The following is a 57,252-nucleotide window of genomic DNA, read 5'->3' on the forward strand; positions in this document are numbered from 1 at the left end:
GTGGACGCGGTGGCCCCCCGGCCCGATCGGCGCAGGTTCCCACCGCCCTCCACGCTCCGGCGGACCGGACCTCAGACGCGCTCCAGAACCACGATCGGGATCGCCCGGTCGGTCTTCTTCTGGTACTCGTCGTACGCGGGCCACGTCGCGGCCATCGTCCGCCACATGCCCGGCTTCTCCTCCGCGGTCGCGACGCGCGCACGGGCGCTGTAGCGATCGCCCTTCACCTGCACCTGGACCTCGGGGTCCGCCTCCAGGTTGCGGAACCAGAGGGGCGGCGCGTCGGCGCCGCCGTTCGAGGCCACCACGAGCACCGCGTCACCGTGCGGCCGGTAGATCAGCGGCGTGCTGCGCTGCTCACCGCTCTTGCGGCCGGTCGTGGTGAGGATCAACACCGTGGTGTTCTGCCAGTCGTGGCCCTCCTCGCCGTCCGTCTCCACGTAACGCTTCACATGCTCTTTGCCGAACAGCATCTGCCGTCTCTCCTTACGTCTCCTCGCGCGCACGCGCGACGTGCCGACCCGATGTCATCACCCTCCGTCCTCCTCCCTGCCCGGCGCCGAATCGACGCGCCCGAACGTGGAGTGAGCTTCAGCCCCGGGATCCGGGGCAGCAGGGCTTCATGAAGATATTGATCGTCCTGGTGGTGATCGGCCTTGCCGCGGCCTGGTACCTGCAATCGCGGAAGCGCCCGTGAGCGCGCACGACGGAGGCACGGCCGCGGCGCCGGTGGTCGTGCATCCGCCGCTCGGCACGGGCGGCCGACGCGTGACGGTACGCGGGGAGATCCTCGGCCTCGCGCACTCGGACGCCGACGTCGTCGAGTTCCTGCGGCAGGCCGGACTGTCGGACGCGGAGGCGCTGCTCGACGATCTGGCCTGGGTGAACTGGCGCGGCGGGAGCGCGCACCACTACGAAGCGGCGTGAGTCAGGACGGCGTGAGTCAGGCGCTGTTCGGAGCGGCTGTGCTCACAGAGGCGCCTGCCATGTGATCGTCGTGCCCGGGCCCATGTCGTCCGTCGTGCCGTCGTCATGCACCGTCAGGCGCACCCCCGTCCGCCCGTCGGCCAGCGTCGCCCGCGCGTCCACCGCGACCTCGATGCGGGTGACGTCGGGGCGGCGTGACGCGGTGGCCAGGGCGCGGCGCAGGGCGGCGAGGAGGTGGCCCGCCGCCGGGTCCGTGACGCGGGTGTCGACGGCGCCGGTGAAGTGCACGGACGGCTGTACGCCGAGGACCGCTGCCGCGCCCGCCGTCTCGCGCAGCACCTTGCCGCGGAACGTGGTCGGGGCGTCGGCGGGCGGCTGCTGGAGCGCGAAGATCGCCGTACGGACCTCCTGGATGGTGGACTCCAGCTCGTCCACGGCCTGGTCGAGGGTGGACTCGACCTGGGGAGAGGTGTCCCTGCGCCGGGTCGATTCCAGCATCATGCCGGTGGCGAAGAGCCGTTGGACGACGAGGTCGTGCAGGTCGCGGGCGATGCGGTCGCGGTCCTCGAACACCGCGAGGCGCTGCCTGCGCTGCTGGGCGTCCGCCAGGACGAGGGCGAGGGCGGCCTGGGAGGCGAACTGGGTGGCCAGGAGCCGCTCCACGGAGGTGTAGGCGCGCTCGCCCCTGCGGCGGGGCAGCGCGAGCGTCCCGATGAGCCGCCCGCCCGCCTGGAGCGGCAGCATCAGGCTCGGCCCGAAGTTCGTCCGTACGTGGGTGGTCATCCGGGGGTCGGTCGCGGAGTCCTCGATGAACACCGGCTCGCCCCCGAGCAGTTGCTCCAACACCGCGCTGCCGGGCTCGATGGTCGTGCCGATGAGGTCGTTCTGGAGGTCGTGGGGGTGGGTCCGGGTCTCACTCAGGGGCTCGGCGGCGTCCTCTGCCGTCGCCGCCGCGACGATCCGCATGCCGCCCTGGTCCGTGGGCTGCAGGATCACTCCCGCGGAGGCGTTCGCGAGGATCCTGGCCCGCTCGGCGACCGTCATCAGGGCGTCGGCCGCCGGTTCGCCGGTGAGCAGCGCCGTGGTGACCGCGGCCGCCCCGTCGATCCACCGCTCGCGCTGCCTGGCCGCCTCGTACAGACGTGCGTTGCCGATCGCGATGCCCGCCTGGCTCGCGAGGACGCGGAGCAGTTGCAGGTCCTCGTCCGTGAAGCGGCCCCCGTACTTCTCGTGCTTCTCGGTGAGATAGAGATTGCCGAACGCCTCGTCGTGTACGTGCACGGGAACGCCCAGGAAGCTGTGCATCTCCGGGTGCCCCGGCGGTACGCCGCACGAGCGCGGGTCGGCCGTCAGGTCGTCCAGGAGCAGCGGCTTCGGCTCACGGAGCAGGGTGCCGATGAGGCCCGAGTGGCCGTCGGGGAGGCGGCCGATGCGGTCCCGCTCGGCCGAGGTCAGGCCCGCCGTGAACAGCTCGGTCAGCTTGCCGTGCCCGGGGTCGATGACGCCGAGCGCGCCGTACCTGGCGCCGGTCAGCTCGGCCGCGCTCTGCACGATGTGCTGGAGGGTGGTGTGCAGTTCGAGGTCCGTGCCGACGCCGAGCACCGCGTCCAGGAGCGGCACCAGGGGCAGGTCGTCGCCGCTCATCGCGCGGCGCCCGCTGAGTCCCCGCCGACCCGGCCGCCCCGCGCCTTCTTGGCCAGGCTCAGCAACGAGACCACCATCCACGCCCCCTCCAGAAGCAGAAAACCCCACTGCCGTTCGTAGAGAGCATCGCCCGCCGCGAGCCCCGACCCGGCGAAGTTCAGCCAGAGGTAGGACCAGGTGCCCGTGCCGAGCCTGCCCGCCTGGGCCAGGACGAAGGCGAGCAGGATCAGCGCGGAGCCGATCAGCTGCACGGTCATCGACATCGACATACGGGCACTCTTCCGCGCGGTGCTGAGATCAGCGGGGAGCAGAACGGCGGGGGAGCGCCGGGTTCAGCCGGAGAGCGGGCTGAGGACCAGCGGCTGGATCTTGCCCTCCAGCATCGCCCCGAGCCCCATCACGGCACACACGTCGGGCCGCTCGGCGATCGCCACCGGCATGCCCGTCGCGTCCCGCAGCATCTGGTCGAGCCCCGGGAGCAGCGCGCTGCCGCCGACCATCATGATTCCGCGATCGGCCAGGTCGGCCACCAGGTCCGGCGGGCAGTCCCGCAGCACCTTGCCGATGCCGTCGAGCACGGCGGTGAGCGGGGTGTGGATCGCGTTGCGTACGGCGGCGGTGTCGACGTGCACCGAGCGGGCGAGCCCCGTGGCGACGTCGCGGCCGTGGATCTCCGTCGACTCGGGCCCCTGCGAAGTGAGGCCGTTGCCGCGCAGGGCGAGCTGCAGGGGACGTACCGACTGACTGGGCAGCATCAGCTCGTGGTGGTGGCGCAGGTGCTGGACGATCGCCTCGTCGATCACCTCACCACCGACCGGGATCCGCTGAGCGGTGACGATCGACCCCATCGACAACACCGCGACCTGCGTGGTCGCGGCCCCGCAGACCAGGATCATGGTCGCTTCCGGCCGCTCGACGGGCAGCCCGCAGCCGACCGCGGCGGCGATGAGCGTGTCCACGAGCTCGACCCTGCGCGCCCCGAGCCCGACCAACGTCTCCACGGCGGCGCGCCGCGCCAGCGGATCCGCGTCGTGCGGCGTGCAGGCGGCGGCGCGCAGCCGCGGCTTGCGGCGCAGGGTGCGCCGGAGCTTCTCGCCGATGAGGTGACGCAGCATGCGCTGGGCCATCTCGATGTCGACGACGGTGCCGCCGGAGACCGGCCGTACGACCCGGATGTACCCCGGCGTACGTCCCGTCATCTGCTCGGCGAACCGGCCGACCGCGATGAGCGCGCCCGTCCGCGTGTTCACGGCGGCGGCGCTCGGTTCGTCCACGACGAGACCCGCGCCCTTCACGAACACCCGGGTCCTCGCGGCACCCATGTCGACGGCGATGTGGCAGCGGCGCAACTGCTCCAGACTGACGGTCATGGCAGATCCTCCCGAGAGCGCAGACCGTACGGACCGTCGGACGGCGGTCCTGTCTCGCATCGTGCGATGGCCGCGGGCGGCGCGCGCGTTGGGCTGAGCCGGGCGGGGTGCCGCCGCACGGGTGGTCTTGATCGCGTCGATGGCGGCGCAGTTAGCATCCCGTGTGACGCATACGCCCCCGGAAGAAGACGAAGCCGACGGCTCCCCCATATCCGGAGCCGACAACAACCCCCCGCTGTCCCCGCTACCAGTGGAGCCCCACGGGCCCGTCACGAAAAGGCGGATACTCGCCGATCTGACGCCTTTGCGTACGTCGGTCGACTACCGCCGTCTCTGGGTCGGCAACACGATCTCCTGGATCGGCCAGGCGATGACCGCCCTCGCGGTCTCCCTCCAGGTCTACGACATCACGCACTCCAGCTTCTCGGTCGGCCTCGTGGGCCTCTTCTCGCTCGTCCCCCTCGTGGTGTTCGGCCTGTACGGGGGCGCGATCGCGGACACGGTGGACCGGCGGAAGCTGGGCCTCTACTCGTCGCTCGGCTCGTGCGGCCTCTCGATCGCCCTCGCGGCGGGCGCCTTCGCGGGCTTCCACCACGTGTGGTTCCTGTACTCCGTGGTCGCGCTGCAGGCGGTCTGCGCGGCGCTGAACTCCCCGGCGCGCTCGTCGATGATTCCGCGCCTTCTGCCGCCCGAGCAGCTGCCCGCAGCCAACGCCCTTTCGTCGATGACGGTGACGTCGGGCACGATGCTCGGCCCCATGCTGGGCGGGCTCATCGTCGGCCTGTGGGGCTATCAGGCGGCGTACGCGATCGACGCGGTGGCGTTCAGCGCGGCGCTGTACGCGATGTGGCGGCTGCCCGCGATGCGGCCCGCGGGGGCCTTGGAGGGGGAGCCCAGGAAGCGGGCTTCGGTGCTCCAGGGGCTGCGGTTCCTCGCCACGCGGCCGAACCTGCGGATGACCTTCTTTACGGACATGTGCGCGATGGTGCTCGCGCATCCACGGGCACTGTTCCCCGCGGTGGCGGTCGTGTGGTTCGGGGGCGACGCGAAGACGGTGGGCCTGCTGATCGCGGCGCCCGCGGTGGGAGCGCTGCTCGGCGGGGTGTTCTCCGGGTGGCTCGGGCGGGTCCGGCGGCACGGTCTCGCGATCCTGCTCGCGGTGGCCGGGTGGGGCACGGCGATCGCCGTCTTCGGCCTCACCCGGAACCTGTGGCTCGGTCTTTTCTTCCTCGCGGTGGCGGGCTGTACGGACACCATCTCGATGGTGCTCAGGAACACGATGCTCCAGGCGGCCGTGCCGGACGAGATGCGGGGGCGGCTGCAGGGCGTCTTCATCGTGGTGGTCGCGGGCGGACCGCGGCTCGGGGACTTCGTCGCGGGGTCGGTGGGGGATGTGGCGGCGCCCGGGGTCGCGCTGGTGGGAGGGGGGATCGCGTGCGTGGTCGCCGTGGGGTTGCTGGGGCTCAAGTGGCGGGGGTTCGCCCGGTACGACGCGCGGGCGCCGGAGGCGTAGGGGTGCGGGAGGCGTAGGCGTGCGGGATTTCACCGGTCGTGGAGCAGGTCGACAAGGCGCGACAGATCACTCACCGTCGTACGCACTCCGGCGGCGGCGAGGCGCTCGCGGGCCGTGCCGCCCGTCGCGTACCCGATGAAGGCGATGCGCAGGCTCTCGGCGGCAGCCGCTTCCGCCGGTGAGGAACCGACCATGACGCAGCGGTCCGCCGGGGTGCCCAGCTGCTCCAGCGCTCGGCGCGGGCAGTCGGGGTCGGGCATGAGGAGGGTGAGATCCGGGGTGCGGCCGTGGATCCCGGCACCGGGGAGGTGCAGCCCCTTGGCGCCGAGGTAGGCCGTCACGGCGCGCGGCGACGTGTCGGTGACGATGGCCAGGCGGAGGGTCTCCTCGGGCCGGGCCAGGGTGTGCAGGAGGCTCGCGACGTGGGGCGACGGCTTCGCGGTGAGCGCGGCCTGCATCTCGATCTCCTCCAGGCGCGTGTGCAGCTCCTGGGAGAGCGTGCGGCGCCGGGCGAAGGCGCGGAGCACGTCCATCGGGTGGACACGGTCCGGTGTGCTGCCGGCCGGGCGGGGCTCGGACAGGAGGGGAGTGCCGGCCAGGGCGGCCTCGGGGTCGCGCCGCTCGGCGATCAGGGAGGCGAGGGCGCTGGCGGCATGGCGGGCGGACTGTGCCGAGTAGAGCTGGGCGAGGGTTCCGTCGAAGCAGAGGATGACGGATTCGATGGCGCCGGGCACCGGGGCGGGGGACGGCTCGGTGGTGACCTCGCAGTACCAGTCGTCGGACTGTGGCACCGCCTGGAACCGGTGTTGCAGGCGGCCCGAGCGGTTGAGACGCTCATGCAGGTCGCTGGAGACGATCACGACGGCACGCCTGCTCTCGCGTCCGAGCAGATGACGCAGCCCGGAGGGGAACGTGGGTGCCGAGACCGTCGGGTCCGGCTCGTGAGTGAGGGTGACCCCGAGCCCGAGCACGGGGAAGACGTCCAGTGCGGCCGGGAGTTCGTTGACCGTCGCGGTCAAAGCGTGCAGGACGTGGACCTCTGGGGCCACGATCACCTCCCAGCCGTGCGGCCTCGCCCGCATCTCGAACCGGTCGGGGCCGATACCGCCCCGGACGAGGAGGCGTGAGATCTCCCGGCCCAGGTTCTCCCGAACGCTCTCCTGTCGTCCTGCCGGGCGGGCCAGGTACTCGAAGGTGAGGATGGTCGCGGGGGGCGTGGGCTGGTCGTCCGGCAGCTCACGGCTGACGCCGAGGTCGTCGAGCTGGTCGCTGGGGAGCTCCTCGTGGGGGACGAGTACCTCGTCCTCGGTGTGGGAGAACTCCTGGAGCAGTTCGTCGAGTTCGGCCTGCTCCTGCTCGGTCGCGCCCAGTTCCCGGTTCAGTTCCAGTTGCGTATGGAGGAGGGACTGCCGCAGGCGGCTGATGTCGGCGCGGGTGGCGCGGGCCGCCGGGCCGGGGACGCCGTCGAGGGGGGTGCCGCGCCACAGGTCCAGGGCGGTGCGGACCAGGTCCTGGGCGCGGGTGAAGTCTCCTGCGAAACGGGCGTCCCTGGCGTCGTCGTGGAGCCGCTGGAAGCGGAACAGGTCGACGACGTCGGGGCCCGTCGGGAGGGCCAGCGCATAGGTGCCGTTCCCGGTCACCACGGAGTCGGGGCCGAGCGCGTTGCGCAGGCGGGACGCGTAAGTGCCCAGGAGGCGGGCGGCGTTGGCGGGCGCGGCGCCCGAACCCCACATGCCGTCGATCATGTCGTCGACAGGTGCGTCCCGGCCGCGCCGGAGCAGCAGCATGCAGAGCATGGCCTGCTCCCTGGCGGTGCCGGTGGCGAGCGGGTGGCCGTTACGGGTGACATGGAGGGGGCCCAGCAGGGAGTACGTGCGCTCGCGCGACGCGGGCGTGGAGAGCTGCGCGAGCTGGTGGAGGCCTTGGCGCTGACGGCTCGCGTCGGGGGAGTCGAGGTCCCAGACGGCCGATCGCAGCATGTCCAGGAGCCTGGTGTGTTCGGGCGTCGGGGCCGGACCCGATGTGCTCAGGGCGGCGGCCGCCGCTTGTCCGTCGCACATCTCGAGTACGAGGCGGCCGAGCGAGCGGAGATCGGCCGCCTCGCTCTGCTCGTCGTAGGGGACGAGGGTGAAGCCGCACAGCACAGGGCCCCCTCGCGGAGGCATCCTCACATAGGCAGGGGAGAGGGCGCCGTGGGCCAGGCCTTCGGCGTGCAGGGCGGTGACCGCGTGGGCGAGGGGCGGGACCAGGTCCATAAGCTGGTCGGCAGGCAGGCCTTCCGGGTGGTCCGCCAGTAGCTCCACGAGATTGGGGCCCTCGATGAATTCCATGACGATGTAAGGGACTTCACCGTTGGCGTACTCCTGTACGGCGGCCACGTGCTCGTGCCGGAACCGCGACAGCTGCCGCGCGGCCCGCGTGAAGCCGATGCGGAGCCACTGCGGTGCCAGCGGATAGCGCTGCACCACCACGGGCCTTCCGCCCTGGCGCAGATCCTCCGCGAGCCACACCTTGCCGCTCTGCCCGATCTGCCGCACCATCCGGTAGCGGTCACCGAGGAGCCTCGCGTTCCGCCCCACGCCCAGCTGCCGCGCACTCTCCTGCGTGACCGTCGCGAACGGCTCGCCCACCGGCGTCTTCGACCCGTCGGCGCCGTGGGAGGGGGCAACCGCCCGCAGCTCCCCGGGCGCCGTCCCCGCCCGCTCGTCGATCAACCCGCCGACCCGGGCCAGCAGCTCCCGCGTACGTCCCCGCGCGGTACGCGGCAGCGTACGGAGCAGCAGATCCCGCACCCCGGCGCGGAATTCGTACACCCCGGCGCCCCCGCCCGAAGCCAGCATCCCGCTCAGGATCACCTCCGCCAGATGCTGCGGGCGCGGACGCTCCTCCACCGCCGCCTGGACGAGTCGCATCACCGGCAACTGAGGCTCGCCCACCGCCAGATGCCCCGCCAGGCGGAAGGCCTCGGGGGAGGCCGTGGAGCGGAAGCGGAGTACGAGGTCCTCGGGGGTGGGATCCGCGATGTCCGAGCTTTCGGCATCGGGGGCCGGTGACGGTGGGCTGCGGTCCAGCCACCCCACCGCCCCCGGCAGCCGCGCCCCGCCCGCGTCCGCCACCAGCGCCGCCCAGTGCGACAACCACGTACCGCCGGGTTCGAGAACCGGGATCGGCACCGCCCCTGCGGGTGGCGGCACATCGACGGCGTACGGCGTGAAGGCGAGAGCCGCGGACGGTGCTCCCGGGTGCGGGGATGAGAGGGTTCCCGGGGTCGTGGGCAGAGCCGTGGTGCGCCAGAGGCGTTCCGGGAGTGGCTGAATCACGGCCGTCGGCATGTGGGCCGCCCAGCGGCGCAGCGTGCGGTACCAGCGGGTGCCCGCATCGCCGTGGCGCCACTGCGGGCCCATGCAGTCGCTGATCACGAGGGTGACCGTGCGCCCCGTGGCGGGCGCGTGGGCGGCCTGGGGCGGGACCGTGCCGTCCGCCTCCGCGCGGTGCAGCTCCACCGTGCGGAAGATGCCGGACTGGGCGAGCGCCGTGTGGAGTTCATGGACCAGGGGGCGCCAGATCGGCATGGTCGGGCCCGCGTCGTACACCAGGCACAGGCGCAGCCAGCGTTCGTCGGCGGGGCGCAGGACCGGCAGCCACCCGCGCCGGTGGCCTCCCAGGCGGGCGATGCGGTCGGCGGTGGCCTCCTCGTCGATGACCTGGCCCACGGGGGAGGGGACGCGGCGCTTGAGGGGGCGCAGGGCGCGTTGCAGGGTGAGGGGGTGGGTCACCATCGGGGGGACGGGGACCCGGACGGGGGTGTGCCCTGCCGCAGTTCGTGAACCGTGGGTGCTCGAGGTGTCTCCCGATCCGGCGGGCGTCACCGAAGCCGCCCCGCCCGTCGGAACGGGCAGCCGCAGCGGCACCCGGTCGTCCGGCGAAAGGGGCGAAGGGGGAGGAGCGGGAGTGGCGGGCTCCGGCGGTGAAGGGCTCACCGGCGGTGGTGCGGTCGGAGTCAGCGGTACGTCGCTGGAGACGTCCCGCGATGCCGGTGCGCCACCGTCCATCTGCCCCGCGAGCCACAGCAGTTCGGCCAGCTCGACGGAAGTGGGCCGGGAGCCGTCCGCCGCCTCCGCGAGAAGATCGGCGAGGCGCGTTACGGGCCCCCGGGGCAGCGGCGCGTCAGAGTGCATCGGGGCCCGGATCCGCCGCCTGCGTCAGGTACGGCATCAACTGCCGCGCCAGTTCGTCGCGCGAGCCCGCGTCGACCCCTGCCGCGCCCGTCAGATAGATGGCGTTCAGGAGCTGGTCGGTGGCGAGTTCACCGCCCGTGCCGCGTTCCAGGAAGCGGGCGATGAGGGTGCGGGCGTAGGCGTCGGGCTCGCCCAGGTGGGCCCGGACGATCTCCTCCAGATGCTCGTCGCGCGGCTGGCGGAGGCGCAGTGTGACGCAGCGGCGCAGGAACGCGGGCGGGAACTCGCGCTCGCCGTTGCTGGTGAGGACGACGAAGGGGAAGGCCCGGCAGCGCACGCGGCCGCGCTCGACCGTCACCGGGTCGTCGGAGCCGTCGGTCAGGAGGGCCGCCTGCGGGGTGTGCTTGGCGATGCGTACCAGCTCGGGGATCTCGTACTGGCCCTCCTCCAGGATGTTCAGGAGGTCGTTGGGCAGGTCGAGGTCGCTCTTGTCGATCTCGTCGATGAGGAGGGCGCGGGGGCGGGCGTAGGGGAGGAGCGCGGTGCCGAGCGGGCCCAGGCGCAGGTGGTCATCGACGCCCGCGCCGTGCCGTGGCGCCCGTGCTCTCGGGGCGCGCCCGGCCGCGTAGAGGCGTGACAGCGGGTCGTACTGGTAGAGGCCGTCGTGCAGGGCGCTGCGGCTGGTGATGTTCCAGCGCAGGACCGGGCCGAGGCTCAACTCCCTTGCCACCGCGTACGCGAGGCTCGACTTTCCGCTGCCCGGAGGGCCCGTCACGAGGAGAGGCCGCCGCAAGTACAGGGCCGCGTTGACCAGTTGGACGCAGGTCTCCGTCGCCCGGTAGGTGTGCGCCCGATGCGCGCGGTCCGGGGAGGTCGCCGAGCCGTCGTCCGTGGGCGTTTCGAGTACCGGGCCGCCGTCGAAGGCGCGCCAGGGCGGGGGCGGCGGCAGCTGGGTGATCCCGTCGTGGGGCTCGTTCGTGCCGGTGTAGACGGGCCACAGAGACATGATCGGGGTTCTCCGTATTCGTACGGCGGTCAGGATTCGTACGGCGGGTCAGGCGACTGGCGAGTGGCGGTGGGCGGCTGGTGTGTCGGGGAAGCAGCGCGGGTCGTCCCAGAGGAGCTGTACGTCCCTCGCCCAGTGCTTCTCCGGCTCGTCCGACGCCTCGGCACTCTCGCGCAACGTCAGGATCGTACGCGGGAGTTCGGCGGGCGAGTGGCCGTCGACATGGGCCGCGAGACGGTCGAGGAAGTCGGATCCCGTGCAGCCCATGTCGCTCCCGTGGCCGGTGTCCTCGCAGCCCGTGCGCGGCCACAGGAGCACCGGCACCGGCGCGGTGAGCGAGACGTCGAAGTGCGTCACGTCGGCGTCCGACCCGGCGCGCGCGGCGCTCGGCGGCGCCGCGAACCCCGCCAGATTCGCGCCGTCACGCCGCAGCCGGAACCGCAGCATGTTCGGCTTCTCCCGGGTGCCGCACTCGACGCGGTGCAGGACGGTCGTGGGGCGGTCGCGGTCCTCCAAGTGCTCCCACTTCCGCGTGAGGCGGTGACGCAGGCCGCCCTTGTGGCGGGACCGGTCGGTCACGACCAGGGGGTACGAGCAGCCGAGCGGCGTCGGGTCGTCGGCGCCGCACTCCCACTGGGCCACCGGCCAGTTGAGCAGCGCGCGGGGCAGCACGAAGGCCAGCAACTCGTCCGTACCGGGGGTGAGATGGGAGAAGGCGTCGTCGACGCGCTCCTGCACGTACGTGCGGACGTGCCCGGCGGCGAGGGTGTGCGAGCCGACGGGGTGGCGCAGGCCCTCGCGGTACGCGGACACCTCGACCAGGAGCTGGTCGTCGCCCGCGCCGCTGTGATCGATCTCGATGAGGATGGGGGACCAGGCCGGTGACTCCCCGGGCGTCGGCGGCGCGGGGTCCTGGGGATCCGCGGGGTCCGGGGCTTCGAGCAGGCCCGCGAGGCGGTCGGCGAGGCGAGTCACCGCGTCGGGATCGTCCACCTCGGAGAGTACGTACCAGGCCGCCGACCACAGCGAGCCGAAGCCCCCGCGCGGCACCGGCGGGTCGAACGGGCCGACCGCGTCGCGGTAGAGCCGCTCCGGGTCGCGGGCGACGCCGCTGGCCGCCGCACGTTCCACCAGGGCGCGCAGCCGTTCCTTCGCCGCCCGGTGATGGCCGGGAGTGGGGATGAGGTCGCCGAGCGGGGGCCAGTAGCGGGCCATGACGGAGGTGGGCAGCATCCGTCCGTTGCGTACGCCGCTCGAGGCGCGGGCGGCGGCCGACACCATGCCCACGACGCGGTTGCTGTCCGCGAGGGTCACCGCCGCGCCGCTGAACCCCGGCGCGAGGGGCTGGCCGTGCGCGCTCCACGCCTCCAGCTGGACCCACTCGTCGGCGATCCGCTGGGCGGCGGTGGCGCGGTACTCGGCGATGGTGCCTTCCCGGTAGCCCTTGGGGAACCCGTACACGAGGAGCCTGGGGCGGGGTTCGGCGTACGCGTCCTCGGGCGCCGCGAACTCGGCGGGCCGCACCGGCACCGCGTGTTCCAGCTCAAGGACGGCGAGGTCACCGAGGTCGTCGCCCCGCCCGTCCCAGCCGCCGTGCGCGCCGACGGCGGCGGACACCGCACCGAGGTCCTCGCGGTGCGGGAAGGAGACGGTGACGGGCTTGTCGCCGCTGCTCCGGACGACGTGCGCGCAGGTCAGCACGTGCCGCTCGGACACGAGGAAGCCGGACCCGATCTCACTCCCGCACACGATGCGGGCATGCCACGAGGCGCTGCTCATGGGGTGGTGGTGGGGGTGGCCTCCGGCGGGTTCGCGGACACGGGCGGGGCTGCGGATGCTTCCGGAGCCGCCACCGCGGCCCGCGTCACGGCTTCACGCGTCGCAGCGGGCCCTTCCGGTGTCCACGCGAGGCGAACCACCAGGTGGCCCTCCGCCGTGCCCTTCACGATGACCGCGCCCGCCTCCGCCGACATCCGGACCCCGAACTCGATCTCCACCGAGTCCGGACGCAAGGTGCCGTCACGGAACACCCGCAGCGCGGACTCCGCCGCAGCGCGTGCCCCGGCGAGCGACTCCTCGAAGGTGTGGACCGCGCGGGAAGGGCCGTCGCCGCCACGGGAGACGAGGTGCGAGCCGTGCATGTCGTCCACGTCGGCCATGACGACGGGCGTGCCGTCGTCGGTCGTGAACTCCACCAGATCGTCCATCAATGCCCCCGTCGAGCCCTCAGCGTGCCTGCCAACAGCATTGTTGCGGACAGTGCTTACGGCTGTCATCCAAGACTCCGGCAACGTACGCGCACGGACGAGGCTGGCGGGAAGGTGCCCTGGCGGCTTCCCGCCAGCACCGGTCAACACCCCTGCAACACAAGCCCCCTGACACTCTTCGCAGCACCCGGGAACCACCCCCGCCCGGGTCCGACGAAGAGAGGGCACCCATGACCCGATCATCCGCCCGGCGAAGAGCGAGGCTCCTGCCGGCCGTCGGCCTCGCGTTCGCGCTGCTCCCGGCAGGGCAGAGCGCCACCGCCGCCCCCGTGGACGCACCGCAGGGACGGGCCGCCCCCGCCACCTCCGCCGCCCGCGCCGCCCACACGGTCACCCTGGTGACCGGCGACAAGGTCACCGTCACGGAGCTCGGCGGCGGCAAGAAAACCGTGACCGTCGACCGGCCCGCCGGGGCCACCGGAGCCGTCCGGAGCGAGATAGCGGGCGACCGCATCACCGTCGTACCGGACGAGGCGCGGCTCTATCTGCGCGCGGGCACCCTCGACGAGCGGCTCTTCGACGTGACGGAGCTGATACGGCAGGGGCTCGGTGACGAGAAGGGCGGCGAGAAGGGCGGCGCGCTGCCGCTCATCGTCACGTACGACGCGCAGGAGAAGAGTGCGCAGGAGAAGAGCGCGCGCCGGGACGCGGGCCCGGCGACACCGCGTGGCGCCGACAAGGTGCGCGCGCTGCCGAGCGTGGGCGGCCTGGCGGTGAAGGCGGACAAGCCCGGCACGTTCTGGCGTGACGTGGCACCGGACACCACCAAGGCCTCTCAGAAGAAGGCCGGTTCGGATGGCGGATTCGCCGACGGCATCGACAAGATCTGGCTCGACGGCCGTGTCGAGGCCGACATGGCGCAGAGCAACGAGCAGATCGGCACCCCCAAGGCCTGGGAGGCCGGGCTCACCGGCAAGGGTGTGAAGGTCGCCGTACTCGACACGGGTGTCGACATCGGCCACCCCGGTCTCAAGGACCGCGTGGACGCCACCAAGAGCTTCATCCCGGGCGAGGAGGTCGCCGACCGCAACGGCCACGGCACCCATGTGACCTCGACCGTCGGCGGCACCGGGGCCGAGTCCGAAGGCAACAAGGAGAAGGGTGTGGCGCCCGGCGCCGACCTCTCGGTGGGCAAGGTGCTCAGTGACGAGGGCTCGGGCAGCGAGTCGCAGATCATCGCCGGAATGGAGTGGGCGGCCAAGGACGTCGGCGCCAAGGTCGTCTCGATGAGCCTGGGTTCGCAGGAGGCGAGCGACGGCACCGACCCGATGGCCGCCGCCGTCAACACCCTCTCCAAGGACACCGGCGCCCTCTTCGTCATCGCGGCGGGCAACACGGGCGCCCCTTCCTCGATCGGTTCGCCCGGCGCCGCCGACTCCGCGCTGACCATCGGCGCGGTCGACTCCGCCGACAAGGCCGCCTACTTCACGAGCCAGGGCCCCCGCTACGGCGACAACGCCCTCAAGCCCGACCTGTCGGCACCGGGCGTCGACATCCTCGCCGCCCGCTCCCAACTCGTGAGCGGTGAGGGCTACTACACCGAGATGAGCGGTACGTCGATGGCGACCCCGCACATCGCGGGCGTGGCCGCCCTGCTCGCCGAGAAGCACCCGGACTGGAGCGGCCCGCGCCTCAAGGACGCGCTGATGTCGACGTCCACGCAACTCGACGCATCCGCATACGAGTTGGGCGCGGGCCGTGTCAGCGTGCCGGGCGCCGTCGACGCGCAGATCACCGCGAGCGGGAGCGCCGATCTCGGCTTCTACTCCTGGCCGTACGGGGACAACAAGCCCGTCACGAAGACGGTGACGTACACCAACTCGTCCGACGCCGCTGTCGAGCTGACTCTCGCCGCCGAAGGCGCGGCGGAGGGAGTGGCGACCCTCGCCGACAAGACGCTCACCGTCCCCGCGCACGGCACCGCGTCGACCACGGTGACCGGTGACGGCGCGAAGGCGCCCGTCGGCGACACCAGTGGCCGTATCGTCGCGAGCGCCGCCGGGAAGCCGGTCGCGCACACCGCGTTCGGCCTGGTCAAGGAGGAGGAGCGGTACACGCTCACCGTCCACGTCAAGGACCGTGACGGTGCCGCGACCGGAGCCGGTCTGGTGCTCCAGCGGCTCGTCGAGCAGGTCGACCCCGTCCAGGCGGAGGTCGGTAACTCCGGCACCCTTGAGCTGCGTCTGAAGCCGGGAACGTACGCCCTCTCCTCGTTCCTCGACGTACGCGGCAGCAAGGGCAAGGACTCCCTCGGCCTCGGCTTCCTCGCCGCGCCCGAGATCGCCCTCGACCGGGACCGTGAAGTCACGCTCGACGGACGGAAACTGCGCGAGATCGGTGTGGACGTCGGCAAGCGGACCGAGACGCGCCAGCTCCTGATGGAGTACGACCGCCGGGCGAACGGAGCCGTGCTGCAGGGTGCGGTCCAGGTGCCGGTCACGTACGACAGCATCTTCGCGGCGCCCACGGCCAAGGTCGCCGACGGCAGCTTCGAGTACCGCACCGTCTGGCGCCTGGGCAAGCCCACCCTGGACGTGAAGGGCCTCGGCCAGGTGGTCGCGCAGCCCGGCGGAACGGTGACCGACGGCCGGAGCAAGCTGCGGATCGTGGATGCGGGCGGCGGTACGGCCGCCGAGTACGCGGGCAAGAACGTGAAGGGCAAGGCCGTCATCGTGCGGCGTCCCGCCAACTCTGAAGTGACGCCCGCTCAGATCGCTCAAGCCGCTCAGGATGCTGGCGTGAAGGCGCTGTTCGTGACGGACGACGTACCCGGGCGGCTCAACGCGTGGTTCGGTACGGACGACAACGCGGACCGGCCGTTGCAGATCGGCACGGTCGACGCGGCGGACGGAGCGCGGCTCCTCGCGGCGGCGAAGGCGGGCCGGACCGTGGAGACGACGGCGACATCGCGCACGCCCTATGTCTACGACGTCTCGGAGGGCCACAAGGGGGCGGTGCCCAGGGATCTGACGTACGAGCCCTCCAAGCGCGACCTTGCGGTCCTTGACACGAAGTTCCACGCGGTGAAGCCGGTGGCGGGCGGAGAGTTCCGTTACTCGCTCACGGATACCTTCGCCGTCGGGATCGGCTTCCAGGAGAAGATCGACTATCCGGTCGAGCGGACGGACTACGCGTCCACGGGGGCGGGACAGCTGTGGCACGAGTCGGTGTCGGTCGGGCCCGGCGCGGTGGAGGAGCGCAGCGGCCTGGTCGGCTACCGGGGCGGCAAGCACGGCGAGCTGAACTGGTTCAAGCCCGTGTGGCACCCGTGGCTGGGCACCGGCCTTGGCTGGGGGCAGCAGCGGTACGGGAACACGCTGGAATTCAATGTGCCCGGGTGGGGTGATTCAGGGCCCGATCACACGGGATTCGGTGACGTGTGGAACGACGACTCGATGACGCAGACCAGTGAGGTCTACGCGGACGGGGAGCTGGTCGACAAGCGCAAGAGTTCGGGTGTGTACGTGTGGGACGCGAATCCGGCGCTGACGACGTACAAGGTCGTGACGGACACGACGCTGGACCCCGAGAAGTGGCGGCTTTCCACGAAGGGCCACTCGGAGTGGACCTTCAAGTCGAAGGAGACGGCGGGTGACCGCAAGACCTTCCTGCCCTTGCTGAACCTCGGCTTCGACGTGGACACGGATCTCGCGGGGGACGTCCGGGGCGGGCGTTCCGTGGGCGTCGGGATCTCCTCCGAATACGTGAAGGGGGCTGTGGACACCGGCGCCATCGGGGGCGGAAAGCTGGAGGTCTCCTATGACGACGGGAAGAACTGGAAGAGCGTCGCCCTGGACCGGGACGGCGGCAAGGCCGCGTGGGACGGGAAGCTGAAGGTGCCGGGCTCCGCGGAATTCATCTCGCTGCGGGCTTCGGCGAAGGACGACCGGGGCGGTTCCGTGACGCAGGAGATCGTGCGGGCGGTGGGGGTGCGGTAGACCCCGAAGGAATGGTTCAGACGCAGACCGGGCTGGAATTCCCCAGCCCGGTCTGCTCGCTCTCCGCTCGCTCTCTGCTCACTTACTGCACGCAGACGTAATGCGGGCGTTACGCCCCTGAAGGTGCGGTGTCACAGTGATCGTTGAGGCTGGTGGGGCCAATTAGCCCGCATTCAAGGTTAGTTGGCGTATCAACGAAAACCGAATTCAAGCGGTCCTCCCCCCACAATCCGAACAGGATGGGACCACACAGATGTCTCTCTCACCGCCCGCCGGGCGTGTTCGCGCGCGCCCGAAAAGTCATTCCCCCCTACCCACGCCTGCTCCCGCCCCCGGAGGCCACATCCTGGCCGTCGGCGCACCGGGCCCGAGCCGTGAACTGCTCACCCGGACCCTGAAACTCACCGGCTACGAAGTCACCCACGCCGTCCCCGGCGACGTACACCGCCAGGTCAGGCAGGCGCCACCGGACGCGATCGTGGCCCTCGACGACGGCCCCGACGGACGGCGGCAGGGCCTGGACGTCATACGCGAGGTCCGAGCCGACCCCGCCGGGCAGGCGCTCCCGCTGCTCATGGTCACCACGGCCCGGACCCACGCCCCCGCCACCGTCGTCGACCTGCTGCGGCACGGCGCCGACGACTGCCTGCCGGAGGCCTGTGACCCGCGCGAGCTCTCGGCGCGGATAGCGGCCAAGCTGCACCGCGTCCCGGTCCCGGTGGAGAACCTGCTGCGCGATCCGCGCACCGGCCTCTACTCGGGGCCGCACTTCATGGACGAGCTCGACCGCGAGCTCAGCCGGCCCTCCGCCGCCCGGCGCGGCGGAGTACTCGCCGTGGTCGGGGTCGCCGAGATGGCGGCCCTGGAGACACGCCTCGGTCCGCGCGTACGGCGCGAGGTCGCCGAGCGGCTCGCCGGAGTCGCGGAACGTCTTGGTGGTGTCTGTGACCGGCTCGGCTGGGACGAGGACGGGCAGCTGCTCGTGCTCATGCCCGGTGTCGACGAGGAGACGGCGACGCGGAGCCTGCGCGAGTTCGCCGTGTCCGTGGCCGGGACGCGCTTCGTCGTCGCCGACGAGAACGTCAGGCTCACCCCGGCCGTCGGCTGGACCCCGCTCGCCGACCACTCCGACCACGCGTGGGCGGCCGAGCACGCGCGGGACGCCGTGTCCGAGGCGCTGCGCCACCGGGACCTGCGCCCGGTCCGCTACGAACCGTGGATGCGCACGAGCGCCCCGCACCCGCACCGCCGGGCCCGCGCCGGACTCCGGCTGCTGCTCACCTGGGCCACCCGGCTGCTGTCCCCGGTGCTTCCGCTGATACTCGGCGTGGGCGTGCCGTTCCTGCTCTACCAGCAGGCGTACGAACTGGGCTGGGACGCGGCCGGGTTCGCGTACTGGGTGGTGGTGGCCGGACTCGTGCTCTCCGCGCTGCTCATCATGCTGGAGTGCCTGTTCTCCCTTGATGCCACGTCCCGGCCCGAACGCCCTGGCCAGCCCTATCCGTCCGCCAGCGCCGTCATCGCCGCGTACCTGCCGAACGAGGCCGCGACCATCGTCGACACCGTCGAGTCGTTCCTGCGGCTCGACTACCCCGGCGACCTGGAGATCGTCCTCGCGTACAACACCCCGCACCCGCTGCCCGTCGAGGACACCCTGCGCGAGATGGCGGCCCGCGATCCGCGCCTGGTGCTGCTCGCGGTGGCCGGGAGCACGTCCAAGGCCCAGAACATCAACGCGGCGGTGACGCGGGTGCAGGGCGAGTTCGTCGGCATCTTCGACGCCGACCACCACCCCGCCCCGAACGCCTTCCGGCACGCGTGGGACTGGCTGTCCAACGGCTACGACGTCGTCCAGGGCCACTGCGTGGTCCGCAACGGCGACAGCTCGTGGGTCGCGAGGACGGTCGGCGTCGAGTTCGAGACGATCTACGCGGTCAGCCATCCGGGACGGACCAGGATGTACGGCTTCGGGGTCTTCGGCGGGTCGAACGGCTTCTGGCGCACGGATCTGCTCGCGAGGACCCGGATGCACGGCTCGATGCTGACCGAGGACATCGACTCCACGATGCGCGCCCTGAACGAAGGCGCGCGCATCGCCATGGACCGGACGCTCATCTCGCGCGAGCTCGCGCCCACGATGCTGCGCCCGCTGTGGAACCAGCGCTCGCGCTGGGCGCAGGGCTGGCTCCAGGTGTCGCTGAGGCACCTGTGGGGCGCGCTGCGTTCACCGGCGTACTCGCGGCGGCAGAAGACGGGCCTGTTCGTGCTGCTCGGCTGGCGTGAGGTCCAGCCGTGGCTGACGCTCCAGATCCTGCCGATCCTGGTGCACGCGGCCTGGCGCGCGGGCGGCGCCGACCGGCTCGACTGGGCGGTGCCCGTCTGCCTGATGGCGGCGGCGTTCACCATGTCGGCCGGGGTGGTGCAGGCGGCCTTCGCGTGGCGGCTCGCGGTGCCCGAACTGCGGCGCCGCAAGGCGTGGTTCTGGCGCTACCTGCTCGTGTCGACGTTCTTCTACACCCACTTCAAGAACATGGTGGCGCGCCAGGCGCATCTGAAGGAGGCACTCGGCGACCGGCAGTGGCGGGTGACGCCGCGTGCGGCTGTTCCTGAGGCGGCTGTGACTGCGGTCGCGGAACCGGCTGTCGCGGAACCGGCGGTGCGGACGTGAGCGCGCCGACGGCCGCGCGGCCCGTCGAGGTGACCGAGGCACCGGCGCCCGCCCCGCCTCCCGCCTCCCGAGGGCGCGCCCTCGAACTCCAGGGCTACCGCGGCCTCGCCGCCCTGAGCACGATCCTCTTCCACGTGTGGCAGGAGTACTACACGTACGACGCGGCCGGTTCGCACCCGCCGGTCGAGAGCCCCTGGCTCGGCGCGCTGATCTCGCTCGAGGTGATCGACCTCTTCTTCGTGATGTCCGCGTACCTGCTCACGCTGTCGTACGCGCGCGCCGCCATCGACGGAGGCTCGATCCGTACGGGGAAGACCTTCCTCTTCCGGCGGGCGATCCGCATCCTGCCGCTGTACTTCCTCGCGGTGCTCGTCGTCTGGGCAAGCCGCAATCCGACGCTGCCGGGGGACTGGCGCGACCTGGTCGGGCACCTCACGTTCACGCACGTCTTCGACCAGGAGCGGATCTTCTACACCCTGGGTCCCACCTGGTCGCTTTCCCTGGAGATCGCCTTCTACCTGGCGCTCGTCGCACTGGGACCGCTCGCGGTACGGGTCTGCCGCGGGCTCGGGACGCGGCGGGCGCGGGTCGCCGTGTGCCTGTCGGGGTGCGCGGCGCTCTTCGTGCTTCCGCTGGTCTGGATCTCCGTCGCGCACTACGTCGTCGGGGTGCCGCACACCAACTGGCCGGTGTACTTCGGCCCGCAGGCCCGCTTCGGGGGCTTCGCCGTGGGCATGGCGCTCGCGGTGCTGCTCGTGGCGCTCGGCGAGCGGGGCAGGATGAGTGCGCGGGCGACGGTGCCGCTCTCGGTGGCGGCGCTCGCGGGGCTCTACGCCCTGTCGTACGTCTCCGAGGCGGAGAACTTCGCCCACACCTTCTACCACCCGCTCGCGGCCCTGCTCTGGTGCGCGCTGCTCTACGCGACGCTGCACGTCCGTCCGCGTGAACAGGTGCGCTGGCACGGCCTGTTGAGGGCGCGGTGGGTGACGGCGGTGGGGCTCATCAGCTACAGCGTCTACATCTGGCACGAGCCGGTGATGCTGCAACTCATCAAGTCCGGCCTCGTTCCCACCGGTCGGGCGGGGTTCCCGCTCGCCGCGCTTGTCGTCTTCGCGGTCGCCCTTGCGGTCGGGGCGGCGAGCTACTGGCTCGTGGAGTATCCGGCGAGCCTGCTCGGCAAGGCGAAGGACGCCAAGGGCGCGGCGCGGGACTTCTATCCGGATCCGACACGCTGACGCCTCTGAGCTGCACGAACGCGGCGACGCCGCCTCCCGTGGGACGGGGAGGCGGCGTCGCTGCGAGAACTGCCGGGTGACGTCAGATCAGCCAGCCGAGGAAGTGGGCGATACCGGCGACGACGTCAGTGATGATGTTCATGGTGGTGCTTCTCCTTGTGGGACGTGCTCAGGTTTTCTTGCAACTCCCGGTCCTCGTATGGGACATGGACCGGGGACGCGACAACTACGGTCTGCAGCCCGTTGCTTGCGTTCCGTAATCATCGTCAATCACATGCGTCACATGCAATCCCTGACGCAACGATCACCTGTTCCAGGGAACAACTGCTCCCCTGTTCGTATTTTCGAGATGCGGGGGGCGAGATGCGGAGGGCAGGCCCCGGCTCAAGGAGGTCAGCCCGCCCGCGTGAAGGACCGGTGCGCCTCGATGAAGTGGCGTTCGCCCGCGGCGGCCTGGCCTGCGGGTGCGGAAACCCACAGGTCGTACATCTTGCCGCCCTCGTCCCAGCTCAGGTCGAAGGTGCGGCGCGGCCCGCCGTCGCCGGAGCCGCCGTCCCAGGTGAACTCCCAGACCGCGGCGGGGTGGCCGTTGTGCGTGGTCTGCCGGACCGACCCGTCGCGGTAGCCGGGGTAGTCCGACGGGCCGTCCTTGTGCGCCTGCCGCATCACCGCGAGGGGACCTTCGGGGTCCAGCGGTTGGGGGTGGACGCCGATGCGGAAGCGGTTGTCCGGCGAGTTGTAGAAGACGCGGGGCGGTTCGGACGAGCGGACGAAGCCGGTGGGTGTCGCCATCTTGAAGCCCGTCGGGTCGGAGACCGTGCGGTAGCCCGAGGGGGCCGGATCGTCGGCGGACCCGCCGCCCGGCTTGTCGGGGGCCTTCGTCCCGGCCGGGGTCGCCTCTCCGGTGCCTTCGGGTGACGGCTCGGGGGCGTCGGGGATCTTCTTGTCGGGGTTCTTCGGCTTGTCGGCGCTCTTGGACGGGGACTTGGACGGTTCCTCGGTCGTCTTCTCCTTCTCGCGCACCTCGTTCGCGGGGCCGCCGCTCCCCGTCGCCTCCGACTTCGTACCGGAGTCGTCCCGCGTCATCAGCCAGGCGCCGGTGCCGCCCGCCGCGAGGGCGACGACCAATGCGCCGGCCAGGAGTGCCGTACGGATCCGGGGGCGCGAGGCCGGTGCCGGGGCGGAGCCGAGCACGATCGCGGCGTCGGACGGGGGCGGCGGCTGCGCGGAGTTGGAGGCGACCGGCGTGCGGGGCACGGTCGGCATCCGCTCCTCCACCAGGAAGCCGCGCAGCGCCTGCTCGGCCTCGTCCGCACCGAGCCGCCGCTCGGGATCCCGCTCAAGAAGGCCCCGTACGACGGGAGTCAGCGGCCCTGCCGAATCCGGGATCCTGATCTCGTCCATGACGACGGCGTGCAGGACCCCCGCCACCGAGTCGCGGCGGAACGGCGACTCGCCCTCGACGGCGGCACAGAGCAGCACCCCGAGCGACCACAGATCGGACTCCGGGCCCGTGCGCTTGCCCGACATGCGCTCCGGGGCGGTGTACTCGGGGGAGCCGACGAAAGCGCCCGTCTCCGTGAGCGTCGTCTGGCCGTCGACCTGCGCGATCCCGAAGTCGGAGAGCACCACGCGCTCCGTCCCCGCCTCCAGGAGCACGTTCGCGGGCTTGAGGTCACGGTGCAGGACCCCGGCCGTGTGCGCGGCGCGCAGCGCGGCGAGCAGGGAGATGCCGATCCGGGCCGCCTCGGCGGGCGAGACCGGGCCCTCCAGGGCCATCCGGTCGGCGAGCGAGCGGCCGTCGATCAGCTCCATCACGAGCCAGGGCTGCGCGTCGTGCTGGACGACGTCGTGCAGGACCAAGATGCCGGGGTGCTTCACCTGCGCGACCGTGCGCGCCTCGCGCAGCGTGCGTTCGCGCCGCCCCGCTGCGTCGGCGGCCGACTGCCCCGCGTCGACGTGCAACTCCTTCACCGCGACGGCCCGGCCCAGGAGGTCGTCCTGTGCCCGCCAGACCGTGCCCATGCCGCCGCGCCCGAGCGGCGTCGTGATGCGGTAGCGCCCCGCTATGTGATCCCCGTGACTTGCCATGGCCGCATCATACGAACTCACGTTGCAAAAGGCGCAGTTGGGATGATTGGTGACCGTGGTGCGTGAGTGGCGTGACCGGGCAGTGAATGGACGTGAAGGTAAGTGAGGGGAAGTGAACGGCGCACATGCTGGCGGCAAGCGCCTCCGCGCGCCGGATACGTGGCGTGCCTGATCGCCTACTTTGGGTGATGTGAGCGTGGGTCGCGTCGGGAGCGGTCCGCACGGTGGAGGGGATCTCAACATGATGAGACGACGCATGGCCATGAGCCTGGGGGTGCTCGCGGCCGCCGCGACCCTGACGGTCGCGGTGCCGGGATCGGCGTACGCGGCACAGGGCGTCCTGACCGTCAACGGCAACGGGCATGTCGACCCGAGCGGTTGCTACGCCATCGACTGGTACCCGTCATCGGTGACCAACGACACCGACGCCATCGCCGAGGTCCACTCGGGCCCCGACTGCGGCGGCCCGGTCGAGTGGCTCGTCTACCCGGGCGAGACGTACTACACGGAGACGGCTCAGAGCGTCTTCATCCTCTGAGTCCTTCGCCTGAGTCCTTCGCCGTCCCGGGAGTTGCTCTGCGGGCCCCTCCGGGACGGACGCGGCACCGGCGCCTCGCTCCCCCGGGGCGCCGCGTGCGCAGAGCCGTGTGCCCCTCCGCGCGCGGGGATCCGGGGCAAGGGCGTTGTCGGGGACACGCCGAACAAGTTGCTAGCCTGCGGGGCGGATCACCGAACCCAGGAGGCCTCCGTGTCACCAGACCGCCCCGCGATCGCCCTGGTCACCAGCAGGCCTCAGCTGGAGACCGGCCTCGACCGCGACCTCCCCGGGCTGGCACGCTCGCTCGGCGCGGCGGGTGCCGAAGTCGCCACCGTGTCCTGGGACGATCCGAGGGTCGACTGGGAGCGGTTCGACCTCGTCGTCATCCGGTCAGCCTGGGACTACAGCGAGCGCGTCGCCGAGTTCGTGGCCTGGGCGGGGCGCGTCGCGCGGCTCACCGTCCTGGCCAATCCGGCGTCCGTGGTGCGGTGGAACACCGACAAGCGGTACCTGGCCGAGCTCGCCGCGGCGGGAGTGCCCGTCGTGCCGACCCGCTATCTTGCGCCCGGCGACGCAATGGAGATCCCGGACGACGGCGAGTTCGTCGTCAAGCCCACGTCCGGGGCGGGCGCGCGCTTCGCCGCCCGGTACGAGAAGGGCGCGTACGACGACGCCGTACGGCACATCGAGCGGATGCACGGCGAGGGCCTGACCGCGATGGTGCAGCCCTATGTGCCGCGCATCGAGGAGACCGGCGAACGCGCGCTCGTCTACGTCGGCGGGCGGTTCCTGCACGCCGTACAGAAGGGCGCGGTGCTCGCGCCGGGGGCGGCGTACGACGACGAGAAGATGCCGCATCCCGACCTCCGGCCGTGGCAGCCGACCTCCGCCGAACTCGACCTCGCCGAGCGGGCGCTGGCCGCCGTTCCAGGCTCGCCCGAGCTGCTGTACGCGCGGGTTGACCTCGTCGATGGGGCGGATGGCGGCGCGCTCTGCGTCATGGAGCTCGAACTCGTCGAGCCGAACCTCTTCCTCGACCTGCATCCGGGCTCGCTGCCCGCGGTGACCGAGGAGATCCTCGTCGCCGCCGGGTAATGGGTGGACGTGGTGCCACGGGCCTGAATACTCTGCCGCCATGTCCAGTCCCGAGTCCGACAGACTCTAGCCACCGGCCCGGCATGTCCGGTGGCCAAGTAGATCTGCGGGAACTGCAGCGTGCATCCGCGAGTGCGTCGTGGCTGGTCGCGCAGTTCCTCGCGCCCCTTTCGGGGCGCCCTCGCCGTAGCGCGGACTGACTTTCCCCTTCCTGGCCATCGGCCACCTGCGGAGTTCCTTCATGCCATTTTCCCTCTACATGCTCGGACTTGCCGTTTTCGCGCAAGGCACCTCCGAGTTCATGCTCTCCGGTCTCGGCCCCGACATCGCCGCCGACCTCGACGTATCCCTCTCGACAGCGGGCACGCTGACCTCGGCCTTCGCCATGGGGATGATCATCGGTGCACCGTTGATGGCCGTCCTCAGCCGTCGCTGGCCGCGCAGGACCGCGCTGCTCGCCTTCCTCGTCACCTTCCTGCTAGTCCATGTCGTCGGCGCGCTGACCAGCAGCTTCGCCGTGCTCCTCGCGACCCGTGTCGTCGGTGCGCTCGCCAACGCCGGGTTCCTCGCGGTGGCCCTGGTCACCGCGATCGGCATGGTCGAGCCGAACGCCAAGGGGCGGGCCACGTCTGTGCTGCTCGGCGGCGTCACCCTCGCCTGTGTCGCGGGCGTTCCCGGCGGAGCGCTGCTCGGGCAGTTCTGGGGGTGGCGGTCCGCGTTCTGGGCGGTGGCGCTGGTGTCGGTGCCCGCCGTCCTCGCGATCCTGCGGTCCGTGCCCGGCGGTGCCCCCGACGCCGTGGGGCCGGACGCGCGCGGTGAGCTGCGGTCGCTGCGCGCGCCTCGGCTCGTCGTGACCCTGCTCCTCGGAGCGCTGGTGAACGGCGCGACCTTCTGTACGTTCACCTACCTCTCCCCGGTGATCACCGACGTCACCGGTTTCTCGGAGAGCCGGGTGCCCGCGCTGCTCGCGCTCTTCGGCGCCGGGTCGTTCATCGGGGTCACGGTCGCCGGGCGGTACGCGGACGCGCGGCCCGTGCCGTTCCTCCTCACGGGCGCGGTGGCGCTGCTCGCCGGGTGGGTGCTCTTCGCGCTGACCGCGGGGAATCCGGTGGCCGCGGTCGTGCTCGTCCTCGTCCAGGGCGCGCTGTCCTTCGGCGTCGGCTCCGCGCTGATCACCCAGGCGCTGTACGCGGCGACCGGCGCCCCCACGCTCGCGGGCGGCTTCGCCACGGCCGCGCTGAACGTGGGCGCCGCGATCGGGCCCGTGGCCGGCGGCCTCGCCCTGGCGGCGGGGCTCGGCCACCGCTCGCCCCTGTGGGTCAGCGCGCTGCTCGTGGCGCTTGCCCTGGTGGTCGGGGTGACCACACTGTGCCGCCGTCAGCCGGGGGAGTCAGGGAACGACAGCCGCTGGAGCAGCCCCCACGTGAACTCCGCGACGCAGCGCCGCGGCTGACCCGCTCCGTCCGGTGCCGTGAACGCGAGCCGCCAGCGCGTGGGTGCCGTGCCCTCCATGGGGCGGGCCGGTGCGAACGCGCGGGCGGCCTCGTCGACCGTGCACGACCAGGGTGTGAGGTCGTCCACCGTGTGGAGTGCGGGGCCCGGGGCGCCGGGCGTGCGGATCAGCCACTCGTTCCACACCGCGCCGTTCGGCGCGCGCAGGACCTCGAAGCGCAGGGTCGGCCAGAGCGGCACCGGCCACAGCAGGGCCTCGCACTCCAGGTCGCCGATCTGCCGGGTCACGGTGGCTTCGGGCGCGCCGAGGACCGAGCGGTAACGGGAGACCGCGCCGCGCGAGCGGGAGGACCGGGTCATCGCCTGCCAGCGGCGGTTGGCCTCGCGCATGTCCGCGATGGAGACGCCGAGCTCATGGCGGGCCGTCTCCACCAGGTCCGGGTTGTGGTCGGCCATGCGGCGCAACAGGACCAGCTGGAAGTCCAGCGGGGTGAACGGGCCGGAAGACTTGGGGCCGGGGGCGGAGCTAGCGGACATGTGCTCCATGGTCGCGCACCGCGGCCGCTCCCGGGCGGCGCCCGCCAGGAAGGAAGAGCACCGAATTGACGTACCGGGGACGGCGAGGCGTAAGAACCCTGCGCAGCAGCCCCTGCGACACCACGTACGACGTGTCGTGCTGGTGCGCCTCCAGGTCGAAGTCCGCGAGCGGCAGCCAGGTGTGGTGGGGCAGGACCCAGCCCTGGTAGCCGTGGTGGCGGGTGAGCAGCTCGATGATCGGCTCGATCGGCTGGATGCGGGACTCCAGCTCGATGAAGAGCGCGGGCCGGTCACGGGTGAGCAGGTCGTGGGCGCCGTGCAGGACGGGGAGTTCGTTGCCGTCCACGTCGATCTTGATGAAGTCGACGTCGCGCAGGCCGAGCCCGTCCAGGGTGAGGCAGGGCACGTCGACCGCCTCGGCGTGGATGTCCCTGCGGATGAGCGAGGAGACCCCGCGGTCCCCGCGGTCGCCCTGCGGCAGCCAGAGCCGTGCCGTGCCGGGGCGGTCCGTGGCCGCGGCCTGGATCACCCGGACGTTGCCGGGCGTGGAGGTCTCGAGGAGCCGCGCCAGATGCGGGACGGGCTCCACGGTCACCACGCGGCGCGCACGCGAGGCAAGGCGGCGCGACCAGGGGCCGTACCAGCCGCCTACGTCCACCGCAGTGCCGCAGCCGGGCGGGCAGAGGTCGGCGAGGCGGGCGAGCTCCGGTTCGAAGCGGGGGTAGACGAGACGGGCAAGGGCGCCGATGAGACGGGCGGGGAGGTGCGGGGCGAGGCGGGCGGCCACGGTCTTGTGGGGCCCCGTCACGTGGATATCCGCTTCAGGAGCTGCTCGTGCTCGTCCTCCGACAGCTGCTCGCCGGAGGAGGGCAGGAGCTGCGGGATGCCGTCGATGATGGGGTAGCGGCGGCGCAGACGGGGGTTGTAGAGAACCTCCTGCGGTACGAGGGGGTCCGTGGGTTCCAGGAGATGCAGCGGCCCCTTGTCCAGCGGGCAGGCGAGGATCTTCAGCAAGGGATCTTCGGGGTTCATCAGCTAGTCAACTCCTTGGTGGAGGGCGTTGGTTGAGGCGGCGCCGCGTCATGCTTGGGCATGGCGAGGAGCACGGACACCGCGAGCGCCGTGCCCGCGATCCGCAGGGCGAGCCGCACCGGCTCATCGGGCAGCGGCTCGCCGAACGCCAGCGTCCCGAGTACCGCGGTGAAGAGCGCGGTAACCGTCGTGCACACCGGAACGATGAGCGAGGCCCGGCAGCGCTGCAGTGCCGCCTGGGACATGACCAGGCCGAACGCGCCGGTGAAGAGCAGCAGATACGGATACGGCGATGCGAGCAGGTGGAGGAGCGCTGAGCCCAGTCCCTGCGTGGTCAGATAGCTGGATACGCCCTTGATGGCGAGCGAGCTGACTCCGTAGAGGAGCCCGACGGCGACCCCGTACTCGACGCCCGTCGTCGGAAGCCGGTGCCGGTGCTTCGAGCGGCGCTCGGCGGATCCGTAGAGCAGGACGCCCGCGGCGAGCGAGGGCAGGCAGACCGTGAGGACGAGCGGCACGGGCGCGCTGTGGCTGACGGTGTCCGACTCCTCGCTGAGCGAGAGGACGACCATGAGCAGCGCGAGGAGAATGGCCCCGACGGCGTACCGCTCGCGGCCCGATGTCTGCTCCCCGAGCAGCACGGAGGAGAGCAGCAGCAGGAGCACGAGCCCGGATACGAAGATGCCCTGTGCGGCGGCGATGGGCAGCGTCCGGTAGACGGCGAGCTGCGCGCCGAACCCGGCGGCGAGCGCGAGCGATCCGCCGATCCACAGGGGGCTCGAGACGACCTGCCTGAGCAGCCGTGCCGGGCTGCGCACGCTGACGGACGGCATGGCGGTGAGGGCACGTTTCTCCAGGACGAACCCGGTGCTGTAGAGGACGTTCGCGAGCAGGGCGGCGGTCACACCCCACCACATGGCGCTACTTCCTTCGGGCGTGCAGCAGCAGGATCGACGAGGCGCTCGGCACGGCGCAGGCGAGTCGGTCCAGGGCGCGCAGCGGACGCGGTACGCCGTGGAAGGGGGCGCCGGCGACACGTACGACGTCGAAGCCGGACGCGGCGACGAACTCCCGCAGCGCGCGGGCGGTGTAGAGCCGCAGATGCCCGACGACCTCGCTCCCCGGACGGCCGTGGATGCCGCGCAGGCTGACCTCCGAGAAGACGGGCTGCACGCCCGCGAGCAGGAGCCCTCGGTTGTACCAGGCGGCGAGGTTGGGTGTGGACAGCATCAGATGCCCTCCTGGCCTGAGTACTCTCCGCAACTCGTCGAGCGCGCTGTCGGGGTCGACGAGATGCTCGATGACCTCGCTGAAGAGAACGGCGTCGGCGGCTCCGTCGGCGAACGGAAGCCCACCGTCGGTGAGTTCACCGCGTACGACGTACGGAAGATGCGCGTGCGCCCGCTTGAGGGCGTCCTGCGACCAGTCGACGCCGATCACGCGATGACCCGCGAGGAGCGGGGCCGCGGTCGCAGCGGCGGTACCGTCGCCGCAGCCGATGTCCAGGACGACGGCGGTACGCGCGGTGGCGGGGCCGATGGCTTCGGCGAGCATCCGGGCCTGGCGGAGGCTGCGGGCGTCGCCGGACGCGACGGGGACGGAGGGGTCCTCGTAGAAGTCCCGCAGGTCACGGGGGGCGGTGCTGGTGCTGGTGCTGGTACTCGTGCTTGTCGTCACGGTGTCGTCCCCTCCTCCGTGGCATGGAGGTAGTGCTCGAAGAGGTCACGCAGATGGGCCCCGTCGCCGCTGCTGAGCAGGGTCTTCGACCAGCGCAGGGCGACGTGCAGACGGCCCGCGGTGGACGCCGTGGTCACGGTCAGGCCGCGTGGCAGGCGTGCGGGCGCGGAGAACCAGACGGCGTGCGCGCGACCGGCGTCACCGAAGTCGAGGGAGTAGGGAATGCGTCCGATGTTGCTGAGCAGCGTGGTGGAGGTCCAGGGCGCGGCGGCCCTGCGCAGGCCGCGCGTGACGGCGGCCCTGAGGGTGACGGGCAGGACGGGCGAGGTCAGGAGGGCGGCGCCGCGGCCGAGTTGGGGCCGGGGGAGCGCCTTGAGGGCACGGGTGCGGTCGGCGGTGCGCCGCAGCAGCGCCCCGATCTCCTCCGGGCCCCAGTCCTCGGAGGTCAACTCGGCTGCGGTGAACGGCACTTCGACGAGCCGGGTGCCGTTGCCGATGGGCATGTCCATACTGCGGGGCCGGTCGTCGACGGGCATGGTGATCCGGAAGGGCCTGGGCCGCGCCCCGTGCTCCCGGTTCCAGTGCGCGATCATCAGCGCGGTCGCCACCATGAGCTGATCGTTCACGGTGAACGGCGCCCCCTTGGGCCGCCGCGGCACGGGCAGCTCGACGACGAGCATGCCGTTGCCGGGAGAGGGCTCGGGGGCGCCACGGGAGACACGGGCGGGGGGAGCCCAGCCGGATCCCGCGTCACCGACCGCCTCCGCGCTCTCGGGCACGGCGACGGAGGAGGGCGCCGCGCGCAGGGGAGGCGCGGCGGGGGAGTTGTCCTGCCCGCCGTACAGCTCGGCGGCGGTGGCGAGAACACGGAGGCAGGCGGGGCCGTCGAGGGCGGTGTGATTGATGGTGAGGAAGAGGACACTGCCGGTGCCTTTGCCCGTACCGGCGTTCGCACCGCCGCTCCTCGAGGCGAGAGCGTCACCGGAACCCCCACCCCCGCCGAAGCCAACCGTGTCCCCCTCCCCGTCCGAGGCGATCACCTCCAGGCGGATCGGCGGAGACGCAGACAAAGGTGGGGCCTGGGAGAGGGAGCGGGCGCGGGCCTTCTTCAGGGCGTCCCGTTCCGGCGCGGGGAACGTCACCACCTCCACGTCGGGACCCGGCGTCAGTTCCCACTCGTAGCGGCGCCGGTACCAGGGCCCCCGCGCCTCCCGCATCAGGATGCGCGGGTGGCGGCGCAGGGCCTCCGTGAACGCGGCCTTCAGGCGGGCCGGGTCCGGGCTGCCGGGCAGGTGGACCTCGATGTGTACCGTCTCCGGCTCCTCCTCCTGGAGGCAGTGCCTGGAGACCTCGTCGACGACGGGGAACGGCACGCGCCCAGGGGGCTGTTCGGGTCCGTCCGCGTGACGTGCCGGGTGATCGAGTGCGGTCATCGGTCCGTGTCCTCCCCGGAGGCGGTCGGCGCCGTGGCTCCCGTGAGCCCGTCCGCCGACGTCGGCCTGCGCCGCCTGAAGCGCGCGGTCCGCGTGGTCCGAGAGGTCCGTGCGCCCGGCGGCGGAAGCTCCGCCTGTGCGGACGCGGGGCCCCTCGCGGAGATGGTCGAGCTGGCGGCCTGCGGCGTGCCACCCGCCTCTTGAGCGCCGCCTTGAGCGCCGTCACCTGCCCCCGCACCCGGCCCGTTCGCCCCGCGCTTCCTGCGCGGCAGCGGCCTCGTGCCCAGGTCCGGGTCGGGCCCCAACGGCGACCCCAGCGGTGGGGTGTGGCCGCTCTCCGGGTGAGGCGTCGCCGGTGGAGTATGGGGCGGAGGCGGCCCCCACGGAGCGGCCTCGCCCCCCTCGCCACCGGTGTCCCCGGATGCTGCCGAGGTTCCCGCAGCAGCTCCCCGCACACTCACGAGCGCCGCGAACAGCGCGATGAGAGCCAGGAGTTGAGCGGCCGGGCTGAACGCACCCGCGTCCGACGTGGTCGGCTCACCCGCCCCCACCGCCGCCACGATCCCCGCCCCGGCCATCGCCGCGAACGCGAGCGGGACGAGCAGCGCGTGACGGCGCCACGCGAGCAGGGCGAGCGCGGGCACGAGCAGCGCGAACCAGCCCGCGATCACCACGCCCACCAGCGTCAGCGCCACCGTGCCGAGGATCAGACCCGGCGCGGGCGGCGTGACGTCGGGCCCGTCCGGGTTCGGCTCGCGGCGCCGGTACAGGACCAGGGCGATCAGGGCGAGGATGGCGACACCGCCGCCGATCAGGCCGATCTCGTAGATCCGGGACGGCTCGTACGACAGCTTGACCGTCCCGCCCTCGCCCTTCGGGATCAGGAAGCCCTGCTGCCAGCCGTCGAGGCGCACGGACGACAGCTCCTTGCCGTTGAGCGTGGCCTTCCAGCCGTCGTTGATGTTCTCGTAGGTCGAGAGGTACGAGGACGCGCCCGCGCCCACCGTCAGCTCGCGGCGGTCGCCCAGCCAGTCCTTGATGTTCAGGGAGCGCGACTCGTTGTCGACCTCACCCGGCGTCCCCTGCGTCATCGAGACGTCCATCAGGGCGATCGGGCCCGCGTCTCCTGCCTCGACGGTGTGCTCGCCGGAGCCGAGCGACACGGTCGTGTTCTCCGAGCCCCGCGAGCAGAGCGTCACCTCGATGGGCCGCCGCTCGGTCAGGTCCCGTACCGAGCCCTTCGCGCTCGTCGCGTGCAGCTTGCCGTCGATGGCGAGCATCGGCCCTTCGCCGCAGGCGAGTTCGAAGGTGTCCGAGGCCGGAGGCTGCTTCGTGCGGTACTTGTCCAGGGCCGGGACGTAGACCTCGGTGAGCCCGACAGGGAGCTGCAACTGGGCGTCGGCCACCGGGTTGTGGACCGTCAGCGGTGCGGTCTGCGTGATGGTGATGGTCAGCTCGTCCGTGGTGATCGGGGCGAACCGCGCGTTGCCGTTCTCGTCGACACCGGCGATCGCCGCGCCGTCCGGCGAGCTGATCTCGATCTTCTCGGGGCGGGTCGAGAGTCCGCCCGCCGCAGGCAGGACGATCTCGTCGATCTCCTGCTTGCCCTTCCACTTCAGAGTGATCTCCGGATTGTCGCCCGCGATCCAGGCCGTCGTCAGGTCGCCGTCCGTGAGATTGCGCGGAGAGAGACTGCCGCCGAGCTTCGAAGTGGACTTCGCGCTCGCGATGATCTGGTCCTTCTGCTCCGGCGCCACCTTGTAGAGGAGCTTGTCGAGCTCGTCCCCTTGCACGGCGACCGCGCTCGCCTTCACCTCGTACTCGCCCTCGGCCGGAGTCGAGAAGCGCCGGTGCAGGCCCGACTCGGCGTTCACCGGCGACAGCGCGCTCGGGTCCGATGAACGGTGCATCGAGTACGTCGTCGCCTCGGCGCCCTCGTCGGGCACCCTGGCGGAGGCCCCGGTGTCCTGGGGCAGCTGGAGCAGCTTCGTCACCCGTACACCCGGAACGGTGATCTCCGAGAACCCGGCGCCCGTCAGGCCTTCGCGGCCGATCTGCGCGTCCAGGATCGTGACCTTCAGCCAACTCGACTCACCGGCCGGCACCTTGATGCTCTGCCGCATGCCGTTGGGCTGCAGCGGACTCGTGCGGGTGCCCTGCTCCGTCTCCACCCGCACCCGCGTGGGCGCGGCCCGCACGCCGTCCTGCGGCAGCGGCGTGACCTTGATCGAGGAGGGGATCGACTCCTTGGAGCGGAACTCCGCCTTGATCCAGGCGCCCTTCGGCTTTCCGGGGCTGCCCTCGGCCCACGCCGTGTCCGGGTTGCCGTCGAAGGCGTTCACGGGGTCGTACTGCGGCAGGTGGAAGAGCCAGTTGCCGTAGCTCGACGCCGTCACGGACTTCGCGCCGCGCAGCTCGGCCGTCGTCTGGTGCTCGATCCCCTCGGTGGGCAGGATCTGGTGCGGCTTCTTGCCCGCGTCCTGGAGGGCCCCGCTCGCGTTGCGTTCGCCGGGTGTGTACGTATAGGAGGTGTTGGAGCTGACAAGGCCGAAGCGCGTGTCGGCGCGGCGCAGACCGTCACCGACCGCCTGGAGGGCCGGAGTTCCGACACCCGGGTGGTTGTCGCCCGTCAGGACGGAGGGGCGGTCCCGCATCGAGGGGTCGGCGGAGAGCTGGAGCAGCGACTCGGGGCCGCCGCTCACCACGGCCGTGTTCGACACCGGCTTGATCCCGGCCTGACCCGGCCGCTGGCCGCCCGACCCCGGGGCGTAGATCTCCACCGCGCGCTGGCGCGGGTAGAGGCCCTCGACCTGGAGAGGCGTGTCGTTGGGGATGATGCCGCCGGTCTCCGTCGGACCGAAGCCGGTGATCCGCTTGTATCCCGACTCCTCCAGGGTCCGCTTGACGGTCGCGGTCGGTACGTTGCCGATCTGGTCGGGGTCGAGGTCGTTGCGTACGACGACGTAGTACATGCCCGCGCGCGACAAGTAGTCGCGCAGGCCGGTGACTTCGCCGCCCGTCGCGAGCGCCTGCTCCACCGCGTCCATCGCGCGCCTGTTGCCGGGCGTACCGAACGGCACGTAGTCCCGCTGCGCCCAGCGCGAGTCGGCGAGCACGTCGAGGGGCTGGTCGATGGGCGAGCCCCAGGTGTAGATGCCGTGCGCGGTGGCGGGCACCACGAGCGCACGCGAGTCGGGGGAGTACTTCTTCAGCCAGTCGGACGTCGTCTGCCAGTACGTCGGCAGCTTCTTGAACGAACCGGGCTGGAGGATGGAGCCGTTGAGGTAGGGGAAGGCGAGTCCCGGAAGTACGAGCACGGCGGCGATCAGCGGGGCGTAGCGCCGCCCGCGCACCGGCCGCACCCCGCGCGTCTGCGCGGCCACGCCCACGACATGCATCAGGCCGAAGACGAGGGCGAGCGCGAGGCCCGTCTGGAACTTGTAGATGTTGCGGAACGGGACGAGCCAGCCGTTCAGCCACGACTGCATGGTCTCGTGGAAGGGCGCCCCGAACGCGCCGCCGTACCCGGCGAGCGTGACGAGGACGACCGAGAGCACGGTCAGGACGAGCCAGCGCCGCTCGGGCATGTCGCGCCGCGCGAGCCCGGCCAGACCGATGGCTGCGGCGAACGCCGAGCAGACCACGACGATCACGGACGTCGCGACCGCCCACCCGGCGGGCAGCCACGCCTCGCCGAAGTGCAGATACGCGACCCAGTTGCCCGCGCCGCGCAGCGCCTCCGTGGCCGACATCGTGCCGGTCGTCGTCGCCGAAGTCTCCACGTACGGGAGGAAGTTCTCGCCGTAGATGCCCAGCATCAACAACGGCACCATCCACCAGGCGGTGGCGAGGATGACGCCGGGCACCCACCAGGTGATCAGCTTCCGTTTGCGCGGACCGTTCGGTCTCGAAAGGAGATACAGGCCCACCGGCAGCAAGGACGCGAGCGTCGCCGCCGCGTTCACGCCGCCCATGAAGGGGATGACGAGCGCGGACCGCAGGGCGGCGGAGCGCGCGCTGATCCGGTCGTTCGTCAGCGGGAGCAGCACCCACGGAAGGAGGGCGCCGGGCAGCGCCGCCGCCGACGTCGAGCCGACGACGATCGTGAACGTCGGCCACAGGGCGAACGCCACCGCGCCGAGCAGCCTGCTCGCGCCGCTGCCGATCCGCATCCTCTCGGCGAGCCGGAGCACGCCCCAGAACGCGGTGGCCACGATCAGCGAGAGCCAGAGCCGCTCCGCGAGCCACACCGGCAGGTGGACGAGCTTGGCCAGGCCGTAGAACGGCAGCATCGGCCACGTGTATCCGACGTACTGGTCCTGGATCCCGCCGAACCCGCCCCGGTCGTGCCAGAGCTGGCCCAGGTCGGAGAGGAACTGCCAGGGGTCGACGGCCACACCCAGCTTGGTGTCGAACGTCATCCGCCCCGGCTTCACGGCCAGGAGGAGGACGAACACCACGGCCCAGAACCCGAGCAGCCAGCGCCGCGAGCGCGGGCCTCCGCCGGGTTCGGGGGCGTCAGCCGTGGGCCGGACTGCCGCCGGGGGTGGGGCCTGGACCGTGGTCATGGACACCGCCTGAGGATGAGGAGGAGATTCCAGGTGGCGAACTCGCGTACACCCGGCACTTTGGTGATGCCACCGGCCAGGAACGGCCAGTAGCGGGACCGCGCGGACACGACGGACACGTCGTCCCTCGCCCGAACCTGGCGCAGGGTCGGTCCGATGTGGTGGGCGAAGAGGTTCTCGCCCAGCGTGTGTTTGGCTGCCTTGCCGGTACGCCGTTCATAGCGGGCCCGCGCACGGTCGCCGCCCAAGTAGTGCCAGGGCGCCCACTCGTGGCCGCCCCACGGCGAGTACCAGTTGGTGAAGGAGACGTAGACAAGACCGCCGGGCTTCGTCACCCGCACCATCTCGCTGAGGAACGTCTGCGGATCGTCCACGTGCTCGAGGACGTTGGAGGAGAAGGTGACGTCGGCGACGCCGTCCCCCAGGGGGAGCAGGTATCCGTCGGCGACGACGGCGCCCTGAGGAGGCTTGGCGCCCAGCTCGGCCGGGTCCGGCTCGAAGAGGAAACTCTGGGCGCCGCGCCGCCGGAACTCCTCGGTGAAGTAGCCCCCGCCGCCGCCGACATCGACGACGACGCGGTCCCTGACCGGTCCATAGGCCTCGACCTGGTCGGCGGCGTCACGGGCGAGCAGGGTGTAACACCGCTCGGGCTCTTGCTGCTCGCGCAGGAAGGCCCGGAAGAGGGTGACGGAACGGCGCAGGGACGGGTCCTTCACACGGACCCCTGGTGCGTGGCTTGATGGGTGATGACCGCCTCGGCGGCCACCGCCTGGAACTCGCGTACGGAGTTGGCCCACCGGAAGCTGGTGGCCCGCTCACTGGCGGCCTTGCCGAAGGCCCTGCGCCGCTCGGCGCTGAGCGCCAGGGTGCACCAGGCGGCGGCGAAGGAACTCTCGCCCCGGGCGAGCAGCCCCGTCACACCGTCCTCGATCGAGTCACGTACACCCGGTACGTCGAAGCCGATCGCCGGCGTCGAGCGGGTCGCCGCCTCGGTGATCACCAGGCCCCAGCCCTCCACGGCGGAGGGATGCAGGAGCATCCAGGCCTCGCAGAGCAGCCGGTGCTTCTCCGCCTCGGAGACATGGCCCTTGAACTCCACGCCGGGTCCTGCGATCTGCTGGAGCCGGGCGAGCTCGGGCCCGTCGCCCACGATCACCAGACGTCCGCCGGTGACGGGTCTGACGCGCTCCCAGAGCCGCAGCAGGAGATCGATGCGCTTGTACTCGACGAGCCGTCCCATCGCCAGGAACATCGGTTCGTCCGAGCGGGGGTGGAGCGGGCCCGGCTCCTCGACCCCGTTGTGGACGATGCGGATGCGCTCACGGTCGACGCCTATCGCGCGCAGGGCGTTGGACGTCGACGGCGACACGGCCACCAGGAGATTGCCGCGCTGGGCGCCGGAGAGCGACCAGTGCTCGAGTCTTCGGCCGAGCCGGGCCGCGGGGGCGAGCGCGCCCTGGAAGCGCATCCCCCACAGATCGGTGTGGACGTGGTTGACCAGGCACAGCGTGGGCCCGCGGTGCCACAGCGGCGCCAGGTACGGCATGCCGTTGCAGACCTCGACGAGCAGATCGCAGTCGCCGACCTGCCGGGTGAAGGCGGAACGCGAGCGCAGATAGTGCCCGAGGTCACCGCCCGCCGACACGACGCGGTAGTCGCGGAACGCGGCCGGGCCCCCGCACAGGAGGGTGACCTGGTGGCCGAGCTTGCTCAGGCCGTCGGCCAGCCGGTCGACGAGCAGTTCGGATCCGCCCGCTGCCGGGTTGGCGAGGTCGCGGCGGGCGAGAAAAACGATCCGGCGCGGCTGCGGGGGAGGTGCCGGAGGCCGTTGCGCGACCCGCGGGGTGGCGGCGCGCAGCGGGGAAGGCACGTGCTGGGGCATGCGTGCTCCAACTCGTCAGGGTGCGGAACCGTGAGGTGCTATGAGGGTTCTGGAGGGGGGTGCACCGTTCGGGGGGTCGCTTGTCGCTTGCGGAGGCGCTGTGCTCGTACTGTGCGGGGTGGTGCGGGGTGGTGCGGGGCTGTGCGGGGGCGGTACGGGGCTGTGCGGGGATTGTGCTCGGGTGGGGTCGTTAGTTTTCGCTGCCGTGTTCGGCGCGGCTACTCACCGAAGTGACAATTTCTCGCCTTTCAAGAGCTGACGTCTCATCACATCGTGCTGTGTTGCAGGGTGGTTGGAGACGTATCACCATTCGGACCGTCCGGCTCCGCCGCCGTACCCGGACCATTCGACCCTTGTGTCCCACTGCCGGACCGTCGTCCCCGTACGACGAGAACGCCTCCCACGATCACGAGCAGCCCACCCAGCGCACCCGTCCCGACGGGCAGCGTCTCGCCCACGAGCTCGAGGCGGCTGCTGTCGTCGTCGGCGAGCTTGACCTGTGCCTTCTGCGTCTTGGGCGTGAACGCGATGCGCTCGCTGTCGAGCAGCACCGTCGCGTCCTTGTCCGATCCTGGCGCGCGCAGCGTCTTGCGGGGGCCGATCGCCGCGTAGATGATCCGGCCCGTGCGTTTGTCGGCGACAAGATCGACGCCGTGGTTGGCGTACCACTCCTCGGCGAGCACGTTGCTGCGCTTGGGCTGACCCACAAGGCGGCCCGGCACAAGGCGGGTTCCGGTCTTCGCGGGCTTCACCTTCGCGGTGAAGCGGTAGCCCTCGTAACCCTGGATCTTCTTCGTGCCCCTGAAGGTCAGCGGGACGGTCGCGCCGAGCGTGTTGTCCCACCAGGTGTAGGAGCGTTTCTGCACGTCGAAGGGGAACTTGAGGTAGGCCTCGCCCTCGAAGTACGGCGTCTCGCCGCAGCAGTGCACGGGCTCGTTCGTCCTGCGGTCGGTGACCCAGCGCTCCGTCGTCCACTGGAGCGAATCGTGCGGATCGGCGGCCGGGAGCGAGCTGTCCGGGTCGACCGACGTGGACACGTCCCAGACCGCGTGCTCGTCGTTGCTGTCGTCCACGTCGCCGCGCACCTGACGCGTGATCGTGAGGTTCTTGTCGTGCACGGTCTTGATCTTCTCGGTGTCGAAATAGCTGCCCTTGCCCTTGAAGACCGTCGTGATGTCGACGTCGACGGGCGTGCGCTTCGCACGTGGTTCGACGTACCACGCGAGCATCGGGGCCAGGACGAGCAGAAAGACGCCGAGTCCGAGGAGGATCAGCGAGAGGGGAGAGGCTGTGCGGCGCATCCGGCACTCCTGGGGGCGGGTGAGAAGTGTTACCGAGCCGTATGGGGCCGGAACGCTAGGCGGACCCTTGACGAAGTGTCAATGCGTTGATGAGACTGGGCACTTGCCGGGCGGGGCCGGTTTGGGGCTGTACGAACGACATCCGTGCACACCGCACGAACGACTTCCGTGCGGCCTGTGCGACCTGGGTGGGGACGACCTCCAGCAGAGAGGCTGACCCTGACATGCACCGACTGCTCGCCGCCGGACTGACCGCAGCGGTCGCCGCGGTTCTCGCCGTGGCCGCCGCCTTCGGCATCGTCGCGGCCCTGAACGCGACGCCGGAACAGCCCAACACGCCCCTTGTGCACTTCGAGGCTCCCCCACAGGGGCAGTGAGTGGCCGTGCCCGTGACCGAGAGCCAGGGGCTTTCCACCCGCTCGGCCTGGCGCGACGTACCGCCCCTGCTCGTAAGGCAGTTCGCCGCGCTCGCCCTGGACGAAGTGCCCGCCCTCGCCCAGGACATCCTGCGGGAGATCCGCGCCGAGTACCCAGGGCTGCCCGTCGTCCTCGACGACTCGGGCGAGCCCATGGCGCTCATCGGCATCCGCCGCGCCCTTGAGGGGTTCGTCCAGCAGATCGCGTCCGCCGAAGGGCGGCCGTGCTACCCCCTTGAGGTCTTCCAGGAGTTCGGCAGGGGCGAGGGCCTGCACGGCCGCAGCCTCGACTCGCTCCAGGCGATCTACCGGCTCGGGGTACGGCTCGCCTGGCGCCGCCTTGCCGAGATCGGCCAGCAGATCGAGATCCCGCCACCGGCCATGTACGAACTCGCCGAGTCGGGCTTCGAGTATCTGGACGGCCTGGTCGACCAGTCCGTACGCGGATACGCCGAGGCCGCTGCCCGGCAGGCGGGCGAACGGTTGCGCCTGCAAAGGAAGTTGATGGAGCTGATCCTCGCCGAGCGGCGAGGTGACTCCGGGTCGGGGATGTCGGCCGATTCCGGTTCCACTTCCGGTTCCGGAGCCGGCTCGCACTCCGCGTCGAGGCGCCCCGACGCCCGCAGCGCGCTCGACGAACGGGCCGCCCGCGTCGGCTGGCAGCTACCCGAGCGGGTCGCGGTCGGCGTACTCCTGCGCCCGGCGAGGGAAGCCGTGGCGCCCGCCGTCGGACAGGGCGTCCTGCTCGACATGGAGACCGAGCAGCCCCGCATGGTCGTCCCCGACCCGGAAGCGGCGGGCCGCCCCGAGCTGCTCCGGCGCACCATGGCGGGCTGGTCCGGCGCGATCGGCCCGCCCGTACCGCTCGCCGACGCCGCGAAGTCACTGCGCTGGGCGGAGGCCGCGGTCCGCCTGATGGAGCGCGGCCTGTTGCCGTCGGGCGAGGTCCTGCACTGCACCGAGCACACCGAGGCCCTGGTCCTGCTCCAACCCGAGGAGCTCATCGAGGACTTGGCCCGCCGCTGCCTGGCCCCGCTCGCGCACTGCGGCCCCGCGCACGGCCGCCGCCTCGCCGAGACGCTGCTCGCCTGGCTGGAGACGAGGGGCGGCGCACCGGAGGTCGCGGCCCGCCTCGGGGTGCATCCGCAGACGGTGCGCTACCGCCTGCGGCAGATCAGGGAACTGTGGGGCGACGAGGTCGACGACCCGGACCGCCGCTTCGAGCTGGAACTGGTGCTCAGGGCGCGGCGGTTGAGGGGGGAGCTGGGCCGGGCGGTCTGAGGCGAGCGGGATGAGGTGGGCCGTGCGGGGCCGTGCGGGTAGCCTGCCGCAATGGACATAGCGGTACGCGCGCAGGCAGCACTCGGCGAGGGCCCCACCTGGGACCATGCCGCCCGGCGACTGATCTGGGTCGACATCCTGAGCTCACGCGTCCACACGTACGACCCCTCGACCGGGCACCGCTCGGTCATGGCCACCGAACAGCACGTCGGCGCCGCGAAGCCGCGCGCGGGCGGCGGCCTCGTGGTCAATCTCCGCGACGGCGTGGGTCTCTACGACTCCATGGCGGAGGGCGGCGCGTTCCGCTGGCTGCACCACGAGGTCGTACCGGGCCGCCGTGGCAACGACGCGGTGGTCGCCCCCGACGGCGCGCTCTGGGCGGGCACGATGCGCTACGACGAGGCGACGGGCGGCGGCAACCTGATCCGGCTGACCGGCGACGGCACGGCGACCGAGGTCTTCGGTGACGTGTCCGTCAGCAACGGCACGGGATGGAGCCCGGACAGCCGCTTCATGTACTACGTAGACACCCCGACGCGCCGCATCGACGTACTGGAACTGCGCGACGGCCAACTCCCGCTCTCCAGGCGCCCCTTGGCGACCATCGAGGCCGACGCCGGATACCCCGACGGGCTCACCGTCGACGCCGACGGCTGCGTCTGGGTCGCCCTGTGGGACGGCGCCGCCGTACGCCGCTACACCCCGTCCGGCGACCTGGACCGGGTGATCGAGCTGCCGGTGGCCCGCCCGACCGCGTGCGCGTTCGGCGGCGCGGGGCTGAGCGACCTGTACATCACCTCCGCCAGTACGGGACTTGCGGCGCCGCACCCCATGTCCGGGTCCGTGCTCGTGGTGCCGGACGCCGGGCAGGGCGTGGAGCAGGCGGCGTTCGCGGGGTGAGAAGAGCGCCGCGACCGGCGTGGAAGAGGCGGTTTGCCCCATAGGGGAAGTCGATGCCGCTGGAACATTCGATTCCGCACACAACCTTCACGGCAGCGGCTTCCTCTGTTACCCGCGCCTCACTTAGCCTCCATGCCTCATGGACTACTGCCACCCGTGCCACAGGCACCTCAACGGCGCCCTGGCCTGCCCGGGATGCGGAACCCCGGCCGAAGCCTGCCGTGAGTACGCGGAGGCGGTCGCGGCGCAGGCCGAACCGGACGGTTCCGAGCGCGCGTACGACGACGTGCCGCGCGGCAGGGGCCGCCGCCGGGAGCGCGGACGCCGGGCGCACCGGCGCAGACGCCGCAAGGTCCTGTTGATCACCGCAGGGCTCGCGCTCGCGGCCGGTGGCCTGAGCCTGGCCGAGCTCGGCATTGAGGGCCCCTCGGACGAACCGACGGCGGCGTCCTCGCCGGACGCGGGAGCGGAAAGTTCCGCGTCAAGGACGCCGGACGACCCGGAGAGCGGCACGGCGGCGGAAGCCGAGTCGGCCGCGGACGCGTCGGCCGACCCCTCGGCATCGGCTTCGGGGTCCGAGTCCGCGAAGGACAAGGCGTCCAAGGAAGCGAAGAAGGCCAGGGACCGCGAGACGACGGGCGAGGCCGACGAGGACCCCGATTCGGCCGCCCCGGAAACGACGTCGGCGCCGGACGCCCCGGGCAGTCCGGACGCTCCGGACACCCCCGGAACCACGCGCCCCACACCCCCGCCGACCACGCAGCAGCCGGACCCGACGACGCCCGAGCCTGAGCCGTCGCAGACGTGCGACCGCTTCCTGTGGTGGTGCACGTAGCGGTTCCACCACCGCGTACGAGCGTCAGACGGCGTCCTCGCCGACCATCCTCCGCAGCAGCCCGCGCAGCGAGAGCCGCTCCTCGCGGGTGAGCTCGGCGAGGGGCTCCCGCGCGAAGTCCAGCGAATCGCGCAGGCTGCGGGCGACCGTGAGCCCCTCCTCCGTCGGCGCCGCCAGCTTCACGCGGCGGTCGGCCGGGTCGGGCCGCCGCTCGACGAGTCCGCGCACCTCGAGCCGGTCGATGATCCCCGTGATGTTCGACGGCTCGCACTTCAGTTTCTGGGCTATGCGCCGCATGGGCAGGGGCTCGATGGAGAGCAGCCCCAGGACGCGTGCCTGCGCGCCGGTGAGGGCGTGCTTGCCCGCCGCGGCGTCGTACTCCTCGTAGTAACGCGCGACGACCGTGCCGATGAGCTCGACGACTTCCAGCGTCAGGGGGTCGGTGCGCGGGGTGCGGGAGCTGGTGGTGGCCATGCGCTCCAGGCTACCCCGATACTTGACATCATGAAATATGTAGGAGCATGGTTGTTTCACAACCTGAAGCATTTCCGTCACACCAGCCTGCTGGAAACGGCAGCCTGAGCAGCAGCAGGAGGACGCCCGCATGTCCGTCACCCCCGAGGCCCCCGGGTCCCAGCTCCCCGCCGTCAGCCGCGAATGGCACCTCGTGCGCCGCCCGCACGGCTGGCCGGTCCCGGAGGACTTCGCCCTGCGCGAGGCCCCTGTCTCCGCCCCGGCCGACGGCCAGATCCTGGTCCGCAACCTGCACTTCTCCGTGGACCCGTACATGCGCGGCCGGATGAACGACGTGAAGTCGTACACCCCGCCCTTCAAGCTGGACGAGCCCATGCAGGGCGGTGCGGTCGGCGAGGTCGTCGCGTCGAACGCCGAGGGCTTCGCGGTGGGCGACAACGTCCTGCACTTCGGGGGCTGGCGCGAGTACGCGGCCCTCCCGGCCAAGCACGCCACCAAGGTGGACGCGCAGGCCGCCCCGCTCTCGACGTACCTCGGTGTGCTCGGCATGACGGGCCTGACCGCGTACGCGGGCCTCTTCGAGGTCGCCTCGTTCAAGGAGGGCGACTCGGTCTTCGTCTCCGGCGCCGCGGGCGCCGTCGGCTCCCAGGTCGGCCAGATGGCCAAGCTCAAGGGTGCCTCGCGCGTCATCGGCTCGGCGGGCTCGGACGAGAAGGTGAAGAAGCTCGTCGAGGAGTACGGCTTCGACGCCGCGTTCAACTACAAGGACCCGCGCCCGGTCGTCGAGCAGCTGAAGGACGCGGCCCCCGACGGCGTCGACGTCTACTTCGACAACGTCGGCGGCGAGCACCTCGAAGCTGCCATCAGCCGCATGAACGTGCACGGCCGCGCCACCATCTGCGGCATGATCGCGGCCTACAACAACACCGAGCCGACGCCCGGCCCGCGCAACATGGCCATGATCATCGGTAAGCGCCTGCGCCTCCAGGGCGTGCTCGTCGGGGACCACGAGGCGCTGCAGCCGCAGTTCGTGAACGAGGTCGGCGCGTGGATCCGCTCCGGCGAGCTCAAGTACGACGAGACGTTCGTCGAGGGCGTCGAGAACGGCGTGGAGGCGTTCCTCGGGATGCTGCGCGGCGAGAACACGGGAAAGATGATCGTTTCCCTGGTCTGAGTCACGGGCACGCGAAACGCACCGCCGGAAGTCATCTTCCGGCATCCGATAAAGTGATTCCACATTGTCGCGACTGTGGGCGCGCATCGCGGAACATCTCAGGAGGAACCGGCACTTATGTCCATCCAGAAGATCGACGTCAAGTACACCGCCGTCGCCACCGCCGAGAACGGCCGTGACGGCCGCGTCGCCACCGATGACGGCAAGCTCGACGTCGTCGTCAACCCGCCGAAGGAGATGGGCGGCAGCGGCGCGGGCACCAACCCCGAGCAGCTCTTCGCGGCGGGTTACAGCGCCTGCTTCCAGGGCGCGCTCGGCGTGGTCGCCCGCAAGGAGAACGCCGACATCTCCGGCTCGACCGTGACCGCCAAGGTCGGCATCGGCTCGACCGAGGCCGGCGGCTTCGGCCTGGAGGTCGCGATCACCGCCTCCATCCCGAACGTGGACACGGCCACCGCGCAGTCCCTGATCGAGAAGGCGCACCAGGTGTGCCCGTACTCGAACGCCACGCGCGGCAACATCAAGGTGGAGCTCGCGGTCGCCTGATCACGCCTCTCGCACGCGGCGGAGGGCCGCACCCCCGACAGGGGTGCGGCCCTCCGCCGCGTCGCCGGTCGCTCAGCTGTTCACGACGGCCGTGTGAATGGTCCGCACGAGACGCTCGTTCTCCTCGGCAGGGCCGCCGGGGAAGGCGAACCGGCGCCGCGTGTACCCGTAGGTGAGCCCGCTGTACGGATCGGCGAACGCCTGTGAGCCGCCCGCACCGCTGTGCCCGATGGTCCCCGCGCCGAGGAACGGGTACTTGTATTCGGAGGTGGCCTGGAACCCGAGCCCGAACGATCTGTGGGCCCGCGACACCAGGTCGTGCCCGGTGGAGTGGATCTGCCCGAACGCGGCCACGGTGTCCGCCTTCAGGAGGGGCTCCTTGCCGTCGAGCCCGGTGACCGCCGCCGCGTACATCCCGGCGAGGCCGCGCGCGGAGGCGACACCACTTGCCGACGCGTTCCCCTTGGCGCGCACCAGACGGGAGTTGGGGAACGACTCCAGGTCGGTGGGGTGTGCGCCGACGCGATTGAAGGCGATGGACGGCAGGCTGCCGGGCTGCGGCGGCTGCGCGTCGAGGAAGGCCTGCTCGGCGGGGGAGGGGGCCATCGGAAGGACGGACCGGAACCGGGGCTCCAGCGCTTCCGGGAGCCCGAGGTGGAAGTCGAGCCCGTACGGTGCGCGGACACGCTCCTCGTACACCTCTTGCAGCGTCTGCCCGGTGACCCGGAAGACGACCTCGCCGGTCAGGGCGCCGATCGAGAACGCGTGGTAGCCGAAGGCGGTGCCGGGGCGCCAGAAGGGCCGCTGGGACGCGAGGCGCGCGGCGATGACACGGTCGTCGGCGACTTCCTCCGGAGTGAACCCGGTATCGGCGCCGACGATGCCCACGCGGTGGGCGAGGAGCTCCCGGAGGGTGACGTCTCCCTTGCCCTCGGCGGCGAACTCCGGCCAGTAGTGAGCCACTTGACGGTCAACGTCCAGGGTGCCGTCCTGGACGAGCAGGGCCACGACGAGGTGGGCGGCGCCCTTCGTGGACGAGTAGACGCCGAACAGCGTCTCGGGCCCGGTGTCCGGCCCCACCCACAGGTCGACGACCTGCTTCCCCTTGACGTACGCGGAGAGCTGCGCGGCATGATCGGGCTTCTCCGCGGCCAACACGGCAGTGAACTCGTCCCGAACGGCTTCGTATCCGGCTGCGGTGGTTCCTTGGACTTTGATTTCACGGGTCATGTGGTCTCGTGCCTCCTTGCTGGCTGCAACCGCGTGAGAACCCGGGAAGATTCCCCAACCCCGCCCCTTCCCGCGAACCCGCTCGGCGCGGGGGCCATGTGCCTTATGCGTGCCGGCATCACCGGCTTCGCCGAGCTCGTCCTCAAACGCCGGACGGGCTGAATCTTTCAGCCCGTCCGGCGCTTGAGGACCGGGGTCTGGGGCGGAGCCCCAGTTTCGGGAAGGGGCGGGATTGGGGAAAGCCCCGCAGGGCCCGCTCCAGCCTCAGCTCACGCTCAGCAATGCCCGCCCCACCTGCGGAAACACCCCCTTGGGGTGGTCTCGGAACAGCGGCTCCGTGCCGAACAGGACCACGCGGGACCCCGCAGCGGACCCGCTGACGACGGAAGCCTGACCCGAGGCGTCAGAGGGGCCACCCGCGCCGCCCTCGACCGCCCGCCAGTGCCCGGAGAGCAGCGGATTCCCGCCCCCGTACGACTGTTCGACCCGCACGCCGCTCCCAAGCCCCGTGAACCACATGGGCGCGTAAACGAACGAATGCTCCGGAGCGCCACCGGTCACAGGCCCGCCGGAATTGACGACCCGCACCACACCATTTGCGTCCCCGTTCCCGGAGACCGCCTTCACGGAGAGCAGCTTCGCGGCGGAGTTCAACGCGGCCCCCTCCGAGCCACGCCCGACGAGACCACCCCCATCCGCGAGGAACGCGTCGAGCCTGGCCTTCGCAGAGGCCTTCAACTCCCCGTAGGAGAGCCCGGCCGAGACGAACAGGGCGTCCGCACCCGACTTCTTCCAGTCGAACCCGGCGTTGAGGGCATCCGTCGAAACCGGCACCACGTCGAAGTTCATCTCCCGCAGAGCGAACAGCTCACCGGGGGTGACGGCCGCCGCGACCCGCGTGGGGCGCACGACAGCCCCGCCCTTCACCTTGGTGGCGTCGAAGGCGACGTCGTACTTCTTCGCGGCGGCGACCGCCGCACCCCGCGCCGACGACGGCAGGATCACGCTCCCGTCGTCAGCCCGCCGCACGGAAGTCCCGCGTGCGAGAAGTCAGTTGAGAGCCGCGACCTCCCGCGCGTCGTCGAGCCGCAGCCGAAGAGACCCGCGCGAAGCGACATGCCCGACCCGCGACGCGGAGTCCACGGCACTCGACCGCACACCGGACAGCGAACCACCCTTCACCGAGTCCACCGTCGCGCCCCACAGCCGCCCGAGGCTCCACCCCGAGATGTCGTACATCGTGGACACCTTGTCGCTGATGTCGCGCCCGTCGGCGAGCATCACATTGGCGAGCCCGCGCTTGGGCTGACGCATGTCGACGACGTACGAACCCTCGGCGTACGAGGTCCCGCCGAGCCTGAAGTCCCGCGTCGCCCTGCGGACTTGGACGTCGTTGTCGAGCAGATGCTCCACGAGACGCGAGGCTGCCGCCGCCGAGCGCTGGCCGCGCTCGCCCTTCTCCTTGCCCCGCGGAATCACGTACGCACGGGGGAAGTCGGTCGTGTAGACGTCCTCCGGACCGATGCCCGGCACTCCGGGCACGGTCTCGGGCGAGACCGGGACCTGCGCCGCACCCGTCGCGCCCCGCCGGAACGTCTCGATCTGATCGGCGATCACCGAAGTCCGGTGCTCCTGCGTGTACTTGAGCGTCGCCGACATCGCCGCGCCCGCGATGTCCACGTTGATCGCGGACCGCCGCCGCAGCTCCGGCACCGGCAGATCGTCGTACTCGTCGTTGTTGACGGTCATCGGGAACTCGATGGTGTGCGCGGCGACCGCGCCGTGGAACGGCATGTACTGCGGGGTGAAGATCGGCGGCCAGTCGTCCCAGCCCTCCTCCTGGTCGCGGAAGGGGATGATCGCCGGTTCGACGCCGTCCTTCTCGGGGGTGTAGCCGAGGCCGTTGACCGCGGCCTCCATGCCGAGGGCGTTGGCGTAGGAGTTCTTGAGGAAGAGGTCGTACTCGTAGTTCTCGCCGTGCGGGGGAGTCGTCGGCTCGATCAGCGTGCCGTTGACGTACCCGTGCAGGTCGATCATGACCGCGGGCTGCTTGTCGATGGCGACCTGCCGCATCGCGCGGACCTCGGGCTGCGACGCGGTGATGAAGTCGCGGTTGAGGTCGAAGCCGTTGGCGTTCTCGCGGGTACCCGCGATACGGCCGTCGGGGTTGGCCGTGACATTGAAGTAGAGCCGGTTGTGCGCGAGCAGGTCCCGCGTCTTGCCGTCCTTGGCCTTCGCCAGCTTCTCGATGAGCTTCAGGGCGGCGTCCGTGCCCTCCCACTCGTTGCCGTGGATGTTGTTGTTGATGAAGACCGGCGTCTTGTACGAGGACTTGACCGCCGGATCCTTGGCGGCGGCGCCGGGAGAGTTCTCGATGAGGTCGCGCATCCGCTCCTGGCGGGCGCTCTCCTTGGCGGACTCGGGCGAGGTGACGGTCACCAGGTAGAGCTGGTGCCCGCCCGCCGAACGGCCCGCGATCTCCACGCTGACGCGGTCGCCGATGCCCTGGATGCCATTCAGCTTCGGGGCGATGGAGTGATAGGGGGACAGGCCCAGCTTTATCGACTTGTCGGCCGGATTGGCGGGAGGTGGAGTGAGCTTCTGCTCGCGGGGATAGCCGCGCCCCTTGCCGCTGCTCAGGCCGGGGCTTTCGGCGGCTCCCAGCGAGCGGTCGGCGGCGCTCTCCGGGGCCCTGGCGGCCCGTTCCGTGCTGCTGAGGGGCGAGCCCTCGCGGAGGATGTCGCGACCGCCCGGACGGGGGTCGGCGGTCGCGCTCCCGGGGGCGAGGGTGGTGAGGAGAAGGGCGCCCGCCGAGGCGAGGGTGGTGAGCAGAACGGGTCTGGACGGCCGGGATATCCCCATGCATACCTCCTGGAGCGAAGCGGAAGAGAAGCCAGTACGCGTGGTCTACCGTTTCAACCCCCGCGCAACAAGAGGGCCTTCAAGCCTCACGAGCCGACTCCGAGCCCCCTCCGATCTCCCACCAGTCCCCTGGACCGCAGGCCCCCGACCGGCGGATAGGCTGTGCCGCATGCGTGATCTGGGACGAGGCTTCGGCTACTTGATGAAGGGCCAGCGCTGGGTCGCCCAGCACGGCAAGCAGTACGGGGTCGGCCTGTTGCCGGGCCTGATCACCCTGCTTCTCTACGCGGCCGCGCTCGTCGCGCTCGCCCTGTGGGGCACGGACTTCGTCGGCTGGGCGACGCCCTTCGCCGACGACTGGTCGTCGCCGTGGCTCGGCCTGTTCCGCGGCGCCCTCACGGCGCTGCTCTTCGCGCTCGCCCTCCTCCTCTCGGTGATCACCTTCACGGCCGTGACACTCCTGATCGGCCAGCCCTTCTACGAGTCGCTGTCGGAGAAGGTCGACATCTCCGTCGCCGGACACGCCCCCGAGTCGGGCCTGCCGCTCTGGCGCGACCTGTGGATCTCCGCACGCGACAGCCTCCGCATCCTCGTACGGGCCCTGGTCTGGGGCATCCTGCTCTTCGCCCTCGGCTTCATCCCGGTCGTCGGCCAGACCGTGGTCCCGGTGATCGGCTTCTGCGTGACGGGCTTCTTCCTGGTCGAGGAGCTGACCGCGGTGGCGCTGCAGCGCCGGGGCGTCGAACTCCGCGAACGGCTCAGGGTGCTGCGCGGCCGGAAGATGCTGGCGTGGGGCTTCGGCACCCCGCTCGCCGTCGCCTTCCTCGTCCCCTTCGTCGCGGTGTTCCTGATGCCGGGGGCGGTCGCGGGCGCGACGCTGATGGCGCGGGAGCTCGCGGGCGAGGACGCGGGCGACGACGACCCGCAGGGACCGGACGGTTCGCCCGGTCCCCGAGGCCGGGTTCCCGCTACCGGCGAGCGTCCATAGCGGTCGTCAGGATCTGCCGCACCTGCGCGATGATGTCGAGCCGGTTGCGCACGAACTCGGGATCGGTGATCTCGCCCGTCGCCGGGTCCGTGTTGCCCGTCCCGAACTGCAGGATCGGCGTGTGCACATGGCCGCCGGGCAGACGGTCGTGCAGCCCGAGGCGGTCGCGAAGGAGCGTCGCCCGGTAGGCGATCTCGTTCGACAGGTAGTTGCCGCCGCCGCCCTCACGGGCCGTGGAACCCGCGGTGGGCCCGTCGGGGCGGACCACGGGAGCGCTCTGGCCCGCAGGGACCTCGGTCACCGAGGTGTTGTCGTACACGGGGAAGCGGCCCGTCTCGGCGCTCACGATGTCCTTGTACGGGAGGGTCGTGGACGTCCACTGCGGCTGCGAGGCCGGATCGGCCACCGGGACCGTCTCCGTGCGCGAGAGGTTCTCGTTGTCGGGGAAGCCGCCCCGCCAGGCCCCGTTGGTCCGCTCGATGTCGAAGCGTCCCGCGCGGCCCTGGCTGATGGTGGTGAAGAGGTCGACGCGGGGGAGATGGGCGCGCAGCGTGCGCTCGACCGTGCCTTCCGCGAAGTCCTCCCAGCGGACGGGGAAGACGGCGGTCTCCACGCGGGCGGGACCGTCGGCGGTGTCGATGACGGTGCCGTCGAGCGCGAGGGCGGTCGCGCCGGACGGGTTGCTGATGCGGACGTCCCGGTCGAGCGTGAAGGGGTCGAAGCCGGTGACGAGGATGCGCTTGAGGCGGTGGCCCGAGGAGTCCTTCTTCGGGTAGCTGATGGAGTTGTGCCCGCGGGACGCGTCCTCAAGGGCCCGTATGAGGTGCCGCTGCCGTGCCTCGCCGACCCCGAAGCGGGTCGGCTCCCACTGGCGCAGCTCACGGGTCATCCCGAGCCGGGCCCAGTACAGCGGCCGGTCGTCGTCACGGCTCAGCTCACCGGCGGGACCCCGCCCCTGCGCCCGGTCGACGGCACGCCGCCACAGAGCCTCTCCCTGCCGTACGGCGATGCGCTTGGCCTCCGCGTACGAGTGGGCGCGTTCCAGGGCCCGCGCGAACTTCGGGGCCACGGCGTCGAATCCGCTGCGCCGCAGGATCTCCTGCGGCGCGGCCCGGTCGAGGCGCTGCTCTTCTGTCGTCGTGGCCGGTGCGGTGGCCGCCGACGCGGGCACGGCGGAGAGGGAGAGCAGGAGGGTGACGCCGATCGCGGCGAGCCGCGGGGAGACGTTGGACGAGAGTGACACGGGAGTCCTTCCGTGGCTGGTGGGGTGGCCGCAGTATCCCGGCAGAAGGGCGGTGCCGAAAAGGCCTAGCGGCTCGCCCCCTCATGATCGGCGAGAACCTCGTCGATCACATGACGTGCGATTTTCGCGATCGTGCCATTTCTCGTCCGGTAGTAGGGCAGCTCGATGAGCGCGATCGAAAGGGCCCAGCCGCGCCCCCGCGCCCATGTCGCGTCGTCGACGCCCAGGGCGGTACGGAAAGTCTCCCGCGCGTCGGCGGTGAGGAGGCTCCACGCGGTGATCAGGTCGACGGCGGGTTCGCCGTGCCCCAGGCACCCGAAGTCGATGACGGCGCTGAGCCGTCCGTCGGCGGTCAGGAGATTCCCCGGTTGCAGATCGGCGTGGACCCAGACGGGCGGCCCGTCCCACAGGGGCGCGCGCAGAGCGGCGTCCCAGGCGGCGGTCGCGGCGGCGGTGTCGATGACGCCGTGGAGCTGCGCGATGGCCTCGCGGGTGTCGGCGTCACGGGGCGCGAGCGGCCCGCTGCGGTACGCGGGAGGTGCGTCGGCCGGATCGACGCGCTGCAGCGCCATGACGAACTCCGCCAGATCGGCGGCGAACAGGCCGGGCTCGACCACTTCCCCGACGACCGGGTTCTCCCCCTCCAGCCAGCGGTAGACGTACCAGGGCCACGGAAAGCCCTCGCCCGGCTCGCCCTGCCCCAGCGGCGCGGGAATGGCGACGGGAAGCGAGGGCGCGAGCCGCGGCAGATGCAGCACCTCGCGCTGTACGTCCTCGACGCCTCCCTCGATACGCGGGAGGCGGACGGCCATGTCGTCGCCGAGGCGGTAGATGGCGTTGACGGTGCCGTTCGACTCGACGGGCTCGACGGCGAGGTGCGCCCAGTGGGGGAACTGCGCGGCGAGCAGCCGGCGTACGAGGGGCGTGTCGATGTCGGCTTCGTGGGCGTGCATCTTGGCAGGCGGCATGGGGGACTTCCGGGACGGCGGGGGAGCGGGGGGCGGGGAGCGGGGGCCGAGGGGCCGACGCTGATCGAAGCTGGCCCGAGGGCGGCGGGTCAACCCCATTGGAGGCCGGGGGAGCGGTGTCGGCGGCCTACGGCTGTCTCCTTCCGCGCGACGGGGACCGTCACGCGGGGCTGTCATGAACGCCGTGCCGCACGCCCGTAGTGCTGGGCCACCGCGTGGAACGACTCCTTCGGCTCCCAGTGCCAGCGGCCGGACGGCCCTTCACCGTCCTGGACCGGCTTCACGAGGCTGTAGCTCGCCATGTCGAGGTCGTACCGCGTCTCGGAGCGGTGCGGGGCGTCCGGGGTGACGAAGTTGTAGAGCGTCGCCGAGTAGAGGTTCATCGACTCGAAGGCGTCCAGTACGTCGGTGATGTACGCCGCCTGGGTCCGCTCGCTGCGGACGAGCCCGTCCTTGATCTCGGGCGGCTCCTTCGTGTAGTCGACGACGTCCCACCCCATGCCGCCCTGTTCCGGAGCGCCCCGGAACGTACACGTGCCGAACTCGGTGATCGCCACCGGCTTTCCCCAGCGCTCGTAGGGCTTGAGGTCACGGACGTAGCCGGACCGACCGCGGTGGTAGCCGTAGTAGTTGACGCTCACGATGTCGAACAGATCCCAGTCGACCTCGTCGTCCTGAGCCGCCCCGTACGTCAGCCCGCCGCTGAAGACGGACCTGCCGACCGCCGCCGCACGCCCGATGAACCGCTTCAGACGCCGCTGCATCAGAACGGGGTCGTAGTTCCCCTTGAGGATGTTCTCGATCCGCTCCACCGCGTTGTCGCCGGGCACGATCCCCGGTACGAACAGTACGAACTCGCAGCCCACACTGAGGTGGACCGCCGCGCCCTGCCGCCGAAGCCGCTCTGCGTGCCTGCCCGTCTCCGCGAGGTGGTCGAGGATCTCTCGCTCGGGGCGGTCGGCCAGGCGGGGCTGGAGCCAGACGTGCAGTTCGCGTTCGGCGGCCTCCGTCGCGGTCGCGGCCAGTCGCCGTACGCCGTCGCCGAAGACGGAGACGGTGGTGGCGTGCAGCCGGTCCTGGACCGCGCCCATGTCCTCGCGCATGCGGTCCGCGTTCCAGCCGGTCGTGGGTGTCTCCCCGGCGGCGACCTCGTAGCAGACGCCTCGGTACGTGAGTCCGCCCGCTCCGGGGCCTGTCGCGGCGGCCGGTGCCGCCGCGGTCAGCAGACCCCCCGCTGCCGCCGCGACACCCAGGGCCCCCGCACCCGCCCCGGCCAGAAACTGCGCCCGGCCGATCCCGGTCCCGTCACTCCGCACGGTGCCTCCCTGTGTCCGCCCGTACGGTGCGTACGGTGGGCCAAAGTCTGGCCAGCGGGGTCCCGGCGCCGAGACCGCCGTCGGTCTACGCCGTGGGCGACCTTGGTAGCGACCCGCCGTCCCGCGAGGCGACTTGAGTAGCCCGCAGCGCCTCCAGGAACGGCTCCACCGCCGGTGGTGCGGCCCGGCCCCGCGCCGTCGCCGCGTACACGGCGCGCGGCGGCGCGTCCGCGTCGCGCACCGGGATCAGGGTGATGTCGGGGCGGACGGACTCCGCGGCCAGGGCGGGCACGAGGGTGACCCCGAGCCCGGCGGCCACATAGCCCTGCTTGGCGGTCCACTCGGCGACGACATGGGCGACGCGCGGGCGGAATCCGTGCCGGTGCGCCTCCTCCAGGAGGGTTCCCTCGGCATGCGCGCTGCCGGAGATCCAGTCCTCACCGGCGAGTTGGGGCAAACGCAGGGACTCGTGGCCCGCCAGAGCGTGGGTCGGAGGGACGGCGACGTACAGCGCCTCGTCGAGGAGGTGATGCAGCTCGTAGGCGTCCACGTCGCCGCTCAGCGCCCCGCCCGTCGAGGAGACGATCGCCAGGTCGAGATCACCGTCCGAGAGACGGGCGAGCAGCCAGGGCGTCAGACCCTCCTCGCGGGTGAGCGTCACGCCGGGGTGCCGGGCGCGGAACGCCGCGATGGCGCGTGGCACGAGCGCCGCGTCGGCCGTCGCGAACGCACCGAAGCGCAGGGTGCCGCCGGTCACGTCGCGCAGAGCCGTCAACTCCCGCTGCATGGCGTGGAGTCGGTCCACCGTCTCCTCGGCGTACGGCAGGAGCGTACGGCCGTGTGCGGTCAGGCGCACGCCTCGCGGCAGCCGGTCGAAGAGCGGGGCGCCGCCGAGGGCCGCCTCCAGGGAGGAGATCTGCCGCGAGACGGCGGACTGCGTCCAGCCGAGGTCGCGGGCGGCCACGGTGAAGGAACCGTGCCGCGAGACGGCCAGGAAGACGCGGAGCCAGACGGTGGAGAGGTCGGGCGGTGGCGCTGGTGGTACTGGTGGCACTGGTGGCACTGGTGACACCTGGGCCCGTGTGGTCCGTGTGGCCTGGGCCATCCGTGCGGCATGCGGGGTCGGCATGGCTGACATGCTAGACATTCGCTTGTCGCATCACGCGCCCGGACCTAGCGTCGGACCCATGGAGAAGATCGCGTTTCTTGGACTGGGACATATGGGCGCGCCGATGGCACGCCAACTCCTTGCGGCTGGGCACCCGTTGACGGTGTGGAACCGGACCGCCGGGAAGGCTGAGTCACTGGTGGGGGCGGGCGCCAGGCTCGCCGCCGACCCCGCGGGCGCCGTGCGTGACGCCGATGTCGTCATCACCATGCTGGCGGGCCCCGACGCGGTGCGTGCCGTCGCCGACGCCATCGTGCCCGAGCTGCGGGCGGGGAGGGCGGGGGTCCACTGGGTGGAGATGTCCACCGTCGGGCCCGACGTCGTACGGGAGTTGGGGGCGAGGGTGCCGGACGGCGTGACCCTCGTCGACGCGCCCGTCATGGGGAGCACGGACAAGGCAGCTGCGGGACAGCTCGGCATTCTCGCGGGCGGCGACGCGGATGGGGTCGCGCAGGTCCTCGCCTGCTTCGGCCCGGTGACCCGCACGGGCCCGCTCGGCTCGGGGGCCGCGCTGAAGGTCGTCGTCAACACCGCCGTCATCGGTGGTGTCGCTCTCGTCGCGGAGGCGATGAAGCTGGCGGACGCGCTGGGCCTGGACGAGGAGACGGCCAAGGGGGCGCTCGCGAAGGGGCCGCTCGGGGGCGCGGTGGGCCGCGCCTTCGCCACGGACGTGCACTTCGGCAGCGACCTCGCCGTGAAGGACGTGGCGCTCGCGACGGAGACGACACAACTCCCGGCGATGGAGGCGGTATTGGGCCATTTCCAGGCGGCTGCCGCCGACCCGGATGTCGTCCACGAGGACATCGCACGTGCGGTTGCCCACATCCGCTCCAGGAACGTCAAACCGGCGTAGCCGTACCCGAGGAGTCGCACCCATACCCCAGAAGTCGTAGCCACGCCCCCGGAGGAGCAGCCCGCACCATGCGCATAACCATCGACAACCCCGCCTCCGCCCCGCAGCCTCTCGGCCCCTACTCCCAGGTTGCCCGCGTCGAACAGGACGACGGAGGAGCCCTGTTGTACCTGTCCGGGCAGATCGCCGAAGGCGACGGCATCGCCGCTCAGAGCCGCGGGATCTTCGAGACCCTGTCCGCCCTGCTCGCGGCGCACGGCGCGACTCTCGACGACGTCATCAACATCCGGACGTATCTGACGGACATCGCCGACCTTCCCGAATACGCCGCCGTACGCGCGCAGTTCCTCACCGCGACGCCGCCCACCAGCATGACGGTCGAGGTGCCCCGGCTCTTCCGTCCCGAGGCGCTCATCGAGATCGAGGTCGTGGCGGCCGTCCGGACCGCCACCTGATCACTCGCCGTCGTCGCCACTCCCGCTAGCGCTAGCGCCGCCGCTGGCGCCGCCGATCAGGCCCAGGAAATCCCTGAACGCCCCCGCCATGTCCACCGATTCGGGGTCCAGGAGCCACTGGTACTGGAGTCCGTCCATCACCGCGACGAGCAGCGGCGCCGCGGCCTCCGGAGTGAGGCCGCCGGGCAGGCGGTCCCCGTACTCCACGCGCAGGACCGCCGCGAACTTCTCCCGCACCGATCCGTACCGCTCGGTGAAGTACTCCCGTGCCGGATGCCCGTCCGTGACGCTCTCGCCGAGCAGCGCGGAGAAGGTCTGGATGATGCCGGGGCGCATCGCGTTGTACTCCACGAGCGAGCCGAGCAGGTCGAGGCGGATCTCGTTCGACGGGACCGCGTCCCACTGGTCGCGGGCCTCCAGGACGGCGACGAGGAGGGCGTCCTTCGTGGGGAAGTAGTGCAGGAGGCCCTGCTGGGTCAGGCCGACCCGCTCGGCCACGGCACCCAGGCTCGCGCCCCGGTAGCCGCGCTCGGCGATCACCTCGAAGGCGGCCCGCAGGATCTCCGCACGCCGCTCCTCGCTTCTGGCCCTGGTCGTGGCCGCTCTGGCTTTGGGCGCCATGGTGTCTGCCCTTCACGTTCTCGATCCTGCTCGCGGCACGACCGTACGGCATACCGATCAAAATATAACGTCCAGATTACGAAAACTACCGACCTACAGGTAATCGAGGCAGGATGGAGGGACCGTACAGAACGGGAACGTACGGAACGGACTTCAACGAGGAGGTACGCCATGGCGGGAACCCAGGGCCCGGGCCCCGGAGCCACGCAGGCCGACCAGGCGCGCGAGGCGGTCGTGGAGGCCGCTCTCGGCACGCTGGATCTGGACGCCAAGGCCCGGCTGCTCGGCGGGCGTGACATGTGGTCGCTGCACGCGCTGCCCGAGATCGGCCTGGCATCGCTCGTGATGTCGGACGGCCCGATCGGCGTGCGCGGCACCCGCTGGACCGCCGACGACCCCTCCATCGCCCTGCCGTCCCCGACCGCGCTCGCCGCCACCTGGGACCAGGACCTCGCCCGCCGCGCGGGCACCCTGCTCGCCCAGGAGGCCCGCCGCAAGGGCGTCCACGTCCTCCTCGCGCCCACCGTCAATCTGCACCGCTCGCCCCTCGGCGGCCGGCACTTCGAGGCGTACAGCGAAGACCCGTATCTGACCGGCGTCATCGGCACCGGCTATGTCCAGGGCGTGCAGTCCGGCGGCGTCGGCACGACCGTCAAGCACTTCGTCGCGAACGACGCCGAGACCGACCGCTTCACCGTCGACAACAAGGTGGGCGCGCGCGCCCTGCGCGAGCTGTACCTCGCGCCCTTCGAGGCGATCGTCGCCAACGCCCACCCCTGGGGCATCATGACCGCCTACAACCAGGTCAACGGCTCGACGATGACCGAGCACCGCTACCTGGTCAACGAGGTCCTGCGCGGAGAGTGGGGCTTCGACGGCTACAACGTCTCCGACTGGATGGCGGCCCGCTCGACCACCGGCGCCATCGAGGGCGGCCTCGACGCCGCCATGCCGGGCCCGCGGACCATCTACGGCGACGCGCTCGCCGAAGCGGTGCGCGGCGGCCAGGCCAAGGAGTCGACGGTCGACGATGCCGTGCGCAACGTCCTGCGTCTCGCCGCCCGCGTCGGCATCCTCGAAGGCGCCGAGCCCGTCGTCACCGACGTGCCCGCCGAGGTCGACGGCGAGGCGCTGGCCCGCGAGATCGCCCGCCGCGCCTTCGTCCTCGTGCGCAACGAGAACGAGACGCTGCCGCTGAAGCCCGCCGCCTCCGTCGCCCTCATCGGCGCAGCGGCGCGCGACGCCCGCGTCCTGGGCGGCGGCTCCGCCACCGTCTTCCCCGCCCACGTGATCTCCCCGCTCGACGGTCTGACGGCCGCGCTCGGCGAGGACTCCCTGACGTACGCCGTCGGCGCCGACCCGAGCGATGAACTCGCCCCCGCCGACAAGGGGTTCGAGCTGCGCGCCGTATGCCGCGACGCGGACGGCGACGTCCTGGGCGAGGGCAACCTCCCCTCCGGCCAGGTCCAGTGGATCGGCAACGACCTGCCCGAGGGCGTCACCCACGAGACGATGGCCTCCATCGAGGTCGTCGGCACGTTCACGCCGCGCGTGAGCGGCGAGCACTCCT

At 71.5% G+C, this 57,252-nt stretch carries 44 protein-coding genes and 1 pseudogene (1 of these 45 cut by a window edge); 18 read left to right on the forward strand and 27 right to left on the reverse strand.

The window, feature by feature from the left end; translation table 11 throughout:
• Nucleotides 1-71: 71 nt before the first annotated feature.
• A complete protein-coding gene (locus ACWFRJ_RS09230) occupies nucleotides 72-473 on the reverse strand; it encodes a nitroreductase family deazaflavin-dependent oxidoreductase (protein WP_453526196.1) in 402 nt (133 codons plus the stop codon).
• 220 nt (nucleotides 474-693) lie between these two features.
• Here ACWFRJ_RS09230 and ACWFRJ_RS09235 point away from each other — a divergent pair, with 220 nt between their 5' ends.
• Nucleotides 694-927 (forward strand): hypothetical protein, encoded by a 234-nt coding sequence (locus ACWFRJ_RS09235; protein WP_453526199.1) that lies wholly within the window; start codon nucleotides 694-696, stop codon nucleotides 925-927.
• A 42-nt stretch (nucleotides 928-969) separates the two neighbouring features.
• Here the strand turns inward: ACWFRJ_RS09235 and ACWFRJ_RS09240 are convergent, their stop codons facing one another.
• The 3 genes from ACWFRJ_RS09240 to ACWFRJ_RS09250 all read right to left on the reverse strand — a co-directional run bounded on the left by ACWFRJ_RS09240 (nucleotide 970) and on the right by ACWFRJ_RS09250 (nucleotide 3,941).
• Nucleotides 970-2,571: a GAF domain-containing sensor histidine kinase gene (locus tag ACWFRJ_RS09240; protein WP_453526202.1), complete on the reverse strand. Its 1,602-nt coding sequence runs from the start codon at nucleotides 2,569-2,571 to the stop codon at nucleotides 970-972.
• Nucleotides 2,568-2,840 (reverse strand): CBU_0592 family membrane protein, encoded by a 273-nt coding sequence (locus ACWFRJ_RS09245; RefSeq protein WP_453526205.1) that lies wholly within the window; start codon nucleotides 2,838-2,840, stop codon nucleotides 2,568-2,570. Before ACWFRJ_RS09245 ends, ACWFRJ_RS09240 begins: the two co-directional genes overlap by 4 nt.
• 63 nt (nucleotides 2,841-2,903) lie before the next feature.
• Entirely contained in the window at nucleotides 2,904-3,941 is a 1,038-nt protein-coding gene (locus ACWFRJ_RS09250; RefSeq protein ID WP_453526208.1) for a rod shape-determining protein, read from the reverse strand.
• Between the two features lie 235 nt (nucleotides 3,942-4,176).
• Between ACWFRJ_RS09250 and ACWFRJ_RS09255 the strand changes: the two genes are divergently transcribed.
• The gene (locus tag ACWFRJ_RS09255) at nucleotides 4,177-5,454 is read left to right on the forward strand and encodes an MFS transporter (RefSeq protein WP_453527155.1); all 1,278 of its coding nucleotides are present in this window, start codon (nucleotides 4,177-4,179) and stop codon (nucleotides 5,452-5,454) included.
• Nucleotides 5,455-5,483: 29 nt separating this feature from the next.
• Here the strand turns inward: ACWFRJ_RS09255 and ACWFRJ_RS09260 are convergent, their stop codons facing one another.
• From ACWFRJ_RS09260 to ACWFRJ_RS09275, 4 genes are read right to left on the reverse strand one after another with little or no spacing between them, the layout of a single operon-like run.
• Nucleotides 5,484-9,632, reverse strand: a complete 4,149-nt coding sequence (locus tag ACWFRJ_RS09260; RefSeq protein ID WP_453526211.1) for an SAV_2336 N-terminal domain-related protein — start codon at nucleotides 9,630-9,632, stop codon at nucleotides 5,484-5,486.
• Nucleotides 9,622-10,638, reverse strand: a complete 1,017-nt coding sequence (locus ACWFRJ_RS09265) for an AAA family ATPase (protein ID WP_453526214.1) — start codon at nucleotides 10,636-10,638, stop codon at nucleotides 9,622-9,624. Before ACWFRJ_RS09265 ends, ACWFRJ_RS09260 begins: the two co-directional genes overlap by 11 nt.
• Before the next feature lie 48 nt (nucleotides 10,639-10,686).
• Complete coding sequence (locus ACWFRJ_RS09270) at nucleotides 10,687-12,417, reverse strand: VMAP-C domain-containing protein (protein WP_453526217.1); 1,731 nt, start codon at nucleotides 12,415-12,417, stop codon at nucleotides 10,687-10,689.
• Nucleotides 12,414-12,845 carry a CU044_2847 family protein gene (locus ACWFRJ_RS09275; RefSeq protein ID WP_453526220.1) on the reverse strand — a complete coding sequence of 144 codons (432 nt, stop codon included), beginning with the start codon at nucleotides 12,843-12,845 and terminating at the stop codon, nucleotides 12,414-12,416. The genes ACWFRJ_RS09270 and ACWFRJ_RS09275 overlap by 4 nt, the downstream gene beginning before the upstream one ends.
• A gap of 230 nt (nucleotides 12,846-13,075) precedes the next feature.
• Between ACWFRJ_RS09275 and ACWFRJ_RS09280 the strand changes: the two genes are divergently transcribed.
• From ACWFRJ_RS09280 to ACWFRJ_RS09290, 3 genes are all read left to right on the forward strand, one after another.
• On the forward strand, nucleotides 13,076-16,843 hold the full coding sequence (locus ACWFRJ_RS09280; protein WP_453526223.1) for a S8 family serine peptidase: 3,768 nt from the start codon (nucleotides 13,076-13,078) through the stop codon (nucleotides 16,841-16,843).
• Between the two features lie 253 nt (nucleotides 16,844-17,096).
• On the forward strand, nucleotides 17,097-19,511 hold the full coding sequence (locus tag ACWFRJ_RS09285; protein WP_453526226.1) for a glycosyltransferase: 2,415 nt from the start codon (nucleotides 17,097-17,099) through the stop codon (nucleotides 19,509-19,511).
• Entirely contained in the window at nucleotides 19,508-20,746 is a 1,239-nt protein-coding gene (locus ACWFRJ_RS09290) for an acyltransferase family protein (protein WP_453526229.1), read from the forward strand. Before ACWFRJ_RS09285 ends, ACWFRJ_RS09290 begins: the two co-directional genes overlap by 4 nt.
• Before the next feature lie 393 nt (nucleotides 20,747-21,139).
• Here ACWFRJ_RS09290 and ACWFRJ_RS09295 read toward each other — a convergent pair whose 3' ends face one another.
• A complete protein-coding gene (locus ACWFRJ_RS09295) occupies nucleotides 21,140-22,837 on the reverse strand; it encodes a protein kinase domain-containing protein (RefSeq protein WP_453526232.1) in 1,698 nt (565 codons plus the stop codon).
• Between the two features lie 256 nt (nucleotides 22,838-23,093).
• On the opposite strand from ACWFRJ_RS09295, the gene ACWFRJ_RS09300 reads away from it, so the two are divergent.
• The 3 genes from ACWFRJ_RS09300 to ACWFRJ_RS09310 all read left to right on the forward strand — a co-directional run bounded on the left by ACWFRJ_RS09300 (nucleotide 23,094) and on the right by ACWFRJ_RS09310 (nucleotide 25,923).
• A complete protein-coding gene (locus ACWFRJ_RS09300; protein ID WP_453526235.1) occupies nucleotides 23,094-23,375 on the forward strand; it encodes a hypothetical protein in 282 nt (93 codons plus the stop codon).
• 210 nt (nucleotides 23,376-23,585) lie between these two features.
• On the forward strand, nucleotides 23,586-24,470 hold the full coding sequence (locus tag ACWFRJ_RS09305; protein WP_453526237.1) for an ATP-grasp domain-containing protein: 885 nt from the start codon (nucleotides 23,586-23,588) through the stop codon (nucleotides 24,468-24,470).
• 241 nt (nucleotides 24,471-24,711) lie between these two features.
• Nucleotides 24,712-25,923, forward strand: coding sequence for a Cmx/CmrA family chloramphenicol efflux MFS transporter (locus tag ACWFRJ_RS09310; RefSeq protein WP_453526240.1), 1,212 nt, complete (start codon nucleotides 24,712-24,714; stop codon nucleotides 25,921-25,923).
• Here the strand turns inward: ACWFRJ_RS09310 and ACWFRJ_RS09315 are convergent.
• From ACWFRJ_RS09315 to ACWFRJ_RS09360, 10 genes are all read right to left on the reverse strand, one after another.
• Nucleotides 25,848-26,468, reverse strand: a complete 621-nt coding sequence (locus ACWFRJ_RS09315) for a hypothetical protein (protein WP_453526243.1) — start codon at nucleotides 26,466-26,468, stop codon at nucleotides 25,848-25,850. The two genes, ACWFRJ_RS09310 and ACWFRJ_RS09315, sit on opposite strands and share 76 nt — an antisense overlap.
• On the reverse strand, nucleotides 26,449-27,267 hold the full coding sequence (locus ACWFRJ_RS09320; RefSeq protein WP_453526246.1) for an FkbM family methyltransferase: 819 nt from the start codon (nucleotides 27,265-27,267) through the stop codon (nucleotides 26,449-26,451). The genes ACWFRJ_RS09315 and ACWFRJ_RS09320 overlap by 20 nt, the downstream gene beginning before the upstream one ends.
• Nucleotides 27,264-27,491, reverse strand: a complete 228-nt coding sequence (locus ACWFRJ_RS09325; RefSeq protein WP_453526249.1) for a Trm112 family protein — start codon at nucleotides 27,489-27,491, stop codon at nucleotides 27,264-27,266. The genes ACWFRJ_RS09320 and ACWFRJ_RS09325 overlap by 4 nt, the downstream gene beginning before the upstream one ends.
• Nucleotides 27,491-28,396 carry a hypothetical protein gene (locus ACWFRJ_RS09330; protein WP_453527158.1) on the reverse strand — a complete coding sequence of 302 codons (906 nt, stop codon included), beginning with the start codon at nucleotides 28,394-28,396 and terminating at the stop codon, nucleotides 27,491-27,493. The genes ACWFRJ_RS09325 and ACWFRJ_RS09330 overlap by 1 nt, the downstream gene beginning before the upstream one ends.
• 16 nt (nucleotides 28,397-28,412) lie before the next feature.
• Nucleotides 28,413-29,168, reverse strand: a complete 756-nt coding sequence (locus ACWFRJ_RS09335) for a class I SAM-dependent methyltransferase (protein ID WP_453526252.1) — start codon at nucleotides 29,166-29,168, stop codon at nucleotides 28,413-28,415.
• Nucleotides 29,165-30,601 (reverse strand): condensation protein, encoded by a 1,437-nt coding sequence (locus tag ACWFRJ_RS09340; protein WP_453526255.1) that lies wholly within the window; start codon nucleotides 30,599-30,601, stop codon nucleotides 29,165-29,167. The genes ACWFRJ_RS09335 and ACWFRJ_RS09340 overlap by 4 nt, the downstream gene beginning before the upstream one ends.
• Nucleotides 30,598-35,169: an alpha-(1->3)-arabinofuranosyltransferase domain-containing protein gene (locus tag ACWFRJ_RS09345; protein WP_453526258.1), complete on the reverse strand. Its 4,572-nt coding sequence runs from the start codon at nucleotides 35,167-35,169 to the stop codon at nucleotides 30,598-30,600. The genes ACWFRJ_RS09340 and ACWFRJ_RS09345 overlap by 4 nt, the downstream gene beginning before the upstream one ends.
• Nucleotides 35,166-35,885: a class I SAM-dependent methyltransferase gene (locus tag ACWFRJ_RS09350; protein WP_453526261.1), complete on the reverse strand. Its 720-nt coding sequence runs from the start codon at nucleotides 35,883-35,885 to the stop codon at nucleotides 35,166-35,168. Before ACWFRJ_RS09350 ends, ACWFRJ_RS09345 begins: the two co-directional genes overlap by 4 nt.
• On the reverse strand, nucleotides 35,882-37,051 hold the full coding sequence (locus ACWFRJ_RS09355) for a glycosyltransferase family 4 protein (RefSeq protein WP_453526264.1): 1,170 nt from the start codon (nucleotides 37,049-37,051) through the stop codon (nucleotides 35,882-35,884). Before ACWFRJ_RS09355 ends, ACWFRJ_RS09350 begins: the two co-directional genes overlap by 4 nt.
• A 266-nt stretch (nucleotides 37,052-37,317) precedes the next feature.
• Entirely contained in the window at nucleotides 37,318-38,352 is a 1,035-nt protein-coding gene (locus tag ACWFRJ_RS09360) for a DUF3068 domain-containing protein (protein ID WP_453526267.1), read from the reverse strand.
• A 224-nt stretch (nucleotides 38,353-38,576) separates the two neighbouring features.
• On the opposite strand from ACWFRJ_RS09360, the gene ACWFRJ_RS09365 reads away from it, so the two are divergent.
• The 4 genes from ACWFRJ_RS09365 (at nucleotide 38,577) to ACWFRJ_RS09380 (ending at nucleotide 41,784) form a co-directional block, all read left to right on the forward strand.
• Nucleotides 38,577-38,729 (forward strand): hypothetical protein, encoded by a 153-nt coding sequence (locus tag ACWFRJ_RS09365; RefSeq protein WP_453526270.1) that lies wholly within the window; start codon nucleotides 38,577-38,579, stop codon nucleotides 38,727-38,729.
• Between the two features lie 6 nt (nucleotides 38,730-38,735).
• The gene (locus tag ACWFRJ_RS09370; protein ID WP_453526273.1) at nucleotides 38,736-40,049 is read left to right on the forward strand and encodes a PucR family transcriptional regulator; all 1,314 of its coding nucleotides are present in this window, start codon (nucleotides 38,736-38,738) and stop codon (nucleotides 40,047-40,049) included.
• Nucleotides 40,050-40,100: 51 nt separating this feature from the next.
• Nucleotides 40,101-40,949, forward strand: a complete 849-nt coding sequence (locus ACWFRJ_RS09375; RefSeq protein WP_453526276.1) for an SMP-30/gluconolactonase/LRE family protein — start codon at nucleotides 40,101-40,103, stop codon at nucleotides 40,947-40,949.
• A 139-nt stretch (nucleotides 40,950-41,088) separates the two neighbouring features.
• Nucleotides 41,089-41,784: an SCO2400 family protein gene (locus ACWFRJ_RS09380; protein WP_453526279.1), complete on the forward strand. Its 696-nt coding sequence runs from the start codon at nucleotides 41,089-41,091 to the stop codon at nucleotides 41,782-41,784.
• Nucleotides 41,785-41,808: 24 nt separating this feature from the next.
• Here ACWFRJ_RS09380 and ACWFRJ_RS09385 read toward each other — a convergent pair whose 3' ends face one another.
• Nucleotides 41,809-42,258 carry a MarR family winged helix-turn-helix transcriptional regulator gene (locus ACWFRJ_RS09385; protein WP_453526282.1) on the reverse strand — a complete coding sequence of 150 codons (450 nt, stop codon included), beginning with the start codon at nucleotides 42,256-42,258 and terminating at the stop codon, nucleotides 41,809-41,811.
• A gap of 130 nt (nucleotides 42,259-42,388) precedes the next feature.
• On the opposite strand from ACWFRJ_RS09385, the gene ACWFRJ_RS09390 reads away from it, so the two are divergent.
• A complete protein-coding gene (locus tag ACWFRJ_RS09390) occupies nucleotides 42,389-43,432 on the forward strand; it encodes an NADP-dependent oxidoreductase (protein WP_453526285.1) in 1,044 nt (347 codons plus the stop codon).
• A gap of 117 nt (nucleotides 43,433-43,549) precedes the next feature.
• Nucleotides 43,550-43,978, forward strand: coding sequence for an organic hydroperoxide resistance protein (locus tag ACWFRJ_RS09395; protein WP_453526288.1), 429 nt, complete (start codon nucleotides 43,550-43,552; stop codon nucleotides 43,976-43,978).
• A gap of 72 nt (nucleotides 43,979-44,050) precedes the next feature.
• On the opposite strand, the gene ACWFRJ_RS09400 is transcribed toward ACWFRJ_RS09395, so the two are convergent.
• Nucleotides 44,051-45,208: a serine hydrolase domain-containing protein gene (locus tag ACWFRJ_RS09400; protein WP_453526291.1), complete on the reverse strand. Its 1,158-nt coding sequence runs from the start codon at nucleotides 45,206-45,208 to the stop codon at nucleotides 44,051-44,053.
• A gap of 264 nt (nucleotides 45,209-45,472) precedes the next feature.
• Nucleotides 45,473-48,070, reverse strand: a pseudogene (locus ACWFRJ_RS09405) (M14 family zinc carboxypeptidase).
• A gap of 169 nt (nucleotides 48,071-48,239) precedes the next feature.
• On the opposite strand from ACWFRJ_RS09405, the gene ACWFRJ_RS09410 reads away from it, so the two are divergent.
• A complete protein-coding gene (locus tag ACWFRJ_RS09410; RefSeq protein ID WP_453526294.1) occupies nucleotides 48,240-49,058 on the forward strand; it encodes an EI24 domain-containing protein in 819 nt (272 codons plus the stop codon).
• Here the strand turns inward: ACWFRJ_RS09410 and ACWFRJ_RS09415 are convergent.
• The 4 genes from ACWFRJ_RS09415 to ACWFRJ_RS09430 form a co-directional block, all read right to left on the reverse strand.
• Nucleotides 49,039-50,301: a pyroglutamyl-peptidase I family protein gene (locus ACWFRJ_RS09415; protein WP_453526297.1), complete on the reverse strand. Its 1,263-nt coding sequence runs from the start codon at nucleotides 50,299-50,301 to the stop codon at nucleotides 49,039-49,041. The genes ACWFRJ_RS09410 and ACWFRJ_RS09415 overlap by 20 nt on opposite strands.
• A gap of 65 nt (nucleotides 50,302-50,366) precedes the next feature.
• Entirely contained in the window at nucleotides 50,367-51,269 is a 903-nt protein-coding gene (locus ACWFRJ_RS09420; protein WP_453526300.1) for an aminoglycoside phosphotransferase family protein, read from the reverse strand.
• Nucleotides 51,270-51,442: 173 nt separating this feature from the next.
• The gene (locus tag ACWFRJ_RS09425; protein ID WP_453526303.1) at nucleotides 51,443-52,585 is read right to left on the reverse strand and encodes an abortive phage infection protein; all 1,143 of its coding nucleotides are present in this window, start codon (nucleotides 52,583-52,585) and stop codon (nucleotides 51,443-51,445) included.
• Nucleotides 52,586-52,670: 85 nt separating this feature from the next.
• The gene (locus ACWFRJ_RS09430) at nucleotides 52,671-53,714 is read right to left on the reverse strand and encodes a LysR family transcriptional regulator (RefSeq protein WP_453526306.1); all 1,044 of its coding nucleotides are present in this window, start codon (nucleotides 53,712-53,714) and stop codon (nucleotides 52,671-52,673) included.
• A 58-nt stretch (nucleotides 53,715-53,772) separates the two neighbouring features.
• On the opposite strand from ACWFRJ_RS09430, the gene ACWFRJ_RS09435 reads away from it, so the two are divergent.
• Nucleotides 53,773-54,606 carry an NAD(P)-dependent oxidoreductase gene (locus ACWFRJ_RS09435; protein WP_453526309.1) on the forward strand — a complete coding sequence of 278 codons (834 nt, stop codon included), beginning with the start codon at nucleotides 53,773-53,775 and terminating at the stop codon, nucleotides 54,604-54,606.
• A 68-nt stretch (nucleotides 54,607-54,674) separates the two neighbouring features.
• Complete coding sequence (locus tag ACWFRJ_RS09440; RefSeq protein ID WP_453526311.1) at nucleotides 54,675-55,061, forward strand: RidA family protein; 387 nt, start codon at nucleotides 54,675-54,677, stop codon at nucleotides 55,059-55,061.
• Here the strand turns inward: ACWFRJ_RS09440 and ACWFRJ_RS09445 are convergent, their stop codons facing one another.
• Complete coding sequence (locus tag ACWFRJ_RS09445) at nucleotides 55,062-55,682, reverse strand: TetR/AcrR family transcriptional regulator (protein WP_453526314.1); 621 nt, start codon at nucleotides 55,680-55,682, stop codon at nucleotides 55,062-55,064. It abuts the gene before it with no gap.
• A gap of 171 nt (nucleotides 55,683-55,853) precedes the next feature.
• On the opposite strand from ACWFRJ_RS09445, the gene ACWFRJ_RS09450 reads away from it, so the two are divergent.
• On the forward strand, nucleotides 55,854-57,252 hold the 5' portion of the coding sequence (locus tag ACWFRJ_RS09450; protein ID WP_453526317.1) for a beta-glucosidase H. Its footprint extends 1,076 nt past the window's final position; the window shows 1,399 of its 2,475 coding nt (coding positions 1-1,399); it begins with the start codon at nucleotides 55,854-55,856; its stop codon lies off the right edge, out of view.

The organism is Streptomyces sp. NPDC055239 (genome assembly GCF_053606205.1).

Excerpts from the sequence above, each read along its gene's own strand:
- ACWFRJ_RS09230 (WP_453526196.1), bottom strand. The coding sequence starts at position 473 with ATGCTGTTCGGCAAAGAGCATGTGAAGCGTTACGTGGAGACGGACGGC.
- ACWFRJ_RS09240 (WP_453526202.1), bottom strand. The coding sequence starts at position 2,571 with ATGAGCGGCGACGACCTGCCCCTGGTGCCGCTCCTGGACGCGGTGCTC.
- ACWFRJ_RS09245 (WP_453526205.1), bottom strand. The coding sequence starts at position 2,840 with ATGTCGATGTCGATGACCGTGCAGCTGATCGGCTCCGCGCTGATCCTG.
- ACWFRJ_RS09250 (WP_453526208.1), bottom strand. The coding sequence starts at position 3,941 with ATGACCGTCAGTCTGGAGCAGTTGCGCCGCTGCCACATCGCCGTCGAC.
- ACWFRJ_RS09260 (WP_453526211.1), bottom strand. The coding sequence starts at position 9,632 with ATGCACTCTGACGCGCCGCTGCCCCGGGGGCCCGTAACGCGCCTCGCC.
- ACWFRJ_RS09265 (WP_453526214.1), bottom strand. The coding sequence starts at position 10,638 with ATGTCTCTGTGGCCCGTCTACACCGGCACGAACGAGCCCCACGACGGG.
- ACWFRJ_RS09270 (WP_453526217.1), bottom strand. The coding sequence starts at position 12,417 with ATGAGCAGCGCCTCGTGGCATGCCCGCATCGTGTGCGGGAGTGAGATC.
- ACWFRJ_RS09275 (WP_453526220.1), bottom strand. The coding sequence starts at position 12,845 with ATGGACGATCTGGTGGAGTTCACGACCGACGACGGCACGCCCGTCGTC.
- ACWFRJ_RS09280 (WP_453526223.1), top strand. The coding sequence starts at position 13,076 with ATGACCCGATCATCCGCCCGGCGAAGAGCGAGGCTCCTGCCGGCCGTC.
- ACWFRJ_RS09285 (WP_453526226.1), top strand. The coding sequence starts at position 17,097 with ATGTCTCTCTCACCGCCCGCCGGGCGTGTTCGCGCGCGCCCGAAAAGT.
- ACWFRJ_RS09295 (WP_453526232.1), bottom strand. The coding sequence starts at position 22,837 with ATGGCAAGTCACGGGGATCACATAGCGGGGCGCTACCGCATCACGACG.
- ACWFRJ_RS09300 (WP_453526235.1), top strand. The coding sequence starts at position 23,094 with ATGGCCATGAGCCTGGGGGTGCTCGCGGCCGCCGCGACCCTGACGGTC.
- ACWFRJ_RS09310 (WP_453526240.1), top strand. The coding sequence starts at position 24,712 with ATGCCATTTTCCCTCTACATGCTCGGACTTGCCGTTTTCGCGCAAGGC.
- ACWFRJ_RS09315 (WP_453526243.1), bottom strand. The coding sequence starts at position 26,468 with ATGGAGCACATGTCCGCTAGCTCCGCCCCCGGCCCCAAGTCTTCCGGC.
- ACWFRJ_RS09325 (WP_453526249.1), bottom strand. The coding sequence starts at position 27,491 with ATGAACCCCGAAGATCCCTTGCTGAAGATCCTCGCCTGCCCGCTGGAC.
- ACWFRJ_RS09340 (WP_453526255.1), bottom strand. The coding sequence starts at position 30,601 with ATGACCGCACTCGATCACCCGGCACGTCACGCGGACGGACCCGAACAG.
- ACWFRJ_RS09345 (WP_453526258.1), bottom strand. The coding sequence starts at position 35,169 with ATGACCACGGTCCAGGCCCCACCCCCGGCGGCAGTCCGGCCCACGGCT.
- ACWFRJ_RS09355 (WP_453526264.1), bottom strand. The coding sequence starts at position 37,051 with ATGCCCCAGCACGTGCCTTCCCCGCTGCGCGCCGCCACCCCGCGGGTC.
- ACWFRJ_RS09360 (WP_453526267.1), bottom strand. The coding sequence starts at position 38,352 with ATGCGCCGCACAGCCTCTCCCCTCTCGCTGATCCTCCTCGGACTCGGC.
- ACWFRJ_RS09365 (WP_453526270.1), top strand. The coding sequence starts at position 38,577 with ATGCACCGACTGCTCGCCGCCGGACTGACCGCAGCGGTCGCCGCGGTT.
- ACWFRJ_RS09375 (WP_453526276.1), top strand. The coding sequence starts at position 40,101 with ATGGACATAGCGGTACGCGCGCAGGCAGCACTCGGCGAGGGCCCCACC.
- ACWFRJ_RS09380 (WP_453526279.1), top strand. The coding sequence starts at position 41,089 with ATGGACTACTGCCACCCGTGCCACAGGCACCTCAACGGCGCCCTGGCC.
- ACWFRJ_RS09385 (WP_453526282.1), bottom strand. The coding sequence starts at position 42,258 with ATGGCCACCACCAGCTCCCGCACCCCGCGCACCGACCCCCTGACGCTG.
- ACWFRJ_RS09390 (WP_453526285.1), top strand. The coding sequence starts at position 42,389 with ATGTCCGTCACCCCCGAGGCCCCCGGGTCCCAGCTCCCCGCCGTCAGC.
- ACWFRJ_RS09395 (WP_453526288.1), top strand. The coding sequence starts at position 43,550 with ATGTCCATCCAGAAGATCGACGTCAAGTACACCGCCGTCGCCACCGCC.
- ACWFRJ_RS09400 (WP_453526291.1), bottom strand. The coding sequence starts at position 45,208 with ATGACCCGTGAAATCAAAGTCCAAGGAACCACCGCAGCCGGATACGAA.
- ACWFRJ_RS09410 (WP_453526294.1), top strand. The coding sequence starts at position 48,240 with ATGCGTGATCTGGGACGAGGCTTCGGCTACTTGATGAAGGGCCAGCGC.
- ACWFRJ_RS09420 (WP_453526300.1), bottom strand. The coding sequence starts at position 51,269 with ATGCCGCCTGCCAAGATGCACGCCCACGAAGCCGACATCGACACGCCC.
- ACWFRJ_RS09430 (WP_453526306.1), bottom strand. The coding sequence starts at position 53,714 with ATGCCGACCCCGCATGCCGCACGGATGGCCCAGGCCACACGGACCACA.
- ACWFRJ_RS09435 (WP_453526309.1), top strand. The coding sequence starts at position 53,773 with ATGGAGAAGATCGCGTTTCTTGGACTGGGACATATGGGCGCGCCGATG.
- ACWFRJ_RS09440 (WP_453526311.1), top strand. The coding sequence starts at position 54,675 with ATGCGCATAACCATCGACAACCCCGCCTCCGCCCCGCAGCCTCTCGGC.
- ACWFRJ_RS09445 (WP_453526314.1), bottom strand. The coding sequence starts at position 55,682 with ATGGCGCCCAAAGCCAGAGCGGCCACGACCAGGGCCAGAAGCGAGGAG.